The following is a 57,671-nucleotide window of genomic DNA, read 5'->3' on the forward strand; positions in this document are numbered from 1 at the left end:
AGGTTGCTTATCATTATACCAATCTACATAAGCAAAGCTCCAAAATATTGAACTATAACCTAAGTCTTGTGTGTATTTTAAAGACTCTTCGCTAAATTTTCCCATTGGAGGTCTAAAGTATTTAGGCATATCCTTATTTGTAACATTCTTATAAGATTCTTCTACACTAATAACTTCATCTTTAAACTTATCAAAATCATGTATACTTGCCATAGAAGGATGATTTTTAGAATGATTGCAAACTAAATGTCCTTCTTTTTCCATACGTTTTATAAGGTCAGGATTAGTGTCAATATAAGTTCCAACTACGAAGAAATGGGCTTTAGCACTATGTTTCTTTAATACATCTAAGATTTTGCTTGTATAACCATTTTCATACCCTTCATCAAATGTTAAATATATTACCTTTTCATTAGGGTCTCCTACATAATAAGAATCATATTTCTTAAAGAAACTAGCTTCTTGAGGTGGAGACGGTTGCTTTCCATCGTTACGAGGATTAAAATACCAATTATATTCAGTAGTACTAAGCCCAGGAGAATAAATTTGAGTTTTAAGCTTTTTGACTAGAGAAAAATTTGGTACAACTAACAATGTGAAAGCAATTAAAAAAGCACCTAATATATAATAATTTTTATAGCTTTTTTTATTCACAAAATCACCTCTAATTATAATAAATTTAACTTTATATAGTTTTTATAATTATGGTCGATTATATACCACAAATTAGAACAATATATCGCTATAAAATTTTGTCAATTAATATAAAATATTTAAAAATTATAAAATGTATAGTAAAGTAAATATTATATAAAACTAAGATAAACTTAGAAGTAAAGTAATATTGAAAGGACTTAAAATGGATGAAGTGGAGAATATAATAAAATTAAGAAATGATATTATTAGTGTGATAAATAATGTTATTTTTTTAGATATAGAAACAAGTGGATTAAATCCGAGTAAATCTGAAATATTAGAAATTGGAGCTGTGAAAATAAACAATAAAGAAATAACTACCTTTAGGTCTTTAATAAAAAATAAAAAAGAAATACCACTAGAGATATTTTCTTTATGTAGTGAATTAAAAAGAGAAGACTTTAATAATGCGATGGATTTAAATACGGTGAAAAAATATCTTATAGACTTTATTGAGGATAAAGTTATAGTATGTCATAATGCAGAATTTGAAAAAAGTTTCTTTAATTTTTATATACCGGAAATTAAAAATAAGATTATAGATTCTATGGAATTAGCAGCGATATTAGAGCCATATCATAAAGAATATAGTTTAGATTATCTAAAAAAGAGAATAACCAATGATAAAAGTGATGAAAAACATAGAGCATTAGATGATGCTATAGATACTATAAACGTTGTGAATGCACTTTTAATGAGACTTAATAAAAGTGAAATTAATAACGCAACACTAGAACCATTAAGTTTTAAAATAAATTCTTATTTAAATAAATTTGGATTATCAAGTTGGGACTGGAGTAGATTTATAGATGAAGGAAATTATGAAATAGATGAATATAACATAAAGTATGAAGATAATAAAAGCAACTTATCATATAGAGATAAAAAGAAGGAAAAGGAAATCTTTAATAAAATACATTCAAAGCATAGTCCATATGAAGACTTGCTTAAGGATGATAGCATTTGGGCAAGTAAAGAAGGATTTATATATGAGTTTAGACCAGGACAGTATGAACTTACAAAAACTATAAGAGAAACTTTTAGAGGAAACCATGGGTCAGCTAATATTGCATGTATAGAAGCACCAACAGGTATTGGAAAAAGTATTGGATATTTATTACCAGCAATTTTAGAAGCTAGATTAAGAAATCAAAGAATAATAGTATCTACAGATACTAAGGAACTACAAACTCAGCTTATAAACAAAGATATTCCTAATATACTTAATTCTCTAGAGTTAAATAATAAAGTAAGTTATGGATATATAAAAGGAAAAAATAACTATATATGTGTGGAGAAGCTAGAATCATATAAATATGATTATAAGTCTGATGATTTAAATAAATTAGAAGTATTAGGAATTATATATCTAGAGAGATTAGTAGAAAATGGAGATTATGGAGATATAGAAGAAATAAATTATTGGATCTTAAATCATTTTACTGGAATAATGAATCATATTATAAGCTCAAGTTGTGATCCTAACTTATGTAGACCTAAAAAATGTATTAAAAATTGTTTATATAAAAAAAGAGTTGAAGAATTAAAAGAAGAAGACATAACAGTAATAAATCACTCACTACTTGCTAAATGGCCATATAAAGAAGAAAAGCCAATTGAAAATTTAATAGTAGATGAGGCACATAATTTAACTGAAAAAGGATATGATTTTTTCTCTAGTATAGTAGATTCTAGGGCTTTTTTATATTTTTTACAGGAAATATATCCTTATGAAAATATATATAATAGTCCCTTTTCATATAATAAAAAGCTTAAAAAAGTTAAGATGTTTGATAAATTTTATAATCATATAAGATTAGATAGAACTATTAAAGATAAAATAAGTACAAATATAAACTTAATAGTAGAAGAAATTCAATCACTACTTATTTATGGAGAAACTAGCGAGTATAGTAATTTAAGTATGTATAATTTAAGATGGGAGTTAAATCTACAATCAAATGAAGTTGCTGGAAAGATAAAAAAGAATGGAGAGTATGCAAGTATTACATATAATCCATATAGTGAAAGAATAAAGATTAGCTGTGAAACTATATTAAGAAATATTACATCAATATTAGTAGCTATTGATAGAAATATGGAAGATGATAGTTGTGATAAAGAATCTGATGTATATAAATTTGGTAAGTCAAGGTTTAAGGATATGGAAGATATAAGAAATACTATTCAAGCCTTTTTAGAATATAGCGAAGATGATAATTTTGCGAGAATAGTAGATATAGATAAAAACTTTAAGTATTTTGAAATTAGAGTAGTTCCATTAAATATAGCAGACTTATTTGAAGAAAATATACTAAGTTCTTTATCTACAGGAATATTTTTATCAGCTACATTAAGTGTAGGAAATAAGATGGATTACTTTAAAAGAACGTTAGGAATAAATAGAGTTAATAATTTAGAAAAAGTAATAGAACCTATTTATGATTATAAAAGGAGGCTATCTTTAATTAGTGTAAATGATATTTGTAGTTATAAAAATAATTCATTTATAGATGAAATAAGTATGATTATAAGTGATATTTGTGATATAACTAATGGGCATACTTTATGTCTATTTAATAGTAAGGACAGGCAGACTAAGACTTATGAGGTTTTAAAGAATTACTTACATGAAAAAGATATAGAAATTTATAGTGACAAAAAAGGTATAAATGTACTTAAAGATATAAATAAAAAATGTGTAGTATTAGGTTCTAAAGGCTGTTTTGAAGGTGTAGATGTTCCGGGAGATGGACTTATATGTGCTACGTTGGATAAAATACCAAACTTAAACCCCAAAGATCCTTTGTATTCAACTATAATGCATAAATACAATATACCTTATCACAGAATAAACTATCCTCAGCTAGCTATAAAAATAAAGCAAGCTTTAGGACGTATATTAAGGAGTAAATATGATTATGGTTGCTTTGTTATACTTAATAGTGGAAGTAATAAAACTACTTTAAGGATGCTTGAAAAAGATTTACATGGATGTAGAATTATTAGTATGAATAGAAGTAATATGTATAAGAATATGGAAGCTCATTTTAAAAGATGCAGAGATGAAATTATAAAATCTGCCATTATGGATATTTCAAAAAGTTTAAAAAGTATACAAATTAAAGATATGAAAAAAGCTGAAAATTATATAAATGAAGAAATAAAAAAACGAACTTTGAGTAGTAGAGTACGTTATATGGGTGATTTACAAAAAACTTTTAAAATAAAGTATTTTAATATAAATTATTTAATAAATAAAGATAAGATACTTTAATGATTAAATAATAAAAATTAAACTTTTTTAAAAAATGAAGAAAAATTATATATAACTTTCAATATATGTAGGAAATGTATTATACATATAAATCTTTTATATTAAAATAAATCTCTTGTAAAGTAGTATTTAACAGGGATTTATTATTTTTTTATCATAAGTATAAAATTTAAAATTTTCTAATAATAAAAGTTGATTTGGAAAATAACTAAAATTAATAAATAAAGTATTATTGTTGAAATTTATAGAAAATTTTAAAAAATAAAGTTGACAATTATTTTTAGGTTGATATAATTAGTATATAAAAATTAATTTATTTATTAAAAATAAGAACTTATTATTAGGGAGGGAAAGAATATGGATAGAGCGGTTAAATCAACGCAAGAGAAAAAAAGTGTATTTCAAAAATGCCTTGATGGAATAGAAGTAGTAGGAAACAAACTTCCTCATCCTATAACATTATTTGCATTATTCTGTGTGGCAATTATGATTATATCTGCAGTAGCAGCAGGTGTAGGTCTTTCAGCAGAAGGAGAACTTATAAATAGAGCTACTAATGAAGTTGAATTCCAAACAATAACAGCAGTAAGCTTACTATCAAGAGAAGGTATAGTTTATATGCTAGAAAATGCTATATCTAACTTTATAAACTTTGCACCACTTGGGGTTGTTTTAGTAGGTATGTTAGGTATAGGTACAGCAGAAGGAAGTGGATACATATCTGCTTTACTTAAAAAGACAGTTTCTGTAACTCCAGCAAAATTAGTTACACCAATGGTTGTATTTTTAGGAGTTATGTCAAATATAGCAAGTGATGCAGGATACGTTGTATTAGTTCCACTTGCAGCATTAATATTTATGTCATTTGGTAGACATCCACTTGCAGGACTTGCAGCAGGGTTTGCTGGTGTTTCTGGAGGATTTAGTGCTAACTTAATAATAGGAACAATAGATCCAATGTTAGCAGGTATATCTACTGGTGCAGCTCAAATGTTAGATCCAAACTATACAGTACAAGCAGCATCAAATATGTATTTTATGATGGCATCTACATTCTTAATAACAGGATTAGGTTGGTTTATAACTGATAAAATAGTTGAACCTAGATTAGGATCTTTCAGTGGTAAATCTCAATTATCAGAAGAAGATAAAAACTTACAAAACTTATCTAAAGAAGAACAAAGAGCATTAAAAATTACTAATACAGTAGTATTATTAATGTTAGCAGCATTAGTTGCAATAGTATTAATGCCAAACTCAGTATTAAGAAACTTAGAAGCAGATACATTTGCAAATTCAATAATAGATCATTCACCATTAATGAATGGATTAGTTGTATTAATAGCAATAATATTCTTCGTGGCAGCAGTTGTTTACGGAAAATTATCAGGTAAATTTAAAAATGAGAAAGATGTTGGTGCTGAACTTGGTAAGTCAATGGCTTCGATGGGATCATATATAGCATTAGCATTTGTTATGGCTCAATTTGTTAGCTACTTCTCATACACTAACTTAGGTACAATATTAGCATTAAAAGGTGCTGAATTACTAGGTTCAATGAATATGAACTCTATAGTTCTAATAATAGTATTCGTATTATTTGCAGGATTTATAAACTTATTCATGGGATCAGCTTCAGCTAAATGGGCTATAATGGCTCCAGTATTCTTACCAATGTTCATGAAACTTGGTATATCTCCAGAGTTAACTCAAGTTGCTTACAGAATAGGTGATTCTACTACTAATATAATATCACCACTTATGAGTTACTTTGCAATGATAGTTATATTTGCTCAAAAGCATGATAAAAAAGCTGGTATAGGAACTTTAATATCAACAATGGTACCATACAGTTTAATATTCTTAGTTGGATGGATAATAATGTTAGTATTATGGATGACATTAGGATTACCACTAGGACCAGGAGCAGGACTAGTTTACAGCTTATAATATAAATAAAAAAAGAAATCTCAATACATTTAAATGTTATGGGATTTCTTTTTTATGTCTAGAACAATATTTAGATATTCTTACTATTTTGTAGAGGTTTTTGAAAAATTTCATATACAAAATCTTTTCATTTTATGGAAATTGAATGTATTTTGTTATCCTTTGTATAAACTATGACTGAAGATTTTGAGTAATTACCTAAGTCTTTAGTATCAATTTTATTACATTACCTAAATTATTATCTACAAGAGAATTTACAGAAATACTATCTTTACTTAAACTTTGTGTATTTGATGTATTATTAATCCATTCTAAAATATACCTAAAAAGGGGATTAGAAAAAGGGTTGTCTAAATAGACAACCCTTTTATTATATTTATACTATAGCCTCTTTTACAGACTCAGTATTATCTTCAGTTGATATTTTTTCTATACTTATTCCTGTTAAACCATAAAATAGTGATATTATAGGGCAAAGTAAATTGAAGAATGCAAATGGTAAAAATGCAAAACACCCAACCCCCATTGTGGCAGACATATAAGCTCCACATGTATTCCATGGAATTAATGGTGATGTGATTGTAGCACTATCTTCTAAAGCACGAGATAGATTTTTAGCAGCTAATCCTTGGTTTTTAAATGCATCTTTATACATACTTCCTGGAATTACTATTGCTAGGTATTGATCAGCTACAGCTAAATTAGTTCCAATAGCAGTGAAAATTGTAGCAGCAATTAATCCGAATGTTCCTTTTGCTACTTTTAATATTGAATTAGCAAGTGCTTGTAGTATTCCTGACTTTTCAAGTATACCTCCAGTTACTAATGCACACATCATAAGTGCAACTGTATCTAGCATACTTTCCAGTCCTCCACGAGAAAGTAATTCATCTACAAATACCATACCACTATTTGAAGTATATCCTACTTTAGCAGCTACAATAACATCTGCAGCTGAACTTCCTTGGAAAAATACCGCTACAAATCCTCCAGCTAGTGCTCCGATCATTAGTGCGGGTATTGCTGGTACTTTAAGGATAACCATAGCTATAACTCCAACTGGCACTAAGAATAACCATGGAGATAAAGTATTAAAGCTAGATAGTAAAGCATTTTGTATTTCTGTTATTTGAGCTGTATCTATTTGGCTTCCTGCATACTTCATTCCTAATATAGCGTAGATTATAAGCGCTATTAAAAGAGCAGGAATTGTAGTATATAACATATGTTTTATATGATCAAATAAATTAGTTCCAGCCATTGCAGGAGCTAAGTTCGTTGTATCTGAAAGTGGAGACATTTTATCACCGAAATATGCTCCTGAAATAATTGCACCAGCTACTAAGCTACTTGGCATGCCTAATGCACTTCCTATACCAAGCAATGCTATACCAATAGTTCCTACTGTTGTCCAAGATGAACCTGTAGAAATTGATACGATAGCACATATTACAGTAGTAGCTACTAAAAATATACTTGGAGATAATAAATTAAGTCCCCAATAAATCATTGATGGAACTATACCACTTATAATCCAAGTACCTATTAATATACCTACAACTAAAAGTATTAAAATAGATTGCATTGTAGTATTAATAGTTTCTAAAATTCCTTCTTCTAATTCTTTCCAAGTAAACCCAAGCTTAAATATAGATATGCAGCCAGCAAAAACTCCACCTAATATTAATGGAATATGAGCTGAAATTTCATAATCTTTTAGAATGACTAAGCATGTTACTAAGGTCGCAACTAAGAAACCGATACATAAAACTGCATCAAATAAGGTTGCTTGTTTTTTTTCTCTTGATGATGTCATGATAGACCTCCTTGATTTTTATGAATATAACCTGATATCTAAATTTTAGCTAAAAAAATAGAGTAGAAGTTTCTACTCTAGACTTAATCATTTTTTAGTATATGACTTAATCTAAAGATAGTACTCCACAAATTATTGTGACAGTGTTATACATATTATGTATAACCCCAACATACAAGCTTAAAGCTTCACTTGTATATTTCGGCAATATTACCTTTTGTTTTGCTTCAACGTGCTTACCTCCACAGAACTACTTATTAATATCGCGACCTCTATCATTAGTTATATTCGTTATTCATAAAAAATTATACCATAAAGTAATAACATATGGAAGTGACAAAATATAACTTTAAAAAAAATAAAGTTTAAGTTACAATAATTATTGATTACAAGCGGTATAAAAATAATTGTAAGCTTATAGGAGTGATAATATTGAGTAAAAAAAAATTTTATGCAGTCAGAAAAGGTAAGTGCATAGGAATATATAATACTTGGGATGAATGTAAGTCTCAAGTAAATGGGTTTTCAGGAGCAGAATACAAAAGCTTTTTATCTAAAGATGAAGCAGAAGAGTATATATATGGAAAGAAAGAAATTATTTTTTCGAATGAAGATAACACCGTAGAGGCATATGTAGATGGTAGTTATGAACATTGTATAAGAGAATATGGCTCAGGTGTTGTTATACTAAAAAATGGACAAGTTCAAAAAACATACAGCATAAAGGGTAATGATGAGTCTTTAGTAACTATGAGAAATGTCGCAGGTGAAATAGAAGCATCAAAACTAGCTATGAATTATTGCCTAGAAAATAATATAGAGAATCTAATTTTATACTTTGACTACGAAGGTATTGAAAAATGGTGTACTGGAGTTTGGAAAACTAATAAAGAGGGAACAATAGAATATAAAAGATTCTATGATGGAATAAAAAATAAACTAAATATTAAATTTGTAAAAGTTAAAGCTCATAGCTTATCTTTACTTTATGATAACTATACTAATAGTAACTATATAGAATTTAATGTAATTGTTTAAATATCAGATAGTATAAATAGTTTATACAGTCTGATATTTTTTTTTATATCTGGATATACTACTAAGAAAGATAAGATTGTAAATGGAGTAAGGTATGAATATATATAAAGTAGAAAAAACAAAAAAAGTATACAAAGTTGGAGTTGTAGAAGATGGATATTGTATAACAAAAAATAGAATACCTATGGGGATTATAAATCAATGGATTGATAGTGTAGGGGTTAATTCTATTAACACACAACGTAGATATGCATATACATTACAAGGCTTTTTAAAATATATAGATACATTGGGCATGAGTTATGAGAATATAAGGAATAAAGTTGTGATATGGAATTATATGAAAAAATTAATTTATGAAATTAAAAGTAGCAATGTATTAAGTACAAAGCCACAAACATCTTATAACTCTGTTTATCACAATATTAATATAATAACAAATTTTTATCTATGGTTAGATGAATTTAAATTTGGGCTAATAGATTTAGAGAAGATAAAAAGTTATGAAGATATTGATAATAAATATTTATACGCACAAATATGGGGAACTAAATTTTTTGGAAGGAGTAAAAGTCAAGGTACACCTTTTAAAATAAAGTTTGCACAAAAACGTGATAGCTACAGATGGTATACCGAAGAAGATATACACTGCTTTAAGACCGCATTTAATACAAAACGGGATTTAGCAATATTTTTAATTAGTGTAGAGTGTGGATGTAGAATAGAAGAAATATTAACAATAAAAATGTATGATTATGATGCAAATGAAAGAACAGTATTTATATCAGAATCTAAGACGGTAAATCGATATTGCGTAGTGCCAGAGTACTTATGTCAAATAATAAATGATTACTTACTAAGTGAGAGATTTAGTGTAGAGATAGAAAATCCTAATACATCTGATGAATTCTTATTTATAAATTTAAAAAAAGGCAAGAGTCAAGGTGAAAAATTAACTCAAGGTAATTATAGAAAAATATTAAAGTCAGTAGCTAAGAAAGTAGGTTTAAGTCCTAACAAAACCATAACACATGCTGGTAGGTCTACAAAAGTAGAGGAATTAATAACAAACAATGCATCTGACACTGAAATTATGGATATTATGGGATGGAGGTCGTTTTCTACTATACAGTCGTATAGAAAGCAGTTTAGTAAAACACGTTCTAAAGCTATAAATGATAAAATACAGAAAAGAAGGAGAAAGAAGGATTAGATTAATGGGAAAATATGAGATAGAATATATCTCAAGTAATTATAATTATGTTTATATGGTCAATGGAGCTGAGCTAGAGTTAACAACAAAGCTCACTGTAAATGAGTTGAATGTAGTAGTATTAAAAGTAGAAAAAATACTATATGGAGATGATTTATATAATAAGAATTCGTTAGACATTAACTTCAAAGATTTTATATCAATAGCATTAATTATTTTTAGTAAGGAATTAGGTGAATATCTTATCCAAAGTATAAAAAATATGATACTAAATTGCGATATAAAGAAAGTAACTGAAGCATCCATACTTAGATATATATTTAATGCAACTGATTTGGAAATATCTTATACAATACATTCTTCAAAAGATAATACGATAAGTCAATATAGTGAAAAAGTGAAGTTTTTACTAACAAGTAAAATAGATGAAACTAAATCATTATTAATAGGAGAGCTAGTTACAGGTAAATATTTAAATATCATAAAAAGTAAATTAAAAATAATAGGATATAATCTATTTTTAGAGGTATGTGGCAAAGAATATTTAAAAGAATCTATAGCATATTTTGAATATATTATAGAAGAGTATATGATAAAAGATAGTATGCACTTAAGTTTAAATTCGGTATTAGCTATGGGTACTGGGCTTTCTAAAAAAGATGCTAAAGATTTTAAAAATAAAGATAAAAGTGTCCATAAAAATAACTTATATAAAGAGATACAAATACTAATAGATAAATATAACCAAGGGTTTTACTTACTCAAATCAGAAGAGAAGCTAATAGGTTATATTGAAAAAAACTTAGATAGTAAAAATAAATTAAATGTTGGAGAAGTATCATGTATAAGAGCATCTAGAATTTTAAATATATGCTTAGTAAAATACCCTGAAAAATTAGTAACATATCTTAAGTTTGTGATATCTAAACTAGTCAATGAAGGTACAGATATCACACGTCAAAATGTTTTAATTAGCATATTTGAAGGTGTAGATAAGGTGAGTGCAAATCATATATATACATATTATAAAATGAATAATGAGAATTCTATAATAGAAGATTTAATATGTCAAGAGTATAAAAATAGTTTAAAGTTACATGATAAAGTTAAAATAACCTTAGATGATGATATATGGTATTTACATTGGAGAATAAAAGAAACATCTAGAAAAATAACAATAAATTTTAGTAGCGTAGAGAATAGCATAATAAAAAATCAACTTAAGCAGTACTATAAGTACATGATAGAGCAAGAGTATAAACACAAAACAGACAAAACAAGCATTCCATCTGTATTAAGAGACTCACACCTTGCTATTGAAAGTATAAGGTATTTACAAAAACAATTTCACATTAATTCAGTTCTAGATATAAGAAGAGTACATGTATATAGATTAATGAAATACTTGCAAAATGAATATAAAACTTCTTTTGGAAAAAATATTTCAATAAGTACTATAGAATCATGCAACTCTAGACTTAAGGGATTTGTAGATTGGTTAATAGAAAATGATATAAAGGGAATTGAAAAACCAAAAGTAAATTTTTTTAGATATGTTAGATTTAAAGGTGGAAAAGGTAAAAAAACTGAAATAATACCTGAATGTGTAATAGATGGGATATTGACACACATTGATGAGTTGAGAGATGATTATCAAAGATTAATACTCATATTAATGAATACAGGTATGAGATTTAAAGAAGTATCTTATTTAGAAGAAGACTGCTTAGATGAATCTACAGAAGATACAGTGATTCTTAAATATATACCTTATAAAGTTTTAGAAGCTAGGCGAAAGGCAGGGCTAGATGATTACCATAGAATAGTGATTGATGATGAGTTACGTGAAGAAATTGAAACTCAGATATCATATACATCTCAATTAAGAAAAAAGTATAATACAAAAGAAATATTTATATATTTAGGTAAATATCAAAATTTATCATTAATAGATAATAGCGTATTGTGTTCGACAATGCAAGGGCTCATAGAAAGAAATAATATAACTGATGAAAGTGGACAAATATGGAAAATTACTACGAAACAATATAGAAAAACTTTAGCTGTAGATATGATAACCTCAGGTGATGCAAGTATTTATGAGGTAGGAAGCTATTTGAATCATATGAATATAAAAACAACTGAAAAAATATATGCAGAAGTTAGAAAAAGAAAGTTGAAGGAATTAGACAATGAGTTTTTTAGAGAAAAATTTGAATTATTATTAGAAAAACAAAAACTAGAGAACTTCTCAGAAAAAGAAAGAAAACTTCTATATGTAGATTTTTGCCTAAATTCTAGAGATGTAGAATTTGGTGTTTGCATGAAGAAATTTAGTACAGAGATATGTGAAAGAAGAGGAAATAGATTCCCTTGTGCAGGTTGTTCTAAAATATGTATAGGAAAACAACATTTTAAGAGATGGAAGAAATTATATGAAGAACAGGAAGTATTAGTCAATGCACTAATAAGTAAATATGAAGAAGAAAATATATCAAAAGATATTTATGAAAAATTCAGAGAATTTGAGAAAGAAAGTGATTTATTAAGGTCTTCTAAAGAAGTATTAGACAAGTTAAAAGGAGCATTTAAAGATGTCGAGTGAATTAATTAGTGTACTAAATGCATTGGATAAAAAATATATAGATGAACATATTAATGAAATGTTATATGCGTTAGGGAGTAATATTAAATTTGAAGAGAACACTTGGCTTTGTGATAATGCAGAAAATGATGTAGAAAGAGATTGCTCTATAAAATTATACTTTTCAAAATGTCCAGATGAGTTTATAGATTACGTTAAATATTATGCATTAATAGCTGAACTACGTCTTAGTACAAAAATTGGGTATGTAGGTAAAGTAATTGAATTTATGAAATACTTAAAAAATGAAGAAAAAATAATTAGGCTAGATGTTGTAAACCAAACATGTATAAAAAGATATAAGATGTACTTAGATAGAACAAAATTAAGTCATGCAACAAAAGTTTCTAGAATAAATTGCTTAAATCACTTTTTCTTGACCTTATCAGAGTGGGAAGGGCTTCCAAAGAATAATCCAATTAACATTAGACAGAGTAGGTATAAAAGAAATAAAGGAGACAACCAGTTAAAGACAAGGTATATACCTGAAACTATTACATTAAAGTTAGATGAAATATTTAAATCAGATGAAGTACCTCTTTGCTTTAGGCTATATTACTGGATATGCAGAATGTATCCATCTAGATGCAAAGAAATTTCAAAGTTAAGGGTAGATAGTATAAAAAAAGTAAGTGATGATGAATATGTTCTTTTTAAAAAAGTGGATAAACCTAGAAATGATTTAGGAGAAACAGAGCTGGTAGATATATACATAAAATATAAAGGATTAGGAAAATACATGATAGATTTATTTTATGAACAAAAATCAATAGCTGAAAAGTTGCAATATAAGTCTAATAAAGAAAAGTATAAAGGATTATTATTTTTATATCATCCAGTTCTTGAAAGAGGTAACAAAGAAATTATTCAATACAATAGAGTTTGTTTACTAGTAGGTGGAATTTTTAATAGATACTTAAAGAGATTATCTCAAAAACACAATATATCAGTTGATGAAAATATATCGGTTACAACTCATTCATTTAGACATAATAATGTAACGGATAAATTAGATTATGGATACAAGCCTATAGAAGTAAGAGATTCTGGAGGTTGGATGGATGATGTAACTATATATGATAGTTATTATCATAGTAATACCGACAAAAGTAAAAAAACTCAAGCTAAAAACTTAAAAGAAAGATATTATAGAGAATATACAGGGGATTACACGAGATTAGATACAAAGTCTAATACAAGTATAAATAACTTAACTTTAAATGAAAGCAATATTGCCAGTAAAAAGGTAGTGTTTAGAGGTCGTATAATGAACCTTGATGAAAAAAAGGAGAAATGGATTTTATCAAATAAGCGAGCATATAGTATTTCGAGTGATAATAGATGTATTGGGATTTGTACAGATATATATTCCTGTAAGGAAGAAATATTTGCTTGCTTAGGATGTGATGAATTTGCTCCAGATTCCAATGAAGTAGATTATTATAGAGAACAAGCTATTTACTGGGAAGAACAAGCTGAACATTTTGAAATAAATGGAAAAGAATTTCAAGCTGAATATGCAAGTCAAACAAGGGACTTATTTAAAAAGATTGTATCTAGAATAGAAAGTCTTATATAATGGAAGGGTAGGTCATTGTGAAAAAAGGATTAAATAGTGGGTTAAAAGAAAAACAGGAGAATGAAAGAAAAGAAACCGCAAGTAAGGTCGATGAGGCAATTAAGGATTTAAAAGAGATGGGATTTGAAGTAAGTACTAAGTTATTAATTGAAAGAACTGGATTATCAAGACCAGTATTTGGAAAACCTCATGTTCTTGAAGTGTTAAAAAAACATAAAGTATGTAGGTATAAAGAAATTAAAACAGTATCTACCAAAAATACAAAAAACTATATAGATGAATTAGAGTTAAAAAATAAGAAATTATATATTGAATTAAATAAATTAAAAAAAGAATTAGCAAATAGTATGAGAATAAGAAGTAATTTAGAATTAAAAATAGATGATTTAGAAGACACAAACAAATTATTGAGGGGACAATTAAATAAATACTATGAAGTAGGTCTTGCACATGGTGTTAATTTTGAAGAATACGAATAATAAGGAGAGATAGGATGGCTAAAAAGGTTTATGCAATAAAGGAAGGATTTGATTCTTTAAATAATAAAAGAATACAGAATGAATTAGTTTATACATGGAATGATTGCTTAAAATATGTAAAAGGTGTTAAAGGTGCTATATACAAAAGTTTTGAAAGCATAGAAGAGGCGAATAAATTTTTAAGTGAAGGTAGTAAGTTATTGAGAAAAAATAGAGATACATATCCTTTAGATTGTTTACATATGTATGTTGATGGAAGCTATAGTACAGCAACTGGTAAATATTCATATGGAGTTGTAGGTGTTAGAGAAAATATTGTAGAATATATAGAAAGTGGCTCGGGAAAAAATAAGGGTGAAAATAATATAAGACAAATAGCAGGAGAGTTACAAGGTGCAGTAAAGGCAGTAGAATATGCTTTAAAAAAAGGAGATACTAAAATTGTTTTATTTCACGATTATGAAGGCATATGTCACCATGCAACTGGATTTTGGCAAAGAAAAGATGAATCATCAGAAAAATATTATTTAAAAATGCAAGAGCTGATAAAGAAAGGAATAGAAGTTATATTTGTGCAGGTAAATAGTCATCAAGGTGATTTATTTAATGAATTAGTTGATTCAATATGCAAACAATGTTTAGGTATTGAAAATGAAAAAGTAATAGAAAAATGGTTATCTAAAGACACTATTTTAGTAGCAAATGAAAAAGTAAAAGATGAGATTACTCAGATAATAACAAAGGGTGAAGAAAATATAATTGTAGTTAATAAAAATGAAATTAATGAAACAAGTGTATCATACAAAAACAATGATTTGAATTTAGAAATAATGAATATATTAAAATTGCTATCAAATGATAAGAAAAGAGATGTATTAGAATACATAAAAAATCTGATATAAAAAGACGAGTAAAAGACTCGTCTTTTTATATGCAATAAAATATATATAGTAGAGAGAAGATATTCATATTAATAAGGTTTTATTTTAACCTTTTTACATGATAATATATACTTATAAAGATTTATTAATTATAAACAAGTATGACTTAGGAATATAAGTTAGGGGGGATACTACTTGGATAAGAAAAAATGAGTGAAAGAAGTATAATAACTTAGTACATAATATCTGCAATTTAAAAATTAGGTTGACGTATAGTAGCTAAGGTAGATTTAATAATAGATTACTTAGATAAACTTCAAAAAGAAATAGAATCACAAGAAATAATATTAGAAGATATACTTCAATAAAATAATCAATAATAAACACTATATATAGTATGATGACGAATTAGTAAAACTATATATAGTGTTTATTTATTAAAAAATATTTTTGAGGAAATATATAGAAATTTATTGACTATAAAAAATAATGGTGATAGTATGTATTTATAAATAATTTTTAGCACTCGTTACAAATAAGTGCTAACAGTTAAATTTTAGATTACGGAGGAATATATCTATTCTATGAACAAAAAGCAAACAGGGAAAAACATTTCAAAAAAAGCATCAGCAACACTAAAAAGCAATAAATCTTCAGCAATTCAGAAAAAACTTGCAGGTTCGGCTCTTTCTCAAACAAATACTACCAAGAAACAAACAAGTAAAGAAATGGAAACAGTAGCATCAAAAGTATTAAAAAGTAACAAATATAATTCAGATACAAAATCATTAGCAGGAAGTGTATTAGCACAAGCTAATAAAAAAAGATAACAGGGGGTAATCGTTATAAATAATATAGAAATTTTAGAGAGTCAGTTACGACAAATTTTCGCAGGAGTTGTGTGGACACATAAAATACAGGAATGTCAAGCAGATATTTATTTAGAAAAGCATAATAAAATGGAAACCTTAAGGATAGCATTATCAGCAATAACTACTTCTGGGATTTGTACAGTTGTTTTTATAGATGAAAATTGGTTGAAAATATTAACAGCATTAATATCAGTAGTTTCGCTATTTATTAATTCCTATTTTAAAGTTTATGATTTAGATGCTCTTCAAAAACATCATAAGAGGTCTGCTATTGATTTACTTGAATTAAGAGAAGTATTAATTGCTATCTTATGCGATATAAAACTTGATAAGTATAATGAAGATACTTTAATGCAAAAAAGAGATGAAATATTAAAAAAGCAGATGGATATTTATAAAGAGTGTTTAGATGCAAGTAGTGAAGCAGTAACAAGAGCAAGCGAAAAATTAAAGGGAAGACAAGATAATACCTATTCTGATGAAGAGATAGATAGTTTTTTACCATTATTAGCAAGAAAGAAAAATAATTAAATTTACAGGGGGACGAATGAGCTTAAAGAACGATTTTAAAACATTTATCAATAATTTAGAACCAACAAATATAAGTGACATGGAAACTACGGTAGGGGAAATAGCTAAAAAGCTAAATAACTACTATTATGATTTAACAGGAGATACTTCATCTCATATATACATAGTAGGTTCTGTAGGAAGAACAACAGCAATAAAAGGTGTTAGTGATTTAGATATACTATTTGACCTTCCTAATTCAAAATATAAACAGTATGATGATTATGAAGGTAATGGACAATCAGCATTACTACAAGAGGTAAAAAATGTACTTAAAGGTAGATATCCAAATACTGATATGAGTGGAGATGGACAAGTTGTTGTTATCAAGTTTTCTAACTATACAGTAGAATTAGTTCCCGGATTCAAACAGTCAGATGACAGATTTAAATATCCAGATACAAATGATGGTGGTAAATGGAAGTTTACAGACCCATTACCAGAGATTGATGAAAGTAAAACAACTGCAGATGATACCGATGGCAATTTTAGATATATAGCTAATATGTTGAGGTCTTGGAAAAACAAACAAGGATTTAAGTTTGGCGGATTATTGATAGATACTTTAACTTATAATTTTCTTAATAATAATGTGGAATATAGGAATGTTGGATTTGATAGTTATTTAGACATGACTAAGGAATTATTTAAATATCTTAAAGATTTAAACAAAGACCAATCGTATTGGTATGCTTTAGGAAGTAATCAACAAGTGTATAATTGTGATAATGGTAAGTTTATTACTAAAGCTAAAAATGCGTATAAAAAAATTGAAAATTTAACTGAAGAATCTTCAAATATAAATAAAGAATTAAGGAAACTATTTGGTAGTAAATTTCCTAAAAAAGCAACTACAGAAGCAAGAGCCTCATATTCATATAATTTTAGTAAATCTTATTCTGATACAGAGCAATTTATAGAGGATATGTTCCAAGTAGATATAAGGTATTCTTTAAATATAGATTGTAAAGTAACTCAAGATGGATTTACACCGAAATTTTTAAGCTATATTTTAAGGAACAATATGTACTTACAGCCTAAAAAAAGTCTTGAGTTTTTTATTACAGATATTGATAATCAAATCAAGGGTAAATATGATATATACTGGAAAGTAAAGAATGAAGGACAAGTTGCAAAAAATAGAAACTGTATCAGAGGTCAAATAAAAAAGTATAATACTGTTAAGTTACATGAGTCAACGGACTTTAAAGGAGAGCATTATGTAGAGTGTTATATTGTACAAAATGGAATATGTATTGCTATGGATAGGTTAGATGTTCCTATATCAAACTATAAATATATTATGGGATAAGAGTATTAAGAGGTTTATTCTTATAATACTATTATTATAAGAATAAAAGAGTATCGTAAATTATTTAGATAAAATTACAAGAAATTATCTTATAAGATATAATAAAATAAAATTCCTAATAAGGAACACTATGTACAATTATTAATTTGTATATAGTGTTCTTTTTATTTCTAAAAAAATTTTAGCTTTAATTTAGTTAAAACAGTAAAATATATCTTACAAAAAAATGAAATATACTAAGACAAAGCCAATAAGAATAAATGAGTTTGAACTAGAGAAGGCGTGGTGGAATAATAGAGAAGAAAATGAGTATGCTTGAAAGGTTAGTGTAGAAGAAATAAAAAATAGAAATTACAACTTAGATTTAAAAAATCCTAATAAGGAAGAAGAGGATTTAGGAGACCCTAAGATGTTGCTTGAGAAGTATCATGAAGCTAAAGCTAAGGTAGAGAAGTTACAGAATGCTTTAATAGAAGAATTAAGAAAGATATTAGAGGTGTAATATGTTACTTGAGGAATTTAGCACGATATTTGATAGACCAGAGAAGGTAAAAAAGCTTAGGGAATATATTTTAAGTTTAGCGGTCAGAGGTAAGCTTGTTGAGCAAGATGAAAATGATGAACCTGCTAATGTGTTGCTTGAGAGGATTAGAGAAGAAAAGGATAGGTTAGTTAAGGAGAAGAAGATAAAGAAGGAGAAGCCACTTCCAGAGATTAGTGAAGATGAAATTCCGTATGAGTTGCCTAAAGGATGTAGTTTACAAGATACTAAAACAGAACACATTTATATTAGAGCAACAGACATGAAAAATGATACTATAGATGAAACAGATTTAAAGTATATTTCAGATGAAGTATTTGAACAAATAAAGGAATATATAATAACGAGAAAAAATATTTATTGAATTGTTTAAAATCAGACTTATTGCAAACTCAATTTATAGACAAAACTAATCAAGTGGGTCAACCTAAATTAGCTTTGATAAGATTGAAGTCTTCTTTACTTCCATTACCAACATTAAATGAACAAATGGTAATTACTGAAAAAGTTGAGAAGTTAATGAAAGTTTGTGATGAGTTAGAATTAAGAATAGAAAAAAGCAAGAAGTACAGTGAAAAATTAATGGAGTCAATACTTAAAAAAAGTTTTAAAGCATAGGTTAATACTTATGTTTTTTATTTTAGTTCTGAATGAATAAATACTTGGCATAATTTGGTATAATATGTATATGCTTATTAAATAGGAGGAGATATATGAAAGTTTATGAATTAGCGAGTTTATTAGGACTGACAAATGAACAGTTACTTAATATAATTAAAAGTATTGAGACAAATGTACAGTCATATACAGATGAAGTAGATACATACATACAAGATAAATTGATTAGCTCTATTTATATACAAGAAGATAATAGAAATAAACATGACAATAGAAGTACGTTAAAATCTTTGAAGATTTATGGGTTATTCAATAAGTATAATTATGAAATTAACTTTGATAAGGATGTAAATATATTTATAGCTGAAAATGGATTTGGAAAAACAACAATACTTAATATATTAGTGTCTTTATTAAATTCTGATAAAAATAAGTTATCAAAATTACCATTTGAAGTAGTTAAAATTACATTAGATGAAAAAGAAATATGTATAAAGAAATCAGATTTAATTGACTCAAATCGTTGTAAAGATACATTTTATAAACATAGGTTAAAAAATATAAATAATAAATACTATCATGCTCTAGAAGAAGAAATTTATAAAAATCTAGATATAGATGATATAGATGATATAGATGATATAGATGAACCGATTAAAGTGTATATAGAGAAAAAAATAATGGATACATATTATAATGTAAAAAATAAAGAGAGTATAAATGAAAAATTACAAGAAATTAGAGATATCTTAAAAGAAGAAGTATTATATTTTCCTACATATAGAAGAATTGAAGTTGGATTAGAGAGTGTTATGTCTAACAACAATGGAAGTAAGCTACTACATGAAAGTTCTCGTATTAAAGATAACTTTAGGAATAATAATGTTAAATTTGGTATGGAAGATGTAGAAAATAGAATATCTGAATTAACATCCAAATTAAAAGAGGATGCAATATTATCTTATTCAAAAATGAGTGCTGATATAATAAATGACTTACTTCTAAACGAAACATCGCTAAATAAATATAAGTTAAGTAAGATTAATTCAGAGCAAATAAAAATAATAATAGGAAGAATAGGTAAAGAAAAAATAAAACATGCAGATAAATTAATGGATTTTGATAAAGTTATGAAATCTAATAATGAAAACAGCAAATTTTTAATGTATTACTTATTTAAGTTAAATCAAATTTATGAAAAGCAAAAACCTATTGATAATAAGATTAAAAAGTATAGAGATGTATGTAATAAGTATCTAATTAATAAAGAAGTTTATTATGATGAAGTAAATACTAATGTTAAAATTATTGATAGTGAAACAAGAAAAGAAGTAGATTTTATAGAATTATCATCAGGTGAAAAACAAATACTTTCTTTATTTTCAATACTATACTTTGATATAGCTAAGCCTGTAATTTTTATAATAGATGAGCCTGAATTATCTTTATCTATAGTATGGCAGAAAAGATTATTAACAGATATATATAATTCTGGAAGAATAAAATTATTAATTGCAACTACACATTCTCCTTTTATATTTAAAAATGATTTTAGGGAATTTGTATCTGAAGTTGATGTATATAGGAAGGAGAATAAGTAATTATATGGGAGCAAGTTTGCTTGATATGATGGAATCAGAATTAGAAGGTAAAGAGTGTATTTTTTTAGAATATATTCAAACAAAAAAGCAAGAGAAGGATGTTAATATATATTGTTTTTTTGAGGGAAAAGATGATTATAAATACTATGGAAATAAGATAAAAAATTATACGACTAAAGAAATAATTCCATATGATTGTAATGGAAAGAAAAATGTTTTAGAATTGTTTGATATGATAAAAAATAAGAGTGTCTACAGTAAAAATGATACATTATTTTTTATAGACAGAGATTTTGACGAAGGAGTAATTTATGAAGAGGATATATATGTTACACCTTGTTATTCCATTGAGAATTTCTATGTTGAAGATAGTTGTTTTGAGGATTTATTAAAAGGTGAATTAGGACTAAGAAAAAGTAGTATAAGTCATAAAATAAATGAAGATTTCCTAAGAGGTTTATCTTATTTACAGACAGAGAGGGAGAAGTTTATAAATAATACATTAAATATTAATATATGGTATTATCTTCAAAATAAAAAAAATAATTCCACATTAACGAGAATAAAGTTATCAAATATTAAGTCAATTAGAGGATTTAAACAACCTATAGAATTTGAGGAATTAAAAAATAAGACAGAGGGATATATGGAATTAACAGAAGAAGAAATTAAAGAAGCCAGTGAATGGTTAATGGAAAATCCTATAAAAAGGTTTAGAGGAAAATACTATGAGGAATTTTTAGGAATAGTAATATCATCAATGAAACAAAATTCAAATACAATATTCAAATATAAAAGGAAATTAAGTATTCAACCAAGTAAAGATAATATTGTAAGTTTATTGGCACAATATGCTTATACACCTGAATGCTTAAAGCAATACCTTATAACAAGATTGTTAGATGAACATTTAGTAAAATTACATGATAAATTCAAAATAAGTTAGATTAAAAAACTATATTAAAGAAAAAATATTAATAATAATTAATTCTAATTAGAAATTAATATAATATTTATAGGTGGGAATATGTCAAATAAATACGAAGTAAATAACAGTTCAGTAGAAAGCATACTAGCTTGGATAAAACAAGGAGAAATAGCAATACCAGAAATACAAAGACCATTCGTATGGGATGCAACCAAAGTAAGAGACTTAATAGACTCACTATACAAAGGATATCCTGTAGGATATATAATAACATGGAAAAACCCAGACGTTAAACTAAAAGATGGAACACTTGCAACTGGTAAAAAAGTACTTATAGATGGTCAACAAAGAATAACGGCATTAACAGCATCTATAGTAGGACAAGAAGTAATAGGCAGTAATTATAAAAAGAAAAGAATAAAAATAGCATTCAATCCATTAGAAGAAGTGTTCGAAGTATCAAATCCAGCTATACAAAAGAATAGCCAATGGATAGAAGATATATCTATTGTATTTAAAAATGAATTTAGTGTATGGTCATTTATTCCACAGTATTGCGATAACAATAACATTGATTCTAGTCAATCAGATAAAGTAGGAAAAGCTATAGATAGACTACTACAAATAAAAAATAGTAGACTAGGTATAATTGATTTATCACATAACTTAGATATAGAAGTTGTAACTGAAATATTTATAAGAATAAACTCAAAAGGGGTAGTATTATCACAAGCAGATTTTGCAATGTCTAAAATATCATCCAATGAAGTTTATGGTGGGGATATAATAAGAAAAACTATAGACTATTTCTGCCATTTAGCACAAAATCCTGTAGATTTTGAAGCTATAAAAAGTAATGATATAGACTTTGTAAATACAGATAACTTTAATGCTATAAAATGGATAGCAAAAGAAAATGAAGAGTTATATGTACCAAGCTATACTGATTTATTAAGGGTAGCATTTACGTCAAAGTTTTATAGAGGTAAGTTATCAGATTTAGTAAGTTTATTATCAGGTAGAGATTTTGAAACTAGAGAATATAAAGATGAAATAGCTCAAAAATCTTTTGAATTATTACATAAAGGTGTTTTAAATTTTGTGAATGAAACTAATTTTAAAAGATATATAATGATAGTTAAATCAGCAGGTATAGTAGATTCATCTTTAATAAGGTCTAAAAATGTGCTTAACTTTGGATATATACTTTACTTAACTTTAAAAGACAAAGGTATAGAAGCTAATAAAATAGAAAATATAGTTAGAAGATGGCTAGTTTTATCTCTACTTACAGGTAGATATTCATCTTCCCCAGAGTCATCTTTTGATTATGATATAAAGAGATTTAATGAAAGTAATGATATAGAAGCTTTAGTTAGAAATGTTGAAGAAGGTGAGTTATCTGATGCATTTTGGAATAATATTTTAGTTACGAAGCTAAATACTTCTGTTACAAGTAGTCCATACTTTAATATGTTTTTAATAGCTCAAATAAGTAGTGGTGATAAAGGATTTTTATCTAAGAATATTGATATAAGGTCTCTTTTAGAGCAACGGGGAGATGTTCACCATATATTCCCTAAGAAGTATCTACAAAGTAATGGTGTGAATAATAGGGGACAGTATAACCAGATTGCAAATTATGTTTATATGCAATCTGAGATTAATATAAAGATAAGAGATAAAGCTCCTAAGGTTTACTTTGGAGAACTTAAGAAGCAGTGTGAGGATAATAACTTAGTTTATGGAGGGATAGATAGTATTGAGGAGTTAAAAGAGAATTTAGCTCAAAATGCTATACCTTTAGATGTGTTTGATATGGATATAGATAATTATCAGGAGTTTTTAAATAAGAGAAGATTATTAATGGCTGATAAGATAAAAAAATATTATAAATCATTGATATAAAATATAATGAGTTCTTATATTTATTACATATACTACTAAAAAGTCTGCTTGTAGGATATGACATAACTTATGTTAGTAAAAATTTTCATTAAAGTATAAAATCTTCTAAAGTGGTTAATATAATATTATATTTAGGTTGAATGCAAGAATATACAAAAGGAGCTAAATAAGATGTTAATAGATGGAGTAGATTTTAACTCATATGAACTTTATGAAAAAATAAATAAAAGGTTAAATGAACTACAAGGAGAGGTTTTTGACTTAAGAAATATAGCAACTCAACTAGCTATATCTTCTGGATGGACAGACGATGAAGTTCAAAATGTAATAGGGGCTAGCATGTATGAAATAGAAGGATTTAGAGGTGTAAAATAAGAGCAAATGCTCTTATTTTTTGATTTAATCATAAAATATTATAATTATATATATTATTAATCTGTTGTGCTAGTTATTTTACTGAACATATTGAAATTGCTATATAGAGTTTTTAACTAGTAAAATATACTTTGCCAGACTCTAGTATTTTCAAGTATCATATTTAACTAGCACAACGAGTTATATTAAAAAAATAATTATGATAAGAAGGATGAATGGGCTGAGATGTAGAATTATGAAAGATTAAAGTATATATAAAACAACAAGTGATATGCATAAAAAGAAAGTTCTATATGATGAATTGAAAAGAAGGGGGTATTAATCGAAAATGCAATGTAATTTATACATTGCATTTTTCAACACATAAACTTAGTTACATTTACCTTTGTATTTGCAGGAACAACAAAACTTAGTATCTTCTGCAGTTTTGAAAAAGCTTATATCCTTCGCTTTATTAAGTATGGGGTCGTCTAAATAACTCTTAAGTATATCTATGTCAGATGAGATAGTTGAGCTTAAGTTATTTAAATCTGTATTTGAAAAAGAGTACTCTATAAATGAGCCAGATGAAAGATACTCTAATCTACATATTATATTTCTTACATCTATACCATATGTATCAGAAACATATTTAGCATATGCTAACATTTGATTTCTGTGTTTGTCATCTTCATTTCCTGTTTTCCAATCAACTATTACATACTTACCCTCTGAATTTATATATAGCAAATCCAATATAGCATAAACTTTTGTACCTTTGAAATCAAAACTTGTAAAGTTACCATCTCCATTAATAAGTACATTTAATTTATTTGAGTGTATATCCTCAAATGTGTATGATAAAACGATATTGCAAATACATGTATTTAAAATTCCTTTTATTTCTTCACCTTCAAATTTATTTATTTTTTCTCCATAATAATATTCTTGAAGCATATTAAAGCCTTTTACTTGAGGAGTCCAACTAGAATTGTAATCATTACTTTTTTTACAATCATTCCTAAAATTATAAATAGCAACATTAATATGTCTTTCTAAAAAACTAGGGCTAATAGTATAATTGGGATTTAAAGTTACTAATTTTATAAATTCTTTTGCTTTATCATGTATTATAGTACCTGATAAGCTATTCTTATTAGTAAGTTTTTTTAGTTTGTATATCTCACGTGTTTCATTGCTAGCCAATTCGGAATAGCCGTTGTGAGAGCCGTAGTAATTATAATAATATTCTCTTTCGCATTTATTAAGCAAATTTAATCTTGATGCAGACCAAGTAAGTTCTGGATAAGCGGGAATGGTATCTATCATAGTTTAACCTCCTAAGTTTAATAAATAAATATTATTTATACATTAATAATATTTCCAGTAGTTCAAAAAACATTTTTTGAAAAATATACCATTTATGGTGAGTGATAAAAGCATACAGGATATTTATTCTAAGATATAGGGAATAATATATATAATTAATGTTAGGAAAACAAATGTAACGTATATATAAGTATAATAAAGAAATATATACTACTTTTATGTTTTATGTTTTTTAATAGTAATGTGTGAACTATAAGCTAGGAGGTAATATGTATAAGTATAGAGATGTAGAAGGATATTATGATTTAAATGATATTGACGCTTTTATATTTGAAAAATTTTGTGAGAAATTTTATGATGTATGGGAATTTCCTCAAAAGGTTGCTCCAGTTAGAATTTTTAGAGTAGAGGAGTGTAACTTAAATTACTTAAGAGTAGATTTGAAGGATGGAGATTGGTTACATATTATAAATGATAGAGGTAAGATAGAATGGTATTGAATAAATATAAATAATTTTATAAACAACAAGTTAAACTAGAGTATTTAATATAAAAATTAGGTGCTCTTTTTTTATTAGGCTATGTTTTAGAATAATGTTGAAAAGGTATAAGTACGTATAATATAATTAATATACTTACACATTCAACTTATTTTCACAAAGGAGGTACTTAATTTGTTTTTTAAAGACATAAGAAAATCAATTGGAATTATTCCTATTTTAGCTATATTGATAACTGTATGTTCAAATACTAATATAGAAAGTAATCAAGTTGATAATTTGAATAACTCATCAACTACTAGAGTTGAAGAAAGTAATATTGATAAAAATAAAAATTTATCAAAAGAAAATGTAAATGAAGAAAATACAGAAGCTTCTAATGTTACAACAACGGAATCAAACTCAGATAATACAGAGGATATGTTTGATGGATACAAAATAATAGAAGTTGATGGTGGAAATTTATCAGGGCATAGAGAGCCTAATGTTGCAGTAGATATAGGATTTGGTGATAGAGAATACTGGGCATTCACTAATGAACATGGACAGTTAGTTAAAGTGGTAGCTAAAGAAATTGTATTACAGGATGATTCAAAAGAGCCTGTCAATTCAAGTGGAAGATATTATCCTGATGAAGCAAAAGTTCCTGGAGTTGAAAGTAAGAATTTAGATGAGGGACATGTTATAGCAGATTCACTTGGTGGTGTTTCTAATGCATATAATATTACGCCTCAAAACAGTACGCTTAATAGACATGGTGACCAAGCATACATGGAGAAAGTTATAAGGGATGCTGGAGGTTGTACAGATTTTCTTGCTATAATAACTTATCCAAATACAACAACACAGATACCAAGCCATTATAGTTATACATATACTATTAACGGAAATGTAGTTAATGATGAATTTGATAATATAAACCCAGATAAATATAACTCTAGCTTAGAATCTAATACATCAACTAATAATTCGAGTAATACTAGTTCTAACGTTAACAACACTACAAATAATTCTAATACAACTAATAACTCTACAAATGAAAGCCAAAGTAGTTCTAATAGTTCAGCAATAGTGTACTGGACACCTAATGGAAAAAGCTATCATACTACAAAAAATTGTTCTACTTTATCAAGAAGTAAAACTATTTTAAACGGTACAATCAATGAAAGTGGAAAGAATGACCCATGTGATAGATGCCATTAGCATAAGATGCATATTAATCTAATCGTTATTAACTTAATTAAATAATCTTAATATAATTATAAATTGAAAGTGGGAGTATATAAACTCCTGCTTTTTTGTTTAAGAATAATTTATAAAATTAACACTCGTTTAAAACCTAGCCTATTATTAAAATTAGTATAGTAATTTTAATAATATATCTATGTGAAATTAAGAGAAAATAGTAAATAGTTTATATAAATTATTACAAATATAGTATTATCAATATATATAAATAGTTTATATATAAAAACATAAAGATAACATTCAGGTGATAAGTATAATGAAGAAGCTGATAAATTAGCTAAAAAAGCTATAGGTTTATAAAAAAATAATAAGACCTTAATGTATACTCATTAGGGTCTTATTATTTTATGATTTAATCAGGAATTTCTCCATAGATATCTTCTAATTCATCTGCAAATGCTATTGGGCTATTTATTGACTCATACATAGCTCTAGCATATATATTTGCTTGATCATAAGTTGACTGCCAAGCAAATATTCCTCCTAAACAGTTATTTAATACATACTGACCTTTTAAATATATAGATAAATCATTTTCTATAGACATAGCATACTGACCATCTCTTATAAGATAAGGAACTCTAGCTTCGTTATCAAATTGATATTGATATCCATTCTTATTTATATAATTTCTTCTAAGTTCGTCATTTGATACAGTTGTAGTAGCTCCTAATCTACCATAGAAAGGAACTCCTAATAGTATTTTTTCAGAAGGCATTCCATTTTGTATAAGATTTTGAACCATTCCATGAACACTATAACCTGGTAAAGATAGGTCTGAATCATATAAATTAGCTTGATGTCTACGTCCTCTCTCTCCAGTTTCACCTGCTGTAAAGTCATAGCTCATAAGGTTAAAATAAGTTATTATAGGAGCAATTTTATCTATTTCAGCACTTCTATTTGTATATCCAGTATCACCAGTACCAGCAACACTTAACCATTTCTCATCACCAATTACGTCTCTAATGGCAGTTAATAATAATGTAAAGTTTTCTCTATCATTAATACTTGATTTTATACCAGAGGCACTACTACCTGGATACTCCCAGTCAATATCTATACCATCTAAGTTATAATTATTTATAAGTCTATTAACCTGTCTAGCAAAATCATATCTAGATTTAGGTGTTGAAGCTGCATCTGAGAATCCCTCAGCACCCCATCCTCCAATAGCAGCAATTACTTGTAGTTGAGGATTATATCTTTTTAGAGAAACCAAATACTCTAAATATCTTGGTGTAGGGACTAATAAAGAACCATCAGGATTTATTTCAACAAATGCATAAATAACTGCGTCTAAAAAGTTAGGGTCAACATTTTTCGGATTGCCTAAAACATACTCCATAACAATTGGTTGAAGATCAGGGCAATTACTATTAGTAACATTAGACTGTTCATCAGGATCGTTTATAGGAGGTCTATTTAAATAAGGTATAGTTTGAGAACGTTCTATTTCTTTTACATCTTTACCTGGCATAAAACATAAGTACCAATCTAAGCATGAATATTCTTTTCCGCAATTATTTATTCTTTTTTTCAAATCCTTCCATGTTTTAGGTGGAGGTAAAATTACCGGCATACCTGGAAGCCAGTTAGCTGGAGTAACTATATTATCATTATCAGATGCTTGAAGTGCGTCTATAATTCTTATTATCTCTGGAATATTTCTTCCAGTTGTTAGAGGATAGTAAAGAATAGTTCTTAAAACTTGTTTATCATCTATTATAAATACAGAACGAACAGTAGATGTATTGCTCATAGATTCAGAAATCATACCATATAGTTTAGCAATTCTCATATTAGAATCTGCAATAACAGGAAATGGGATTTCAATACCAGTTAAAGTACAAATATTATAAACCCAAGCTAAGTGAGAACTATTACTATCTATACTAAGCCCTATAAGATCCGTATTTCTTTTTTGAAACTCATCATAATATTTTGCAAAGCATATAAATTCTGTAGTACATACTGGTGTGAAATCACCAGGATGAGAAAATAAAACTACCCATTTGCCTTTATAATCAGACAACTTTATAGGTCCAAAAGTTGTATTGGCTTCGAAATCAGGCGCAGTTGATCCTAAACTTGGAAGACATGGCATATAAATCACCCCTTAATTCAATAAAATATAATCTATTTTATAGTATTAATAAATAGATGTTTATGTTACAGGTTATAATAGTAAGTAGTGTAAGTCTGTTATATACAACAAAAATGTACAATAATAATTGCTATTTTTAGATAAATTTGGTATAGTTAATTATGAATAAATGTGTTAAAAATTGTAATTATAGGGGTGAGTAGTTTGAAAAGATTGGTACAAATACTTATTATGTCACCTATGATATGTTTTTTTGTAACTTCTACGCTGTTTATTTCTAACCTTTTTATGGGAGTAGTTGTTGGAATTGGATATTATTTTATGCTTTTCAGCTTTGGAAGTTTAGCACTATTCGGGACTTTATTTTTATGCAATATAAATCGTATATTTGCTAAGAAAAGAAGAGTACCTCAAGCTAGGGTTGCTAAAAAGGTAGTCAACAAGAAAAAGCAAAATCAAAATATATCAAGAAGAAAAGTATCATAAGAATGCATAATGAGAATTATATAAATTTAATGACGTTAAATTTAATGATTAGTGAGGATGTAAGAATAGGACTATAAACGATATTGATATCATCAAGTATTGTTTGTAGTCCTATTTTTATTATAAATGGAGAATAGTTTCTACTTAAAAATAATAAAAAATAAATAAGAAGTATTTTAGGAGGTAGGAGATGGAATTTGATGTTTTCTACAGAAGTGTAGTTGGATATAAAAATATATTAAAAGGTAAGGAATCACAAGATTATTGTAAGTATAAAAAAATTAAAGGTGGGATAATATGTTCATTAGCAGATGGACATAGTAGTGATTTTTTTGAATATAGCCATATAGGATCAAAATTAGCTTGTGATGCAGGAATTTACGTTTTAGAGAACTATATAAAAGAAAATGGATATAAACTAGATAACATAAAAAATGATTTAGTTAATAGTAAAATACAACAAAAAATATATATAAAGTGGCTAGAGTTAGTAAATAATCACTTTAAACAAAGTAGACCTGTTGTATTTAGAACTGAGTATTCTAAATATGCAACTACATTGGTTTTAGCATTAATTTGTGATAGTTTTAGATTATACTTTAATATAGGGGATAGTTATATTTTAATAAGGAAAAATAATAAATATATTAAAGTTCTAGGAATGAATAATAATTATTTTGTTAACTCATTAAGTAATAATGAGTCTTATAGATATATAGAGTACTATATAGAGGAAATTAATGATGAAAATAAAAATGACTATATTATTCTTTTTAGTGATGGATTTTATGATTCATTTAATAATTATAAAGACATGATTAATGACTTGAATGACACTATATTAATGTATAATAAAAATGTATTTTCTAAGTTTTGGCTTGAAAATAATTATAAACAACATTTAGATAATTTAAGTAAAAATAAAGGGTATGATGATATTAGTATAATGTTCATAAAATCTATATAAATGTTGTCTTAAAAATCAATATCAAAAAAATGTAGTATTATTAATATATTTATACTATATTGTTTTTAAATGTAAATAAATAGAAAGATTATGGTATAATAGATAATAAAAGTATAAGGCAAATATAAATAATAATATTATAGACATAGAAAGGGAAAAGTAATGAAGTTTAAAGAATTGTTTGATAAATTTGCTGATTTTATAGACAACAATAGAGGTAATATAACTAAACTTTTATTATCTGTATTAGCCTTTATTGCACTAATAGTCGTATTCTTTATTAGTAGTGATGAAATGAGTATAAGTAAAGAAGTAGATCACTTAGTAAAGAATATAGAATCAAGAAAATATCAAATTGCATATGATTATTATGAAACTTTAAAGTCAGATTTTTCAGGATCGAAGATGAGTAGATTTAATAAATCTGCATCTAAAAAAATAAATTCTGTAATTATAAATAATGGTGACAAATATGTAAATGGACAAATAAGCAAAGAACAATATATAGGTTTAATAAATACTGTAAATGCGTTAGATAATATTAATATAAATATTGATAGTATAATAGAGCAATCAAAAAGAGTTGAAGAAATGTATATAGAAGAAAATATAAATTATGATGTAGCACTTTCTTACTTAAGTATATCATCAACATTAAATAATATGAATGATGAATTAGATGAGTACACTCAAAAAATAAAAAATTATTATGAATCTAGAAATGTTTATAATGAAGCAACTAAAAATCAACAAGTAAAGAAATATTATGAAGCTATACAGGGTTATGATAAAGTTTTAGAAGAAGATAAGAAATATTATAAATTAGCAAAAGCAGCAAAAGAAGAATGTATAAGTTCTATGTATAATTATTACATACAACAAGCTAGTTATGCTAATGAAAATGGAAACTATGATGAAGCTATTAAGTATATAGAATATTTAAAGAAGTACTATAGTGATGATGAGAAGATATCTGAATTAGAAAGTAAGTATCAAGAAAATCTATCTTTATACACTATGACGCAAGATGATATTATAAACTTAATAACAAAAAAAATGGGAACAAATAAAGATGGAATTACTATAAACTCTTATCAACAAATGATAAATGGTAATAAATTCTATTATGTAGAACTTTGTAAATATGATAAATTAATAGATGAAATACTAGTTGATGCAAAGACTAGAAAGATATATTCTTATAAATCAAGTGAAAAAGATTATAATACATCTTATAGTGATGGTTTTTTTAAGATTATAAGTAGCGGAGAGTTTAGATTTGCTTTAAGTGAAGGCGAATGTAGATTTGAATTAGAAAATAAATTAAAAGAAAAAGACGAATCATTTAAAAATATAGATATTGTTTCAAAAGAAGATAGTAGTAAGTATACAAAAAATAAAGATTTAGTAGATAACTTTATAAAGAATAACAATAGCGTTTATTATTATGCTGTTGTCAATAAAGGTATATTTAAGAAAAAAGAATTATATCTCATAGATATGTATACAAAAAAAATCTATTTTGTATCTAATGATGAGATTGTAAATTATTAGAGCGTGTTTATACACGCTTTAATAATTGTATAAAATAATAAAAATAGAGGATATTTTGTATTAATTGGTAAATATATAAATTAGTAATAAAATTTAGAGGAGACGTAGTTATGCATAAAGCAAAAAATAATGTATATATTGCAATAGGAATTATAGTGGCTACTTTAATTTTATTTATCGGAATAATGTACACTCAGATAAATGGAGATAAAATAGCTAAAAACACTTATATTGGAGATATTAATATTGGAAATTTAACGAAAGATGAGGCTAAGTCTATATTAAAGGATAAATTAAACATAGGTATAATAAAATTATCTTTTAATGATAAACAATGGAGTGTAGCTCCTAGTGAAGTAGATGCAAGCTATAACTTTGATGAGACTATAGAAAGAGCGTATAATTTTAACAGAGATAATAATATACTTGATAGTTTATCTAAAACTATAAAAACTAATTTTGGAAGTAAAAATGCAATAGATATGGTTGTAAATTATAATGAAGATAAGTTGAAATCAAAATTAGAAAAAATAAAAGATGAGATAGATATTGAAATGAAAAATTCAACATTAAATATAAGTGGAAATAATATAACAGTGACTGATGATTCAAAGGGATTAGAATTAGATATAGAAAATAGTTTAAATAAAATAAAAGTAAATTTACAAAATGGTATTTTATCTGATGAACTTGTTGTTAATGAAGTTGAACCTACTATAACTAAATCAGATTTAGTTAATGTAAATACTATACTAGGTAGATACACAACTGCTATAAAAGGATCATCAGCAGGTCGTATATCGAATATAAAAATTGCAGCGGAAAAAATGAATAACTTTTTAATGATGCCAGGAGATGAGTTTTCATATGTTGATGAAACTGGACCTTATACAGCTAGTAATGGATATAATAATGCACCAGTAATAGTAGAAGGAGAGTTACAAAATGGAATGGGTGGTGGTGTATGCCAATTATCATCTACACTATATAACTCAGTATTATATGCTGGACTTGAAATTGTTGAACTAAGAAATCATACAATTCCATCATCGTATGTTCCTAAAGGTAGAGATGCAACAGTTACAGATAGTGGAGTAGACTTTGTATTTAAAAATAATTTAACTGAACCTGTTTATCTAAAAAGCTATGTTTATGGAAGTACACTTGTAACTGAAATCTATGGAAGTAATAAAGATAAACAAAATATAGAAATTCAGACAAATATAGATTCAGTATCAGAAGCTAATGTAAAAACTATAGAAGACCCTACTATAGAAAAAGGTAAAGAAGAAGTAATAGAAAAAGGTAGAGACGGATACACTGTATCAACATATAGAATATATAAGGATAATGAAGGTAATGTAATTAAAAAGGAAAAAATATATACATCATATTACCCTAAAAAGCAAAAAGTTGTAGCTGTTGGTACTAAAGAAATTGAACAAGAGACCAATAAAGAGGACGTTAATAAAGAAGAAACTAATAAGGATGAAAATGTGAATAATCCACAAGAAGGTACTCAAGAGTCAACTACATCTGATCAAGAAAATACGAGCTTAGAGCAAAATAACAATGAACAAGTAAATACAGAAAATGTAACTCAGTAAAGTTTGTTTAATATAAAGATATTGGGAGGTATTAATTTGAATTTAAATGATATAACCAATTACATCCAAAGTATTTGTGAAAATATTTCAAGTGTTCTAGATGTAGATGTAACATTAGTCACTAAAGATCTTATAAGAATTGCAGGAACAGGAGTATTTAAAGATAAAATAGGTGAAAAAATATCAGAAGAAACTGTATATTATAAAGTTCTTACAGAAGGAAAATCTTACTTAATAAATAAAGAAATAGATAATGAATGTAACAAGTGTTGTTATAAAAATCAATGTAAAGAGCTTGCTGACATATGTACTCCAGTAAAGTTAGGGAATGAAATACTTGGACTATTAGGTATAGCAGCATTTGATGAAGTGCAAAAAAATAAATTTATTTCTAAAAATGAAGACTTAACTGAATTTATATCTAGAATGTCTGATTTAATATCATTTAAATTAGATGAGATGTATAAAGAAGAAGTTAAAACTATGGATGATTTAGAAAAAGAAGCTATAGAAAAGGCAATAAAAAAGTATGGTAGTAATACAGAATGTATGAAAAAAGTTGCAGATGCATTAGATATAGGTATAGCAACACTATATAGAAAAGTAAAAAAATATAACATAAAATAAAAGTAGGTATGTTATAAAATGTTAAATTACATTTTATGACATACCATTTATTATATATATCTATAAGGAGAATAAAATAATGATATTTAATGAAATAGATGAATTATTAGATTTACAAAATAAATACTTTGATAGTCAGATTACTAAAGATGTAAGCTTTAGAATAAAACAACTTGATATTTTAAAAAAAGCAATAAAAAAATATGAGTCTAAAATTATAGAAGCTATTAAAAAGGATTTTAATAAATGTGAATTTGAAGTTTATGAAACGGAAATAGGAATAACTTTATCAGAGATAAAGCATGTAAGAAATAAAATAAAAAAATGGTCATCACCACAAAAAGTAAAAACACCTCTTACAAACCCTGGAGCAAAAACATATATATACAAGCAACCATATGGAGTTTGTTTAATAATGTCTCCTTGGAATTATCCTTTTTATCTTTGCATATCTCCATTAATAGGAGCTATTATATCAGGTAACTGTGCAATTATAAAACCATCAGAGTTGTCTTTTAATACATCAAAAGTTATAAAGGATATGATAGAAGAGTATTTTAACAAAGAGTATATAGCAGTAGTAGAAGGATATATAGAAACAAATAAATACTTACTAAGTAAAAAATTTGATTATATATTCTTTACAGGAAGCCCTGCTGTTGGAAAAATCGTTATGGAAGCTGCATCTAAAAATTTAACGCCAACTACCTTAGAGCTTGGTGGTAAAAGTCCATGTGTAGTAGATAAGAATTGTGACATAGATAAAAGTGCTAAAAAAATAGTATGGGGAAAATTATTAAATGCAGGTCAGACTTGTATAGCTCCTGATTATATAATTGCCCATACAAAAATTAAAGACAAGCTTATAGAAGCTATGAAAAAATATATAAATGAATTTTATGGAGTAAGTCCTATAAAAAGCGATGATTATGCTGGAATAATAAATAAAAAGCATTTTAACAGAATATTAAACTTAATAAATTATGATAAAGTAGTTTATGGTGGAAAATATGATGAAATTAAACTAAAGATAGAGCCAACTATATTGGATAAAGTTGAACTTATGGATGATGTAATGCAAGAAGAAATATTTGGTCCAATAATTCCAGTAATGGAGTTTGAGAAGATAAGTGATTTAGATGAAATAATAGAAAAAAATAGAAATCCACTTGCTTTTTATGTATTTACTAATGATAAAAACTTTGAAGATACTATTATAAATAAATTTTCGTTTGGTGGTGGATGTGTAAATGACACAATAATGCATATTTCTAATCAAAATGCTCCTTTTGGGGGGATAGGTAATAGTGGAATTGGTTCTTATCATGGAAAAAGAAGTTTTGATGCATTTACTCATGAAAAAACAATATTAAAAGCATCATCTATAGATATACCGTTTAAGTATCCTCCATATAGTAAAAAAGCATTAGAATTATTAAAAAAATCATTTGATATATTGTAGTTAATGACAATTAAATAGCAAAAAATGTATAGTTTTGACTAACTATGATAAATATGTTATCTTTATATAATGAAGAATAGATTGGAGGCGATTGTTATTTTAGGTAATAATATAAAAATAGACATACTTAACATGCCGAAAAAGTCAATGGACATATCTTTAGTAGAAGAAGAAAAAAGTGATTTAACATTTTTTAATATAGAAGAAGAAGACGAACATGAGACGCTAAAGGCATTAAAACAAAGTTATGTAACTACTAACTATAAAGATGAAACAATACTTAATTTACAAAATGAATTAAAAAGCAATAGCGAGGAAGTTTCCAAGGAAATAAAGCTAAAGTCATATAATGATTACAACAACTCATTAGAACTAGCTAATAGAGGATATATAACAAAAGCAGTTGAATTAATTGAATCTGCTCTAGAAATAAACCCTAAGGATGTAGATATATTAAATTTAAGAGGTTTGTTAAAACTTTTAAAATGTGATTTTTCGAAAGCCTTTGAAAGTTTTTATACAGCTCTTTGTTATGGTAATAATGAACTTTCAAGAAAATATGTTGATATACTATCATCAGAAGATTTTAAAGTATTTTTAGGTAGATATAATCACTCTATAAGATTTATAAATGAAGAATTAAATCAAGAATCTATACATATATTAGACAATATTATAGATGAAGATCCAGACTTAATAGAACCATATGTTATTCTTTATTTACTTTATAATAAGTTAGGAAATGAAAAAAAGAAAGATTACTATTTTAGTAAACTTAAAGAAGTAGATAAGGATAATCCAATTTTTGAAAATGATAATGAAGAATCATTAATTACTGAAAAAGTAGAAGAAAATACAGTACAAGAAAAAAGTAAAAAATCAAACAAAAAGAATATTATACCATATGTAATTATAGCATTTTTAGCAGTAGGTGTTGGTATATATCATATCAATAATAAAGCAAAAATAGAAAGTTTAACTTCAGAGCTAAGTAGTAAAGAAGAAAAATTAAACGAAACAGATAAGCAACTAAGTGAAACTAATGAACAGTTAAATGAAACTAATAAAAAATTAGATGAGACTACTCAAGTATTAGATGAAGCTCAAGTTCAAAATGAGATAGCTTCATTAGATGAAGATACTTTATATACTAAAGCTACTAGCCTTAAAAAGTCAGGCAACTATGAAGACGCAATTGAATACTTTAAAGGTGTTGTTAAATATGGAAAAAGTAAGAAATTTATATCAGCATCTATATATGAAGTAGCCCTTTTAAATGAAAAGCTTGGTAATGATGAAGAAGCTATAATTTACTATAGAAAGTATATATATACTTATACACCAGAAGAAAATTATTATGATGATGCATATTATCAATTAGGTATGTTATATTATGATAATGGTGAGTTAGATAAAGCAAAAGAAATATTCTATGGATTAAGAAGTGAAGTACCTAACAGTATGTATAATAACTCTAAGGTTTCAGAAATTTTAAAAGAAAAGTAGATAATAAAGAGTAAGGTTGAAAATAGTATGAACCTTACTCTATTTTTATATTTATAATAGAAGGTAGTAAAGTTATGGAGGTAAAATTATGATACTAGATATTCATGCAGATATATTCTCTGATGTATTAAGTAAAAAATTAAGTAAAGAAAGTAATATTATAAGAAAATACCATTTAGATAAATTTAAAACTGGAGGAGTAAATGGAGGCATTTTTGTTTTTTGGCAAGATCCATATCTAAAAAAATACTATAACTATGAAGGATTAAAAGTAATGATGGATTATGCAAAAGAAGAAGCTAATTTATCTAAAGGCTTCTTAGTTATAGCAAAAAATTATGAAGAGTATATTAAAGGATTAGAAGATAATAAAATAACAGCTATGATGCATCTAGAAGGTGCTAAAAGTTTAGAAGATAAATTAGATAAAGTAAAGGAAATTTATGATTATGGAATAAGAACTGCATCTTTAACATGGAATGAAGAAAATAAGCTTGCTACTGGAGTTAAGGGTAATAGTAATAATGGACTAAAACCAATGGGTAAAGATTTTATAAAAGAGTGTGAAAATCTAGGAATAATTATAGATGTATCCCATGCTAATGATAAAACTTTTTATGATATATATAATACTAGTACAAAGCCTATAATTGCTACACATTCTAATGCAAGAGAATTATGTAATGTAAAAAGAAACTTATTAAAAGAGCAAATTAAACTAATAAAAGAAACAGATGGAATAATTGGAGTAAATAGTTATATTGGATTTATTAGTGATGATAATAACAAAAGAGACTTATATAGTTTGATAAATCATATAGATTACATGGTTGATTTAATTGGAATAGACGCTGTATGTTTTGGGTTTGATTATTGTGATTATCTTAATTTAGATGAGGGTGAATGTACAAAAGGACTAGAAAATGCATCTAAAACGAAAAATATCATAACAGCTTTAAAAGATAGAGGATATAAAAATGAGGATATAGAAAAAATTTCATATAAAAACTTTTTAACTTTTATAAATAAAAATTTTGGAAAATAAAAACTTACTTGGTATAAAAAGCATAGTATAAGGAACAAAATAATAATATATAGTAATGGTTATTATTATGAATTTATTATTCATAGGAGGGGATATACTATGCAGAAAGAACCAAAAGAATTATTTTTACCAGTTTTAAAAAATGGTAAGTATGGATTTATAGACAAAGATAAAAATCTAATAATAAGGCCTAAATACAAGTATGTATCAGATAGATTTAGAGATGGATATTGCGTTATAACATATATAAAAAAAATAAGAAAAAGTGTAAAGTGGGTATTTGGATATATAGATACAAAAGGAAATGTATCAATATTTCTTAATTTAGAAAGTGCTACTGAGTTTAATGAAGGCATGTCAAAAATAAAAATAAACAATCTATATGGTTATATGGATACATCTTTAAGAGAAGTTATAAAACCTAAATTTGATTGTGCTGCAAATTTTAGACAGGGGCTTGCAGGCATAAAAATGAATAAAAGATGGGGATTTATAAATAAGTCAGGAAAAATTGTTATTTCTCCAACATACACATATGTAAATCAATTTTTTGAAGACAGAGCATTAGTAGAATTAAAAAATAAGTATGGATATATTGATAAGTCAGGAAAGATGATAATAGGACCGGAGTTTGATATAGCAACAGATTTTTCGGAGGGATTAGCAGCGATAAGGGTTGGAGATAAGTGGGGATATATTAACAAAGATGGAAAACTAAAAATAGATTTTAATTTTGAAAAAGCAAAACCATTTTATGAAGGGTTGGCTGCTGTTTCAATTAATGATAAATGGGGATATATTGATAAAACTGGAAAGATAATAATAGAGCCAATGTTTGATTATGCCTGTAATTTTTCAGAAGGATTAGCTAGATTTAATATGGGTTTAGACTCTTTTAGTAGAGGTATTAATATTCCTAAAGGCGGTGTCTGGGGATTTTTAAATAAAACCGGTAATATAGAAATAGTGCCAGTGTATGATTTTATATCAGATTTTGAAGATGGATATGCACAGGTAATTCAAGGTAAAAATAATAATTATATTGATAAAAATGGTAAGTTAATTTTATAATAGTAATATTCCAAGAAATAGGGTTTGAAATATTATTAAGTAAATAGTAATATATATTTAAAGTAAAATAAGGAGAGTAATCTCCTTAATTTTTTTGAGGAGGACATATGAAGTTATTTAATCAGTTAGCTCTTATTTTAGGAATTTGGGCAATAGGAGAATATATTAGTTCTTTTTTACAAAATATCATTGTAGTACCAGGAAATATTATAGGTATGATATTATTATTTTTACTTTTACAATTTAAAATAATAAAGCTAGAAAAAGTAAATGAATTGGGGGATTTATTAATAAATAATATGGCTATATTTTTTGTACCCGCAGGTGTATCACTTATAAGATCTTTAGATTTAATAAGCCAAAATATATTTGTTTTAATAATGACTATATCTCTTAGTACTATAGCTGTAATGTATATAACAGGTTTTGTAGTAGAAAAAATGATAAGCAAAAAGTATAAGGAGGAATAATATGTATAATGTACTAGACACACCAATATTCGGAATAGTAATTACAATAGTATTTTTTAATTTAGGGGTATATATCCAGAAAAAAACTAAAAATCCAGTGTTTAATCCGTTATTAATAGCAATTATAACGATAATTGCATTTTTAGGAATAACAAAAATACCATATGAAAAATATAAACTTGGTGCAGATAGCATAAACTTTTTACTAGGTCCAGTTACAGTAGTGTTAGCTATACCTTTATATAAACAATTTGATTTATTAAAAAAACATTTCTTAGAAATAGTAATTGGAATAGTAAGTGGAGTATCTGTTTCTTTAGTTAGTGTAATGCTAATAGGTAAATTTACAAATGCAAATATAGACATTATAAATTCTTTGATACCTAAGTCTATAACAACCCCTATGGGAATATCACTAACAAATACATTAAGGGGAATAGAATCTATAACAGTTGTTTCTATAATTTTAACAGGAATATTAGGGGCTATAATTGCTCCAACTATATTTAAAATAGGTAGAATAAAACATCCAGTTGCAAAGGGGATTGCACTAGGTACATCAGCACATGCACTGGGAACTACTAAAGCTATAGAAATAGGAGAGGTAGAAGGTGCTATGAGCAGTTTATCTATAGGTATAGCAGGTATGATAACTGTCATAATAGTTCCTATAATATTGAACTTATTATAAAAACATTAAAAATAATAAAAATATTATAAAAAATACTAGACATCTAAAAAAAAGGTAATATAATATAATCTGTATTTATATATAAATATCTTAAAAAGTATAAGCAATTTGAAGGGAGAACAAAATGAGTAAAGTTAATACCGCTTTAGAAGACAATTTGTTTTTAAGATATGCGGTAATAATAACAGGAATGCTTATTGCATGTATAGGCATAAATGGATTTTTAAGACCAGCACATTTATTAAGTGGTGGAGTAACAGGTATAGCAGCAATAATAAACTATACAACAGATATAAATATGGGGTTATTAACATTCTTAATTAATATTCCAATATTTATATTAGGATTTATTTTCTTAGATAAAGACTTTTGTATAACTAGCTTAGTAAATATGATATTATTTTCAATACTTTTAGGTGTAACTCAAAATGTAGGTAATATAATACCAACACATGATATTTTCTTACAAAGTGTATTTGGAGGAATACTATCAGGTGTAGGATCAGGGATGGTATTTAGAACTAAATCTTCTCAAGGTGGTACAGACATTATAGGTGCTATATTAAAGTTCAAGAAGAACATAGCAGTAAAAGATACAGCTTTAGCAGCTAATTTAATAATAGTATCTATTGGTGGAATTATATATGGAATGGATTTAGCGTTATATACACTTATAGGATTCTACTTAAATGCATCAGCAATGAATTTCATTAAGAATGTAATGACTTATGAAAAATCAGTTATGGTTATTTCAAATGAAAGTGAGTCTATAGCTAAAGAAATTATGACAAGCTTAGTAAGAGGAGTAACATTCTTAGAAGCAGAAGGTGCTTATACAAAAGAAAAGAAAAGAATAATTTACTGTATAGTACTTTCAAAAGAGATTCCAAAAATAAAAGAAATTGCTTTAAAGTACGACCCAAAAGCATTTATATCTGTTAATGATGTAAATGAAGTAAAGGGAAGAGGATTTAAAGAAAGATATTTATAAAATATAAATAAAGTATGAATAAAAATAGTATAAACGTTAATAATATATTATGAGAGGATTATTATCCTCTTTTTAACTCTAGAGTAATAAATTTATTTAAGCGGGTTTCTTATGTATAAGAGCATAGGAGTAAGTTTTTAATTTATACTTAAATTAGGACGGATGGCTTATAAGTTGTTAGTGTAATCGGGTAATGTGGATGTGTAAAAAATAGAGTATATCACAGCTGTGGTATACTCTATTTTTATTATAAAATTTATTATAGCTATAGAAATGTTTTTAATATAAATATATAATGTTTCTATAAAGTAGATGATAAAACCAATGGGGGAAGAGCAATATGAATTTATCAAGAGAGTACATTGACATATATAATAATTATATGAAATATATAAATGAAATAAAAAGAGAATGTAGACCAATAGAACATATGAAAAATAGAGTTTTAAAAAAAGATAAAAAGGCTACGGAAGAAGAAATAAAAGCTTTAGAACAAAACAGTGAATATAATAATGAAAACTCTGGACAATTAGAATTCAAACCACAAAACAAAAAATATGAATTTTCTAATGGAGATATTTACTTAGGAAAAGTTATTGATGGAAAGTTAAATGGAAATGGAGTATATATTGTTTCGCCAGAAGAATCTATGGGATTTGAATACATAGGTGAGTTTAAGGATGATGAAAAATGTGGTAGAGGTATTTGTACTTTTACTAATGGCAATATATATATAGGTGGATTTAAAGCTGATTTAATGGATGGAATAGGTCAGATGATTTATAAAAGTAATGATGAGTATATAGGAGGTTGGGAAAAAGGACATAAGCAAGGACAAGGTATATATAGATGGAACGAAGGAACTATTTATATAGGTGAGTTTAAAAAAAATAAAAGAGAAGGACAAGGTATTTGTTACGATAAAGAAGGAAATATAATTTATGACGGCGAATGGAAAAATAATCTAACTCATGGAGAAGGAACTTACATATGGAATGAAGGAAAAAGATATGTAGGAGAATTTATGTATGGAAAAAGACATGGTTATGGTACTTTTTATTTAAATAATGAATTAGTATACCAAGGGCCTTGGAAATATGATAAGCCGTGCATATATGATAAAACTTTAGATGAAATATTTGCTTTTAAATTATAAGACACTGTTAAAGTAATCCCTTATATCCATTGAATTAGGATATAAGGGATTTTTTGGAGGTGATGTATTGATAAAGAAAATAGGAATACTAATGGTAATATTATCAATAATAGTTGTAGCTAAGAATAATGATGTTTTTACAAAGGTTAAATCTACTATTATTGATACTGAAAGTAGCAATGACATATATACTGAACCAAATTTAGATGAGTGGATAGAAATTGATAACTTTCAATATATAAAAATAGGAGATAGTAAAGATGATGTTATTTCAAAAATAGGTGAACCATCTAGAATTGATACTAGTGAATATGATTTTAAATGGTACGTTTATAATCAAAATATTAAAAAATTTGCTATGGTTGGAATTGAGGATGGATTTGTTGTAGCTTTGTATAGTAACTCTATTAATTCTTGCGAAACAGAAGGAATAAACTTAAATGATAGTAAGGCAAGTGTAAATAATAAGTACGACTCAATGGAATACAGAAGAAAAGGGAACACTAGATATATCATCCAATCTAATGGAGAATATGACATAATAAAAGAAAATAAAAAATACATAACTATATTTTATGATGTTATAGAAAATAGCAAAGTTTGTTCTTATCAAATAATAAATCAAAAATCAGAAGATAATATGAAAGAAATTTATAGTCGTGGTAGTGAAGAATTACAGAAAAGTTTTGAACTAGAAACAATAGATTTAATTAATAGTACAAGAGCAAAGTTTAATTTTAATTCATTGGAGTATAGTGATACTGCAACAAAAAGTGCAAGAAAACATAGTAAAGATATGTTAGAAAATAATTACTTTGATCACATAAATAAACAAGATGAAACTCCTTTTGATAGAATGGAAAATGAAGGCGTGAAATATATGAGTGCAGGTGAAAATATAGCATCTGGTCAATTCAATGCAATATATGCGCATGAAGCTTTAATGAACTCTAAGGGACATAGGAAAAATATATTAGGTGAGTATAAATACATAGGTGTTGGTATTGGATTTGGAGGAACCTATAAAATATATTATACGGAGAATTTTTTTATGTAGATAATAATTTAAATAATATTGTATATTTTAATGGAAAGTTTAATAGCTATTATAAAGGACAAAAATAATAAAATAAGTCAATTTACTTAGAATATGTTACAATAAAATTAAAAGGGGGGCTTTAAATTTCATAAAATATAAAACATTTTTCATAAAATTTAATATTATATATTAAGACTATCTTGAGAAGGATTGATTGTTAATGAATAATAAGATTTATGAGAAAAAAGAGTTCATGATTTTTAAGGTTAAAGAAGGCTATATAGCTTATAATACTAAAAAAAATTTTCAAGAGGGTCATACGCATTTAAAACACTTTGAAGCAGCAAAAACAGCAATTGACTTGGTAATAAATAAAAAAGTTCCTAGAAGTACAGATGGATACTACCTAACAAGTCTAATAAGACTTAGTGAAGATGAGTATTATATATCAAAGATAAATGAATTACTAGATGCAAGAGAGCAAAAAGGGAAAAAAGACAAATATTATAACCCTGGATATAAATTATCAAAAAGGAGCATATAGCTCCTTTTTTTATGCTTAAGTAAATTATATTGACATGAATTTCGTAAAGAATATATAATTAAATATAAAAATTGTACAAAATTAATACTTAATTAGACTATAATAGTATTGAGAGTTTGTTAAAATAAATACACTTTAAGGGGGCACTTGGTATGATTCTTATGATTGATAACTATGATTCGTTTGTATACAACTTAGTTCAATATATAGGAGAATTAGGAGAAGAAATAGTAGTAAAGAGAAATAATGAATTAACACTAGAAGATATTGAAAATTTAAATCCAGAAATAATAGTTTTATCACCAGGTCCATGCTCACCGACAGAAGCGGGTATATGTATAGATGTAGTAAATCATTTTAAAGGCAAGAAACCAATACTAGGAATATGTCTAGGACATCAAACTATAGGACATGCCTTTGGTGGAAATATAATCAAGGCCATAGAGCCTGTTCATGGTAAGGTTCATAGTATAAAACATAGTAATAAAGGCGTATTTAAAGATTTGAATAATCCATTAAATGTAACTAGATATCATTCATTAGTAGTAGATGAAGAAAGTTTACCAAGAGATTTAGAGATAACTGCACTAACTAATGATGGAGAAATAATGGGTATTAGACATAAAAAACATCTTATAGAAGGTGTTCAGTTCCATCCAGAAGCTATTTTATCAGAACAAGGTCATGAGATACTTAAGAACTTTATAAAAGAAGCTAGAGAAAGGGTGGAAATATAGTATGATAAAAGAAATTAAAACTAAACTAAATTCCTTTGAAATATTTACAATATTTAGAGATGAAAAAGATAGTTTTATATTAGATAGCGCTATGGATAAAGAAAAATTAGGTAGATATTCTTTTATTAGTAGCAATCCATTTAAAACTTTAAAATACAAAAATACAGAAGAAAATCCTTTAGATTATTTACAAAAGGAACTGAATAAATACAAAGTTACTAATAATACTCATTTACCATTTATAGGTGGAGCTGTAGGATATTTATCTTATGATTTAGGTAATTATATAGAGAAACTTCCAAGAAAGGCTAAGGACGATTTAAATGTATATGATTTATACTTTGGCCTATATAATTATGTAATAGTAATAGATCACTTTGAAGAAAAAACATATATAGCTACACCAGATATAAATGTAGAAGAAGAAAAAAATATAATTAATCATATTGAAAGACAAATATTAGATGCTGAAAAAAAAGGAATAGATTCTATTTGTTATGAAGAAAAAGATGTAGAGCCAATAAAACTTCAATCTAATTTTACAAAACGTGAATTTGAAGAATCTGTTCAAAAAGTTAAAGGTTATATAAGATCAGGAGATATATATCAAGCAAATTTAACTCAAAGATTTAATGGTGAAACTACTTTGTCCAGTTATGAGCTATATAGAGATTTAAGAAGAATAAGTCCAGCTCCATTTGGAGCATATTTAAACTTTGATGGTTTTAATATTTTATCAAATTCACCTGAGAGATTTATAAAATGCATAGATAAGAAGGTAGAAACAAGACCAATAAAAGGAACTAGACCTAGAGGTAAAACTAAAGAAGAGGATTTTAGGCTTCAAGAAGAATTAAGAAATAGCGAAAAAGATAGAGCGGAACTACTTATGATAGTAGATTTAGAAAGAAATGATATAGGTAGAATATCTAAAATCGGTAGTGTAAAAGTACCTGAATTATTTGTAATAGAGCCATATGCAAATGTTAATCATCTAGTATCCACAGTAGTTGGAAATCTTAAAGAAGATAAAGATGCAATAGATGTTATAAAGGCTACTTTCCCAGGTGGTTCGATAACAGGTGCTCCTAAGATTAGATCTATGGAGATTATAGATGAATTAGAACCAACTCAAAGAAATGTTTATACTGGTTCAATTGGATATATAGGATTTAATGGAGATATGGATTTAAATATAGCCATAAGAACTATTGTCAAAAAAGAGAATAAAGTATACTTCCAAGTAGGTGGAGGTATGACATGGGGATCTAATCCAAGTGAAGAGTATCAAGAAACTCTTGATAAAGCTAAATCTATAATGAAAGCATTAAGAGGTTACTATGAAGAGTAGTGTAAGTTTTAATAGTGAACTAAGCAAATTTGGAATAGGATTATTTGAGACTATAAAAATAGAAAATGACCCACTAGATTTAGATTTGCATATGGATAGACTTTTTAATTCCATTAAAGAACTAAATTTTAATATTAAATATAGCAAAGAAGATTTAAAGAAAGAAGTAATTAAGTATATAAATGATAATAATATAAAAAATAAAGCACTTAGGCTAACTGTATTTGATGAAGGTTATAATATTTCAATTCGTGATGTGGCATATAGTAAAGAAACTTATGAAAAAGGATTCAAATTAATAATATCTCCTATAAAAAGAGGTAATAGTATACTGTATAAGCATAAAACTACAAACTATTATGAAAATATTTACACTAAAAGATATGCATCTAGTAAAGGTTATGATGATGGTTTATTTGTAGATTGTGATGGGAATATACTGGAGTGTTCTATGAGCAATATATTTTTCATAAAAGATAATACAATTTACACTCCAAATAAAGAATTACCTTTATTAAATGGCATAATGAAAAAAAGGATTTTGGATATTTGTGAAGAACTAAATATAGAATTAATAGAAAAAAATATAAGAATAAAAGATATTGAAGAATATGATTTTGCATTCATCACAAATAGTCTTATGAAAGCTATTAAAGTGACACAAATTGAGCAAAAAGTCTATAATTCATCAAATGAATTATTTGATAAAATAGTAGTTTGCATATAATTAAATTACAGTTAGTGGAGAAGTGATATGACAAGTAAAATTTATGAAATTTATAAATTAGAAATAGATAAGATAATAAAAAACTCTAACACTATAGCTGTATTTTTAGTCGGGTCATCTAAGAATATAGACTTAAATGTAGCTAATGAAAATATAAATGATATTGATGTTTTTGTATTTGTAAATATAGGTGAAAATCAAGTAAGAGAAATAAAAAGAATTGAAGGAATAGAATTTGATATAAACTATTTCTCGAGAAGAGGATTTAAGGAACTTTTGGATAATAAAGAATACTTTTTCTTAAAGGAAATGAAGGATGCTAAAGTTATCTTTGATAGAAATAATACAGCAGCGGGTATAATACAATTATGCAAGTCAAAATATATGGAAGGTCCGAATAGAATTTCAGCTGAAGAAAAGTTTTTTATAAAGTCTGAAATATATTCTAGTATAACTAGGTTGAAAAATAAAGAAAAGTTTGATTTATTTGAATATAATTTTTTAGTTAATTTATATTTAAAAGAATTAATAGTTGGGTATTTTACTATAAATAATAAATGGATACCGAAGGATAAAAAATTACTTAATGAATTAAAGCATGATAATCCTCGTCTTTATGAATTAGTGAATGAAGTAAAAAATGAAGAAAAATATGAAAAGTTGTTAAATATTTATAACTACATATTTAAAGATGTGGTTATGAAAAATTATATAAAAATAACTTACTAGTCAAGGGGGTTAAACCAATGAGTAAAGTAGATAAGAAGAAGATAGAAAATGCGATAAGAGATATATTAGAAGCTATAGGAGAAGATCCAGATAGAGAAGGTCTTGTAGACACTCCTAGTAGAGTTGCAAGAATGTATGAAGAAATATATTCAGGTATTCATCAAGATCCAAGAGAACATCTAAAGGTTCTTTTCCAAGATGAAAAACATGAAGAAATGGTTATAGTAAAAGATATACCTTTTTATTCATGCTGTGAACATCACTTAGTGCCTTTCTTTGGTAAAGCACATATAGCATATATACCAAAGGGTGGAAGACTAACAGGTTTATCAAAACTTGCTAGAGTTGTTGAAACTTTTGCTAAAAGACCTCAATTACAAGAAAGAATAACTAAAGGTATAGCAGACATAATAATGGAAGAATTACAACCTTATGGAGTTATGGTAGTTGTAGAAGCAGAGCATATGTGTATGACAATGAGAGGTGTGAAAAAACCAGGATCAAAAACTGTTACATCGGCAGTTAGAGGAGCATTCGAAAATGATCCATCTACAAGAGCTGAAGCAATGAGCCTAATAAATTTAGGATAGGAGAAATTTAAGAATGTTTGAATATGGAAAAAAAACTTATATAATGGGAATTTTAAATGTTACTCCTGATAGTTTTTCAGATGGAGGAAATTTTAATAAAATAGATGAAGCTATAAATCATGCTAAAAAAATGATAGAAGATGGAGCCGATATAATCGATATCGGAGGCGAATCAACTAGACCAGGTCATAAGTATGTAGAAGCGGATGAGGAAATTCAAAGAGTAATACCTGTAATCAGAGAGCTTAAAAAAGAAATAAGTGTACCAATATCAATAGATACATATAAGGCTAAGGTTGCTGAAGAAGCCTTAAAATTAGGTGTAGAAATGATAAATGATGTATGGGGATTAAAAAAGGATGAAGATATGGCTAAGGTAGTAGCTAAATATGATGCTCACGTTTGTATAATGCATAATCAAGAGGGAACAGAGTATAACGAAGATATAATGGAAAGTATTAAAAAATCTCTTAAAGAAAGCATAGATATGGGACTTGAAGCTGGCGTTAAAAAGGAAAAAATAGTTTTAGATCCTGGTATAGGATTTGGAAAAACTTTTGAACAAAACTTAGAAGTACTTAAAAGGCTAGAAGAATTAAATGATTTAGGATTTCCGGTTTTACTTGGAACATCTAGAAAATCTGTAATAGGAAACGTACTTAATGTAGAGCCAAAGGAAAGATTAGAAGGAACAATAGCTACAACAGTATTAGGTGTTAGAGATGGTATTGATATAGTTAGGGTTCATGATGTTAAAGAAAATTTAAAGGCAGCTAAGATGGCAGATGCTATATACAGAAGGTAGGTTTTAAAAATGGATAAAATACTATTAAATAATTTAGGATTTTATGGATATCATGGTGTATTAAAAGAAGAAAGTGTTCTAGGTCAAAAGTTTTTTATAGATATGGAACTTTTAGTAGATACTAAAGAAGCTGGGTTAACTGATGATATGAATAAATCAGTTAGTTATGCAGATGTTTATAATGTAGTAAAAGAAATAACAGAAAATAAAAGATTTAATCTTATAGAAGCTTTAGCAGAAAATATAGCTAAAGAAACTTTAGAGAGATTTGGACTTATAAATGAGGTAATGGTTAGAGTAAAAAAGCCTGAAGCTCCTGTAAATGGAATTTATGACTATTTTGGAGTTGAAATAAGGAGAGGCAGATAATGAATATAAGTTACTTAGGTCTTGGAACTAACATGGGAGATCGATTAGGGTATATACTAAAAGCATGCGAATTAATTGATACCCATGAAAATGTAAAAATAACTAAGAAATCTAAAATTTATGAAACGAAAGCTTGGGGATATACAGACCAAGCGGATTTTTTAAATGTATGTCTAGAGGTACAAACTAATTTAGATGAATATGAACTACTAAATTTATGTCAAGACATAGAACAAAAGTTAAACAGAAAAAGAATTATAAGGTGGGGACCAAGAACTATAGATGTAGATATATTATTTTTTAATGATAAAATATCAAATGATGAAAACTTATTACTTCCTCATCCAAGAATTCAAGATAGAGCGTTTGTTTTGATACCTCTTATGGATTTAAATAGTAAACTTTTAATTAATGGTAAAACTATAGATATACATTTAAACTCTCTAACTAAAGACCAACGAGAAGAAGTAAAGGAGTTTACAATTGATGAGAAAGACACTATTTAATGACGACATAAAAATTGAAATTAACTCATGCGGTAAAAAAATAGTAGCAAAAGAAAATAAGATAATAATGGCAGGGCCTTGTGCTATAGAAAGTTATGATCAACTTTTAGAAACTGCTAAATTTATAAAATCTCAAGGTGCTAATATACTAAGAGGTGGAGCGTTCAAACCAAGAACATCACCAAATTCATTCAAAGGTTTAAAAGAAGAAGGTCTAGAAATATTAAAGGCTGTAAAAAAAGAAACTGGACTTGCTGTTATAACAGAGCTTATGGATATTAGAGATTTAGAAAAATTATATGAAGTAAGTGATGTAATTCAAATAGGCTCTAGAAATATGCAAAATTTTACCCTTTTAACTGAAGTAGGAAAACAAGATAAGCCAGTAATGTTAAAAAGAGGATTAGCATCAACTATAAATGAATGGATTGGTGCAGCAGAATATATAGCTGTAGAAGGTAATAAAAATATAATCATGTGTGAAAGAGGTATAAGAACTTATAATGATTATACTAGAAACACATTAGATTTAGCAGCAGTTCCAATAATACAAAAAGAAACTAATTTACCGGTTATAGTAGACCCAAGTCATGGAACTGGTGTAAGATATTTAGTTAAACCAATGTCTATTGCAGCATTAGCTTGTGGTGCAGATGGTTTGATGATAGAAGTTCATCCAAATCCTAGTGAAGCTTTATCTGATGGAGCTCAGTCACTTCACTTTGATGAATTTGGAGAATTAATGAGTGATGTAAGGTTACAAGTAAAAAATTTATAGAGTTAAAAAAGAGGCTATTTGCCTCTTTTTTATATAAATATTATTTTGAGATGTATTAGTTAAATTATTTAAGATAATTTTACAAATAGAAAGTATAAAACTTAGAAATAAATAGAATTTACGGAAAATAATAGAGATGATTCTGAGATATACCTTAGAATCATCTTTTTATTTGAGATTTTAAGTTTAAAAATAAACTTTTTTGTAAATATAAATAAAAAGATAAAAATATTATTTTACATTTTATATTTTTATTTATGAAGATAATAATATATATCAATTAAAAGAAAAGTGCAAAAATAATAGAATTTTTTTAATATTAAGAAGGAATTTAAGAAAAAAAGTCGAAATATGTATAAGAGTATTTGACTTTTTTGCAATATAATGTAAAATAGTAATGTTAATAAAAAAATTACACCAGAAGGTGATAATATGAATGATATAAAAGATGTTGTAGAAGAAATTAAAAATAGATGTGATATTGCAAGCGTAATATCAGAATATATGCCTATAAAGCAATCTGGGGGCAATTATAAAGGACTATGTCCTTTTCATGGAGAAAAGACGCCATCATTCCATATAAGCTCATCTAAGCAGATTTATAAGTGTTTCGGATGTGGCGAAGGTGGAGATGTAATAAACTTTGTAATGAAGATGGAAAATTTGGATTTTATAGATGCAGTGAAGTTATTAGCTAATAAATGTGGTATAGAAATAAATACCAATATGAATGAAGAAGATAAGCTAAGAATAGAAAAGTCTAAAAAATATCAAGATATACATCTTGAAGCTGCAAGGTTTTATTTTGCTAATCTGTTAAAAGGGAAAAATCCAGGTTATGATTATTTAAGAAAAAGAGGCCTAGATGATAAAACTATTAAAAAGTTTGGATTAGGTTATTCACAAAATGCATGGCATGAGCTCATGGATTATCTATTATCGAAAGGATATGACAAATCTGATTTAGTTCAGTCAGGTCTTGTAAATCATAAAGTAGATGGTGATAGATATTATGATAGATTTAGAAATAGAGTTATGTTTCCTATATTTGACTATAGAGGAAATGTTATAGGATTTGGAGGTAGAGTTTTAGATGATTCACTACCTAAGTATCTTAATTCACCAGATTCTTTAATTTTTAACAAAAGATATAATCTCTATGGATTAAACTTTTCTAGAAAAAATATAGTAGACAGAACTATTGTACTTGTTGAAGGATATATGGATTTAATATCGCTTTTCCAGTATGGAGTAAGAAATGTTGTAGCAACTTTAGGTACGGCCCTAACAGAACAGCAGGGGAATTTAATAAAGAGGTATGCAGATACTGCAATTATATCTTATGACTCTGATGAAGCAGGTATTAAAGCAAGCTTAAGGGCTATAGAAATTCTTTCTAAAGTTGGTATAAATATAAAAGTACTTAACTTAAAAGATGCAAAAGACCCTGATGAATTTATTAGAAAATATGGACTGGATGATTATAAAAAAGCAATTGATGACTCTACTCACTATATAAAATTCCAAATAAATCATCTAAAAAGAAAGTTTAATTTAGAAAAAGATGAAGAAAGAGTGAAGTTTGCTAAAGAAGCATCAAATATACTTAAATCAATAAAAAGTCCAGTTGAAGTTGATTACTATACAAATTATATAGCAAAGCAAATAAATATTAGTACAGAGTCTATAAAAAAAGAAATTTATGGTAAAAATTATAATAGTGCATATAATAAAAATTACACTAAATATACCAATAAAAAAAGAGAATCTATAGTAATAGAAAAACCTAAGGCTATAGAACATGGTAAGGAACATGTAGAAGAGACTCTTATAAAATTAATGTTAGAAAATAAAAAAATTAGACACGTAGCTTTATTAAAGCTTGACGAGTCAGATTTTTTATTAAATGGAAGTAAAGAAATTTTAAATTACATCATTAAAAATAGAGAATTGGACAAAATAACTATTGACAAAATTAAAAGTTTAAACATATCCGAAGAATACTTGAAAGATTTGGAGAGAATATCATTAGACGGAATAAATATCAACGATACAAAAAGTATTGATGAGATTGTAAGAAATCTAAAAAAAAATAATCTCCAAGAACAAATGAATAGATTATTACAAGAACAGAAAAATATTGAAAAACAAAAAACAAATAAAGATGACTTGAAAGAGGTAGATGTGAAAGTTATGGAAATTGCTTTAAAAATAGTTGAAATAAGAAAGATGCTACATAGCTTGTAGAAGGGAGGTAAGAGCGTGACTGATAACAATAAGAAAACATCAAAAAAATTCGCAGCAAAATCACTGATAGAAAAAGGTAAGAAGCAAGGCGCACTTACTCTTGCAGAAATAATGGAAGCTTTCTCAGAAACAGAGCTAGATAAGGATCAAGTAGAAAATTTATATGAAACATTAGGTAATTTAGGTATAGAAGTTATAGAAGATAAATCAGAAAAAGTTGATATAGATTTTAGTGTTAGTGATGACTTAGATATGGATAGTATAGATGAAAATCCTGATGATATAGATAAAGAAGAAGTTATTGAGTTAGAAGCTATAGATTTATCTTTACCAAAAGGAATAAGTATAGATGACCCAGTTAGAATGTATTTAAAAGAAATTGGTAAAATACCTCTTTTAAAGCCACATGAAGAAGTAGAATTAGCTAAAAGAATGCTTGAAGGTGATGAAATAGCAAAGCAAAGATTAGTTGAAGCAAACTTAAGACTTGTTGTAAGTATAGCTAAGAGATATGTAGGAAGAGGTATGCTATTCCTAGATCTTATACAAGAAGGTAACTTAGGTCTTATAAAAGCAGTTGAAAAATTCGACTATGTAAAAGGATTTAAATTCTCAACTTATGCTACATGGTGGATAAGACAAGCTATAACTCGTGCTATAGCAGATCAAGCAAGAACAATAAGAATACCAGTTCATATGGTTGAGACTATAAATAAATTAATAAGAGTATCAAGACAATTACTTCAAGAATTAGGTAGAGATCCAAAACCTGAGGAAATTGCAAAAGAAATGGAAATGACTGAAGAGAAAGTTAGAGAGATTATGAAAATAGCTCAAGATCCAGTATCTTTAGAAACTCCAATAGGTGAAGAAGAAGATTCTCATTTAGGAGACTTCATACCAGATGATGATGCTCCTGCACCAGCAGAAGCTGCAGCATACTCTTTATTAAAAGAACAAATAGAAGAAGTATTAGGTTCACTTAATGAAAGAGAACAAAAAGTATTAAAGCTTAGATTTGGACTTGAAGATGGTAGAGCTAGAACTCTTGAAGAAGTTGGTAAAGAGTTTGATGTTACTAGAGAGAGAATAAGACAAATAGAAGCTAAAGCTTTACGTAAATTAAGACATCCAAGTAGATCTAAAAAACTTAGAGACTATTTAGACTAGGATTTTAATATATAACAAAAATTCGCCTTATACTAATTAAGGCGAATTTTTATATATAACCATAGAAAAATACTAAATATAATTTACACAATATAGAAATTTATGAGAGGATGGCAAAAATGAAATTAACAGATAGATTATTAAAAATTGCATCATTAGTTAGTGAAGGAAAGAGAGTTGCAGATATAGGAACAGACCACGGATATATACCAGTTTATCTATTGAATAAAGGGGTTGTACCATTTGCTATACTTGCAGATGTAAATAAAGGTCCGCTTGAAAATGCACGTAAGGAAGTTAGAAATAATAACTTAACTGATAAAACTGATTTAAGGCTAGGTTCAGGAATTGAAGTACTTAAAAAGGGGGAAGTAGATGAAGTTATTATAGCTGGTATGGGAGGTATACTAATTAGTGAATTATTAGAAGCTAATAAAGAAGTTGCACACTCTGTAGATAAGCTTATACTTCAACCTATGCAAGCTCAAGAAGAATTAAGAAAATATTTAGTAAATAATGGATATGAAATACTTGATGAAGTACTTGTAAAAGAAGACTTTAGAATATATGAAATAATAGAATCAAAGTTTACTGGTAACAATACTAAAGTTGAAGATGAAATATACTTTGAAGTAAGTAAAAAACTAATAGAAAATAAAGATCCTTTACTTAAAGAATTTATAGATAAAAAAGTATATAAGTATAATTCTATAATAGAAAAATTAGAAGGAAAAACTGGAGAGGCAGTAGAAGCTAAAAGAAATGCTAGTAAATCTATTATTGAGAAGTTAAATAATTTAATATAATAAAAATTTTAAGGGGTGATAAATAATATGAAATTAAAAAGCCTTATAAAAAAGATAGAAGCTAAGTATCCTACAAATTTAGCTTATGATTGGGATAATGTAGGATTATTAGTAGGTGATTTAGATGAAGAAATAAGAAAGGTACTAGTTTGTCTTGAAGCTAATGAATCTATAATAGAAGAAGCTATAAATAATAATGTAGATTTAATAGTTACTCATCATCCTTTTATATTTTCTAAGATGAAAAAGGTAACTACAGGTGATTTTAAAGGAAAATTAATACATAAACTTATTAGAAATAATATAGCTATTTATTCAATGCATACGAATTTTGATATAGCTTTTGATGGATTAAATGATTATTTTATGGAAGTTATGGGATTTGAAAATTCTAAAGTACTAGATACAACTAATAGAGAAGTTTTATATAAACTAGTTGTATTTGTGCCTAAAACTCATGAAATGGGTCTTAGAAAGGCTTTAGGAAATTCGGGTGCAGGACATATAGGAAATTATAGCCATTGTACATTTAATACAGATGGAATAGGAACATTTATGCCGTTAGAAGGAACAAATCCATTTATAGGTGAAACTAATAAAATAGAAGATGTTAAAGAAGTTAGAATTGAGACAATAGTTCCTCAAAGAATTTTAGGAGGAGTTATAAACTCTATGCTAAAGGCTCATCCTTATGAAGAAGTAGCTTATGATTTATATAAGTTAGAAAATAAGGGCAATGAAGTTGGTATTGGAAGAATTTCCAAATTAGAAACACAAATTAGTTTAAAAGAACTTTCAACTATGATAAAAGAAAAACTTAATATGGATTCATTAAGAGTTGTTGGCGATTTAAATACTACAATCAATAAAGTAGCTGTTGTAACTGGATCAGGAGCTGATTTTGCTAAAAAGGCTCAAAAATCTGGAGCTGATGTTTTAATTACAGGTGATGTTAAATATCATGAAGCACAGGATGCAGCTGATGCGGGTATATGCTTAATTGACTGTAATCATTTTGAAAGCGAAGATATATTTAAAGATGTAATGAAGAGATTTTTAGATCAAATTGAAGATCTAGAAGTTGTTAAGAGTGAAATTAATATAAATCCATTTCATATTTTATAATATACAATCAAGATAAACTAAAATAATTAGATAAAAATAATTGACAAATAAAAATTAATAAACTACGATAACTATTAATAAAATAATAAATTCTATGAAAAAGAGAGTAATATAAATTAATTTTATAGAGAGCTTAGGATGGTGGAAGCTAAGTATTGATATTTATATGAAAAGAGCTTTGGAGAATACTGCAGGAAATAAGTATGGTAGTAGGTGACCTCGCCTTAAGAGATAGAGTGGGTAAGTTAATTTTACCAATAAGAGTGGTAACACGGATAATATTCGCCTCTTGGATTTTATTCCAAGAGGCTTTTTTATTATAAAAATATAGGATATTTATTGGGGGGCAAATTATGAAATTATGGGGTGGACGTTTTAGAAAAGAAGAAAATAAATTAATGGAAGAATTTAATAAATCATTTGAGTTTGATAAAGTATTATATAAACAAGATATAGAAGGCAGTATAGCTCATGTTTATATGCAAGGGATGTGTGTATTACTAAGTAAAGAAGAATGTGAAGAAATAACTAATACATTAATAAAAATAAAAGAAGATATATAAAATGGAAGTTTAAAATTAGAAGGAAATTATGAGGATATACACAGTTTTGTTGAAATAAATTTAATAAATAGAATTGGAGAGTTGGGCAAAAAGCTTCATACAGGACGTAGTAGAAATGACCAAGTAGCAACAGATATGAGATTATATGCAAAAGAAAAAACTATAGATTTAATAAACCAAATAAATAGTTTTAGAAAAATAATTAAAGAAGTTGCAGACAATAATTCAGTTATAATGCCAGGATACACACATCTACAAAGAGCACAAGTAGTAACATTTAAACACCATTTAATGGCTTATTATAGCATGTTTACTAGAGATGAAAAACGACTACAAAATGCATTGGAAATATTAGATGAAAGTCCACTTGGTTGTGGGGCGTTAGCAGGTACTACTCATAATATTGATAGAAATATAACTATGAAAAAGTTAGGGTTTAAAAGAGTAGTTGAGAATTATATGGATGGAGTTAGCGATAGAGATTACTTAAT

At 26.7% G+C, this 57,671-nt stretch carries 51 protein-coding genes, 1 pseudogene, 1 riboswitch and 1 other annotated feature (2 of these 54 running past the window's edge); of the genes and pseudogenes, 48 read left to right on the forward strand and 4 right to left on the reverse strand.

The window, feature by feature from the left end:
- Window positions 1–654, reverse strand: partial view of a delta-lactam-biosynthetic de-N-acetylase gene (gene pdaA, locus I2A66_RS02795; RefSeq protein WP_147515432.1) — the 5' portion only. Its footprint begins 177 nt before the window's first position; 654 of the gene's 831 nt are visible here — the first part of the coding sequence; it begins with the start codon at window positions 652–654; its stop codon lies off the left edge, out of view.
- Window positions 655–859: 205 nt separating this feature from the next.
- Between pdaA and I2A66_RS02800 the strand changes: the two genes are divergently transcribed.
- Together I2A66_RS02800 and I2A66_RS02805 are read left to right on the forward strand one after the other, a co-directional pair.
- Window positions 860–3,973, forward strand: a complete 3,114-nt coding sequence (locus tag I2A66_RS02800; RefSeq protein ID WP_122639615.1) for a helicase C-terminal domain-containing protein — start codon at window positions 860–862, stop codon at window positions 3,971–3,973.
- Window positions 3,974–4,330: 357 nt separating this feature from the next.
- Complete coding sequence (locus I2A66_RS02805) at window positions 4,331–5,923, forward strand: AbgT family transporter (protein WP_122639444.1); 1,593 nt, start codon at window positions 4,331–4,333, stop codon at window positions 5,921–5,923.
- 376 nt (window positions 5,924–6,299) lie between these two features.
- Here I2A66_RS02805 and nhaC read toward each other — a convergent pair whose 3' ends face one another.
- Window positions 6,300–7,739, reverse strand: coding sequence for a Na+/H+ antiporter NhaC (gene nhaC, locus I2A66_RS02810; RefSeq protein WP_122639443.1), 1,440 nt, complete (start codon window positions 7,737–7,739; stop codon window positions 6,300–6,302).
- Window positions 7,740–7,849: 110 nt separating this feature from the next.
- A riboswitch (Lysine riboswitch) is annotated at window positions 7,850–8,022 on the reverse strand.
- Between the two features lie 140 nt (window positions 8,023–8,162).
- On the opposite strand from nhaC, the gene I2A66_RS02815 reads away from it, so the two are divergent.
- The 15 genes from I2A66_RS02815 (at window position 8,163) to I2A66_RS02890 (ending at window position 24,298) form a co-directional block, all read left to right on the forward strand.
- Entirely contained in the window at window positions 8,163–8,777 is a 615-nt protein-coding gene (locus I2A66_RS02815) for a ribonuclease H family protein (protein ID WP_334298819.1), read from the forward strand.
- A gap of 94 nt (window positions 8,778–8,871) precedes the next feature.
- Window positions 8,872–9,990: a tyrosine-type recombinase/integrase gene (locus tag I2A66_RS02820; protein WP_195250915.1), complete on the forward strand. Its 1,119-nt coding sequence runs from the start codon at window positions 8,872–8,874 to the stop codon at window positions 9,988–9,990.
- Window positions 9,953–12,595 (forward strand): tyrosine-type recombinase/integrase, encoded by a 2,643-nt coding sequence (locus I2A66_RS02825; protein ID WP_195250916.1) that lies wholly within the window; start codon window positions 9,953–9,955, stop codon window positions 12,593–12,595. The genes I2A66_RS02820 and I2A66_RS02825 overlap by 38 nt, the downstream gene beginning before the upstream one ends.
- Window positions 12,585–14,213 (forward strand): phage integrase SAM-like domain-containing protein, encoded by a 1,629-nt coding sequence (locus I2A66_RS02830; RefSeq protein WP_195250917.1) that lies wholly within the window; start codon window positions 12,585–12,587, stop codon window positions 14,211–14,213. The genes I2A66_RS02825 and I2A66_RS02830 overlap by 11 nt, the downstream gene beginning before the upstream one ends.
- A gap of 17 nt (window positions 14,214–14,230) precedes the next feature.
- Window positions 14,231–14,692 carry a DUF6262 family protein gene (locus I2A66_RS02835; RefSeq protein WP_195250918.1) on the forward strand — a complete coding sequence of 154 codons (462 nt, stop codon included), beginning with the start codon at window positions 14,231–14,233 and terminating at the stop codon, window positions 14,690–14,692.
- Window positions 14,693–14,706: 14 nt separating this feature from the next.
- On the forward strand, window positions 14,707–15,594 hold the full coding sequence (locus I2A66_RS02840; protein ID WP_195250919.1) for a ribonuclease H1 domain-containing protein: 888 nt from the start codon (window positions 14,707–14,709) through the stop codon (window positions 15,592–15,594).
- 563 nt (window positions 15,595–16,157) lie between these two features.
- Window positions 16,158–16,403, forward strand: a complete 246-nt coding sequence (locus tag I2A66_RS02845; protein ID WP_195250920.1) for a hypothetical protein — start codon at window positions 16,158–16,160, stop codon at window positions 16,401–16,403.
- Window positions 16,404–16,433: 30 nt separating this feature from the next.
- A complete protein-coding gene (locus I2A66_RS02850) occupies window positions 16,434–16,976 on the forward strand; it encodes an SLATT domain-containing protein (protein ID WP_330615446.1) in 543 nt (180 codons plus the stop codon).
- A 16-nt stretch (window positions 16,977–16,992) separates the two neighbouring features.
- Window positions 16,993–18,327 (forward strand): nucleotide-binding domain-containing protein, encoded by a 1,335-nt coding sequence (locus I2A66_RS02855; protein WP_195250924.1) that lies wholly within the window; start codon window positions 16,993–16,995, stop codon window positions 18,325–18,327.
- A gap of 503 nt (window positions 18,328–18,830) precedes the next feature.
- Window positions 18,831–19,232, forward strand: a complete 402-nt coding sequence (locus I2A66_RS17070) for a hypothetical protein (RefSeq protein WP_243238631.1) — start codon at window positions 18,831–18,833, stop codon at window positions 19,230–19,232.
- Complete coding sequence (locus I2A66_RS02870) at window positions 19,229–19,486, forward strand: restriction endonuclease subunit S (protein ID WP_195250925.1); 258 nt, start codon at window positions 19,229–19,231, stop codon at window positions 19,484–19,486. The genes I2A66_RS17070 and I2A66_RS02870 overlap by 4 nt, the downstream gene beginning before the upstream one ends.
- A gap of 95 nt (window positions 19,487–19,581) precedes the next feature.
- Complete coding sequence (locus I2A66_RS02875; RefSeq protein ID WP_195250926.1) at window positions 19,582–21,087, forward strand: AAA family ATPase; 1,506 nt, start codon at window positions 19,582–19,584, stop codon at window positions 21,085–21,087.
- A gap of 4 nt (window positions 21,088–21,091) precedes the next feature.
- Window positions 21,092–22,033, forward strand: coding sequence for a DUF4435 domain-containing protein (locus I2A66_RS02880; RefSeq protein WP_195250927.1), 942 nt, complete (start codon window positions 21,092–21,094; stop codon window positions 22,031–22,033).
- A gap of 81 nt (window positions 22,034–22,114) precedes the next feature.
- Window positions 22,115–23,923 (forward strand): GmrSD restriction endonuclease domain-containing protein, encoded by a 1,809-nt coding sequence (locus I2A66_RS02885; protein WP_195250928.1) that lies wholly within the window; start codon window positions 22,115–22,117, stop codon window positions 23,921–23,923.
- Between the two features lie 171 nt (window positions 23,924–24,094).
- Window positions 24,095–24,298: a hypothetical protein gene (locus I2A66_RS02890; RefSeq protein ID WP_195250929.1), complete on the forward strand. Its 204-nt coding sequence runs from the start codon at window positions 24,095–24,097 to the stop codon at window positions 24,296–24,298.
- Window positions 24,299–24,667: 369 nt separating this feature from the next.
- Here I2A66_RS02890 and I2A66_RS02895 read toward each other — a convergent pair whose 3' ends face one another.
- The gene (locus I2A66_RS02895; RefSeq protein WP_195250930.1) at window positions 24,668–25,606 is read right to left on the reverse strand and encodes a PD-(D/E)XK nuclease family protein; all 939 of its coding nucleotides are present in this window, start codon (window positions 25,604–25,606) and stop codon (window positions 24,668–24,670) included.
- A 269-nt stretch (window positions 25,607–25,875) separates the two neighbouring features.
- Between I2A66_RS02895 and I2A66_RS02900 the strand changes: the two genes are divergently transcribed.
- Together I2A66_RS02900 and I2A66_RS17075 are read left to right on the forward strand one after the other, a co-directional pair.
- On the forward strand, window positions 25,876–26,106 hold the full coding sequence (locus I2A66_RS02900; protein ID WP_195250931.1) for a hypothetical protein: 231 nt from the start codon (window positions 25,876–25,878) through the stop codon (window positions 26,104–26,106).
- A 174-nt stretch (window positions 26,107–26,280) separates the two neighbouring features.
- Window positions 26,281–27,309 (forward strand): DNA/RNA non-specific endonuclease, encoded by a 1,029-nt coding sequence (locus tag I2A66_RS17075; protein ID WP_243238632.1) that lies wholly within the window; start codon window positions 26,281–26,283, stop codon window positions 27,307–27,309.
- A gap of 397 nt (window positions 27,310–27,706) precedes the next feature.
- On the opposite strand, the gene I2A66_RS17560 is transcribed toward I2A66_RS17075, so the two are convergent.
- Window positions 27,707–29,461: a peroxiredoxin gene (locus tag I2A66_RS17560; RefSeq protein ID WP_147515430.1), complete on the reverse strand. Its 1,755-nt coding sequence runs from the start codon at window positions 29,459–29,461 to the stop codon at window positions 27,707–27,709.
- A 204-nt stretch (window positions 29,462–29,665) separates the two neighbouring features.
- Here I2A66_RS17560 and I2A66_RS02915 point away from each other — a divergent pair, with 204 nt between their 5' ends.
- From I2A66_RS02915 to argH, 29 genes and pseudogenes are all read left to right on the forward strand, one after another.
- Window positions 29,666–29,947: a hypothetical protein gene (locus I2A66_RS02915; protein WP_122639440.1), complete on the forward strand. Its 282-nt coding sequence runs from the start codon at window positions 29,666–29,668 to the stop codon at window positions 29,945–29,947.
- Between the two features lie 190 nt (window positions 29,948–30,137).
- Window positions 30,138–30,914, forward strand: a complete 777-nt coding sequence (locus tag I2A66_RS02920; protein ID WP_122639439.1) for a protein phosphatase 2C domain-containing protein — start codon at window positions 30,138–30,140, stop codon at window positions 30,912–30,914.
- Between the two features lie 162 nt (window positions 30,915–31,076).
- Complete coding sequence (locus I2A66_RS02925) at window positions 31,077–32,468, forward strand: UbiD family decarboxylase (RefSeq protein WP_147515429.1); 1,392 nt, start codon at window positions 31,077–31,079, stop codon at window positions 32,466–32,468.
- Window positions 32,469–32,578: 110 nt separating this feature from the next.
- Complete coding sequence (locus I2A66_RS02930) at window positions 32,579–34,075, forward strand: VanW family protein (protein WP_122639437.1); 1,497 nt, start codon at window positions 32,579–32,581, stop codon at window positions 34,073–34,075.
- Between the two features lie 36 nt (window positions 34,076–34,111).
- Window positions 34,112–34,702, forward strand: coding sequence for a helix-turn-helix domain-containing protein (locus I2A66_RS02935; protein ID WP_122639436.1), 591 nt, complete (start codon window positions 34,112–34,114; stop codon window positions 34,700–34,702).
- 79 nt (window positions 34,703–34,781) lie between these two features.
- Window positions 34,782–36,164: an aldehyde dehydrogenase gene (locus I2A66_RS02940; RefSeq protein WP_122639435.1), complete on the forward strand. Its 1,383-nt coding sequence runs from the start codon at window positions 34,782–34,784 to the stop codon at window positions 36,162–36,164.
- A gap of 69 nt (window positions 36,165–36,233) precedes the next feature.
- On the forward strand, window positions 36,234–37,670 hold the full coding sequence (locus tag I2A66_RS02945) for a tetratricopeptide repeat protein (RefSeq protein ID WP_243238633.1): 1,437 nt from the start codon (window positions 36,234–36,236) through the stop codon (window positions 37,668–37,670).
- An 88-nt stretch (window positions 37,671–37,758) separates the two neighbouring features.
- The gene (locus I2A66_RS02950; protein ID WP_122639433.1) at window positions 37,759–38,715 is read left to right on the forward strand and encodes a dipeptidase; all 957 of its coding nucleotides are present in this window, start codon (window positions 37,759–37,761) and stop codon (window positions 38,713–38,715) included.
- 99 nt (window positions 38,716–38,814) lie between these two features.
- Entirely contained in the window at window positions 38,815–39,786 is a 972-nt protein-coding gene (locus I2A66_RS02955; RefSeq protein ID WP_122639432.1) for a WG repeat-containing protein, read from the forward strand.
- 107 nt (window positions 39,787–39,893) lie between these two features.
- A complete protein-coding gene (locus I2A66_RS02960) occupies window positions 39,894–40,256 on the forward strand; it encodes a CidA/LrgA family protein (protein WP_122639431.1) in 363 nt (120 codons plus the stop codon).
- Between the two features lies 1 nt (window position 40,257).
- Window positions 40,258–40,947 (forward strand): LrgB family protein, encoded by a 690-nt coding sequence (locus tag I2A66_RS02965; RefSeq protein ID WP_122639430.1) that lies wholly within the window; start codon window positions 40,258–40,260, stop codon window positions 40,945–40,947.
- 124 nt (window positions 40,948–41,071) lie between these two features.
- Window positions 41,072–41,938 carry a YitT family protein gene (locus tag I2A66_RS02970; RefSeq protein WP_122639429.1) on the forward strand — a complete coding sequence of 289 codons (867 nt, stop codon included), beginning with the start codon at window positions 41,072–41,074 and terminating at the stop codon, window positions 41,936–41,938.
- A 340-nt stretch (window positions 41,939–42,278) separates the two neighbouring features.
- A complete protein-coding gene (locus I2A66_RS02975) occupies window positions 42,279–43,094 on the forward strand; it encodes an MORN repeat-containing protein (RefSeq protein ID WP_122639428.1) in 816 nt (271 codons plus the stop codon).
- A 67-nt stretch (window positions 43,095–43,161) separates the two neighbouring features.
- Window positions 43,162–44,151 (forward strand): CAP-associated domain-containing protein, encoded by a 990-nt coding sequence (locus tag I2A66_RS02980; protein WP_243238634.1) that lies wholly within the window; start codon window positions 43,162–43,164, stop codon window positions 44,149–44,151.
- A 202-nt stretch (window positions 44,152–44,353) separates the two neighbouring features.
- Window positions 44,354–44,677 (forward strand): hypothetical protein, encoded by a 324-nt coding sequence (locus I2A66_RS02985; protein ID WP_122639427.1) that lies wholly within the window; start codon window positions 44,354–44,356, stop codon window positions 44,675–44,677.
- A gap of 152 nt (window positions 44,678–44,829) precedes the next feature.
- Window positions 44,830–45,414, forward strand: coding sequence for an anthranilate synthase component II (locus tag I2A66_RS02990; protein ID WP_122639426.1), 585 nt, complete (start codon window positions 44,830–44,832; stop codon window positions 45,412–45,414).
- A gap of 1 nt (window position 45,415) precedes the next feature.
- Window positions 45,416–46,765, forward strand: coding sequence for an aminodeoxychorismate synthase component I (pabB, locus tag I2A66_RS02995; protein WP_122639425.1), 1,350 nt, complete (start codon window positions 45,416–45,418; stop codon window positions 46,763–46,765).
- On the forward strand, window positions 46,755–47,492 hold the full coding sequence (locus I2A66_RS03000; protein ID WP_122639424.1) for an aminotransferase class IV: 738 nt from the start codon (window positions 46,755–46,757) through the stop codon (window positions 47,490–47,492). Before pabB ends, I2A66_RS03000 begins: the two co-directional genes overlap by 11 nt.
- A gap of 27 nt (window positions 47,493–47,519) precedes the next feature.
- The gene (locus I2A66_RS03005) at window positions 47,520–48,221 is read left to right on the forward strand and encodes a hypothetical protein (RefSeq protein WP_122639423.1); all 702 of its coding nucleotides are present in this window, start codon (window positions 47,520–47,522) and stop codon (window positions 48,219–48,221) included.
- Window positions 48,222–48,238: 17 nt separating this feature from the next.
- Window positions 48,239–48,811: a GTP cyclohydrolase I FolE gene (gene folE / locus I2A66_RS03010; RefSeq protein ID WP_122639422.1), complete on the forward strand. Its 573-nt coding sequence runs from the start codon at window positions 48,239–48,241 to the stop codon at window positions 48,809–48,811.
- 13 nt (window positions 48,812–48,824) lie between these two features.
- Window positions 48,825–49,616, forward strand: a complete 792-nt coding sequence (gene folP / locus I2A66_RS03015) for a dihydropteroate synthase (RefSeq protein ID WP_122639421.1) — start codon at window positions 48,825–48,827, stop codon at window positions 49,614–49,616.
- A 9-nt stretch (window positions 49,617–49,625) separates the two neighbouring features.
- Window positions 49,626–49,985: a dihydroneopterin aldolase gene (gene folB / locus I2A66_RS03020; protein ID WP_122639420.1), complete on the forward strand. Its 360-nt coding sequence runs from the start codon at window positions 49,626–49,628 to the stop codon at window positions 49,983–49,985.
- Window positions 49,985–50,491, forward strand: a complete 507-nt coding sequence (gene folK, locus I2A66_RS03025) for a 2-amino-4-hydroxy-6-hydroxymethyldihydropteridine diphosphokinase (RefSeq protein ID WP_122639419.1) — start codon at window positions 49,985–49,987, stop codon at window positions 50,489–50,491. The genes folB and folK overlap by 1 nt, the downstream gene beginning before the upstream one ends.
- Entirely contained in the window at window positions 50,472–51,269 is a 798-nt protein-coding gene (aroF, locus tag I2A66_RS03030; protein WP_122639418.1) for a 3-deoxy-7-phosphoheptulonate synthase, read from the forward strand. Before folK ends, aroF begins: the two co-directional genes overlap by 20 nt.
- Window positions 51,270–51,701: 432 nt before the next feature.
- Window positions 51,702–53,516: a DNA primase gene (dnaG, locus tag I2A66_RS03035; protein WP_147515427.1), complete on the forward strand. Its 1,815-nt coding sequence runs from the start codon at window positions 51,702–51,704 to the stop codon at window positions 53,514–53,516.
- A 15-nt stretch (window positions 53,517–53,531) separates the two neighbouring features.
- Complete coding sequence (gene rpoD, locus I2A66_RS03040) at window positions 53,532–54,686, forward strand: RNA polymerase sigma factor RpoD (RefSeq protein WP_122639416.1); 1,155 nt, start codon at window positions 53,532–53,534, stop codon at window positions 54,684–54,686.
- A gap of 119 nt (window positions 54,687–54,805) precedes the next feature.
- Window positions 54,806–55,492 carry a tRNA (adenine(22)-N(1))-methyltransferase gene (locus tag I2A66_RS03045; RefSeq protein ID WP_122639415.1) on the forward strand — a complete coding sequence of 229 codons (687 nt, stop codon included), beginning with the start codon at window positions 54,806–54,808 and terminating at the stop codon, window positions 55,490–55,492.
- A gap of 27 nt (window positions 55,493–55,519) precedes the next feature.
- A complete protein-coding gene (locus I2A66_RS03050; protein ID WP_122639414.1) occupies window positions 55,520–56,617 on the forward strand; it encodes a Nif3-like dinuclear metal center hexameric protein in 1,098 nt (365 codons plus the stop codon).
- An 85-nt stretch (window positions 56,618–56,702) separates the two neighbouring features.
- Window positions 56,703–56,910, forward strand: a binding site (T-box leader).
- Window positions 56,911–56,970: 60 nt separating this feature from the next.
- Window positions 56,971–57,671 (forward strand): annotated as a pseudogene (argH, locus tag I2A66_RS03055) (argininosuccinate lyase) (it continues 613 nt past the right edge of the window).

This window comes from Romboutsia sp. 1001713B170207_170306_H8 (assembly GCF_015550495.1).
Lineage (GTDB): Bacteria > Bacillota > Clostridia > Peptostreptococcales > Peptostreptococcaceae > Romboutsia_E.

What these genes read in the sequence shown, in the direction of transcription:
- I2A66_RS02800 (WP_122639615.1), top strand. Translation starts at nt 860, where the DNA reads ATGGATGAAGTGGAGAATATAATAAAATTAAGAAATGATATTATTAGT.
- I2A66_RS02805 (WP_122639444.1), top strand. Translation starts at nt 4,331, where the DNA reads ATGGATAGAGCGGTTAAATCAACGCAAGAGAAAAAAAGTGTATTTCAA.
- nhaC (WP_122639443.1), bottom strand. Translation starts at nt 7,739, where the DNA reads ATGACATCATCAAGAGAAAAAAAACAAGCAACCTTATTTGATGCAGTT.
- I2A66_RS02820 (WP_195250915.1), top strand. Translation starts at nt 8,872, where the DNA reads ATGAATATATATAAAGTAGAAAAAACAAAAAAAGTATACAAAGTTGGA.
- I2A66_RS02825 (WP_195250916.1), top strand. Translation starts at nt 9,953, where the DNA reads ATGATAAAATACAGAAAAGAAGGAGAAAGAAGGATTAGATTAATGGGA.
- I2A66_RS02830 (WP_195250917.1), top strand. Translation starts at nt 12,585, where the DNA reads ATGTCGAGTGAATTAATTAGTGTACTAAATGCATTGGATAAAAAATAT.
- I2A66_RS02840 (WP_195250919.1), top strand. Translation starts at nt 14,707, where the DNA reads ATGGCTAAAAAGGTTTATGCAATAAAGGAAGGATTTGATTCTTTAAAT.
- I2A66_RS02845 (WP_195250920.1), top strand. Translation starts at nt 16,158, where the DNA reads ATGAACAAAAAGCAAACAGGGAAAAACATTTCAAAAAAAGCATCAGCA.
- I2A66_RS02855 (WP_195250924.1), top strand. Translation starts at nt 16,993, where the DNA reads ATGAGCTTAAAGAACGATTTTAAAACATTTATCAATAATTTAGAACCA.
- I2A66_RS17070 (WP_243238631.1), top strand. Translation starts at nt 18,831, where the DNA reads ATGTTACTTGAGGAATTTAGCACGATATTTGATAGACCAGAGAAGGTA.
- I2A66_RS02875 (WP_195250926.1), top strand. Translation starts at nt 19,582, where the DNA reads ATGAAAGTTTATGAATTAGCGAGTTTATTAGGACTGACAAATGAACAG.
- I2A66_RS02880 (WP_195250927.1), top strand. Translation starts at nt 21,092, where the DNA reads ATGGGAGCAAGTTTGCTTGATATGATGGAATCAGAATTAGAAGGTAAA.
- I2A66_RS02885 (WP_195250928.1), top strand. Translation starts at nt 22,115, where the DNA reads ATGTCAAATAAATACGAAGTAAATAACAGTTCAGTAGAAAGCATACTA.
- I2A66_RS02890 (WP_195250929.1), top strand. Translation starts at nt 24,095, where the DNA reads ATGTTAATAGATGGAGTAGATTTTAACTCATATGAACTTTATGAAAAA.
- I2A66_RS02895 (WP_195250930.1), bottom strand. Translation starts at nt 25,606, where the DNA reads ATGATAGATACCATTCCCGCTTATCCAGAACTTACTTGGTCTGCATCA.
- I2A66_RS02900 (WP_195250931.1), top strand. Translation starts at nt 25,876, where the DNA reads ATGTATAAGTATAGAGATGTAGAAGGATATTATGATTTAAATGATATT.
- I2A66_RS17560 (WP_147515430.1), bottom strand. Translation starts at nt 29,461, where the DNA reads ATGCCATGTCTTCCAAGTTTAGGATCAACTGCGCCTGATTTCGAAGCC.
- I2A66_RS02920 (WP_122639439.1), top strand. Translation starts at nt 30,138, where the DNA reads ATGGAATTTGATGTTTTCTACAGAAGTGTAGTTGGATATAAAAATATA.
- I2A66_RS02925 (WP_147515429.1), top strand. Translation starts at nt 31,077, where the DNA reads ATGAAGTTTAAAGAATTGTTTGATAAATTTGCTGATTTTATAGACAAC.
- I2A66_RS02930 (WP_122639437.1), top strand. Translation starts at nt 32,579, where the DNA reads ATGCATAAAGCAAAAAATAATGTATATATTGCAATAGGAATTATAGTG.
- I2A66_RS02940 (WP_122639435.1), top strand. Translation starts at nt 34,782, where the DNA reads ATGATATTTAATGAAATAGATGAATTATTAGATTTACAAAATAAATAC.
- I2A66_RS02945 (WP_243238633.1), top strand. Translation starts at nt 36,234, where the DNA reads ATGAAGAATAGATTGGAGGCGATTGTTATTTTAGGTAATAATATAAAA.
- I2A66_RS02950 (WP_122639433.1), top strand. Translation starts at nt 37,759, where the DNA reads ATGATACTAGATATTCATGCAGATATATTCTCTGATGTATTAAGTAAA.
- I2A66_RS02955 (WP_122639432.1), top strand. Translation starts at nt 38,815, where the DNA reads ATGCAGAAAGAACCAAAAGAATTATTTTTACCAGTTTTAAAAAATGGT.
- I2A66_RS02960 (WP_122639431.1), top strand. Translation starts at nt 39,894, where the DNA reads ATGAAGTTATTTAATCAGTTAGCTCTTATTTTAGGAATTTGGGCAATA.
- I2A66_RS02965 (WP_122639430.1), top strand. Translation starts at nt 40,258, where the DNA reads ATGTATAATGTACTAGACACACCAATATTCGGAATAGTAATTACAATA.
- I2A66_RS02970 (WP_122639429.1), top strand. Translation starts at nt 41,072, where the DNA reads ATGAGTAAAGTTAATACCGCTTTAGAAGACAATTTGTTTTTAAGATAT.
- I2A66_RS02975 (WP_122639428.1), top strand. Translation starts at nt 42,279, where the DNA reads ATGAATTTATCAAGAGAGTACATTGACATATATAATAATTATATGAAA.
- I2A66_RS02985 (WP_122639427.1), top strand. Translation starts at nt 44,354, where the DNA reads ATGAATAATAAGATTTATGAGAAAAAAGAGTTCATGATTTTTAAGGTT.
- I2A66_RS02990 (WP_122639426.1), top strand. Translation starts at nt 44,830, where the DNA reads ATGATTCTTATGATTGATAACTATGATTCGTTTGTATACAACTTAGTT.
- pabB (WP_122639425.1), top strand. Translation starts at nt 45,416, where the DNA reads ATGATAAAAGAAATTAAAACTAAACTAAATTCCTTTGAAATATTTACA.
- I2A66_RS03000 (WP_122639424.1), top strand. Translation starts at nt 46,755, where the DNA reads ATGAAGAGTAGTGTAAGTTTTAATAGTGAACTAAGCAAATTTGGAATA.
- I2A66_RS03005 (WP_122639423.1), top strand. Translation starts at nt 47,520, where the DNA reads ATGACAAGTAAAATTTATGAAATTTATAAATTAGAAATAGATAAGATA.
- folE (WP_122639422.1), top strand. Translation starts at nt 48,239, where the DNA reads ATGAGTAAAGTAGATAAGAAGAAGATAGAAAATGCGATAAGAGATATA.
- folP (WP_122639421.1), top strand. Translation starts at nt 48,825, where the DNA reads ATGTTTGAATATGGAAAAAAAACTTATATAATGGGAATTTTAAATGTT.
- folB (WP_122639420.1), top strand. Translation starts at nt 49,626, where the DNA reads ATGGATAAAATACTATTAAATAATTTAGGATTTTATGGATATCATGGT.
- folK (WP_122639419.1), top strand. Translation starts at nt 49,985, where the DNA reads ATGAATATAAGTTACTTAGGTCTTGGAACTAACATGGGAGATCGATTA.
- aroF (WP_122639418.1), top strand. Translation starts at nt 50,472, where the DNA reads ATGAGAAAGACACTATTTAATGACGACATAAAAATTGAAATTAACTCA.
- dnaG (WP_147515427.1), top strand. Translation starts at nt 51,702, where the DNA reads ATGAATGATATAAAAGATGTTGTAGAAGAAATTAAAAATAGATGTGAT.
- I2A66_RS03045 (WP_122639415.1), top strand. Translation starts at nt 54,806, where the DNA reads ATGAAATTAACAGATAGATTATTAAAAATTGCATCATTAGTTAGTGAA.
- I2A66_RS03050 (WP_122639414.1), top strand. Translation starts at nt 55,520, where the DNA reads ATGAAATTAAAAAGCCTTATAAAAAAGATAGAAGCTAAGTATCCTACA.